Genomic DNA, 57671 nt, shown 5'->3' on the forward strand with positions numbered 1-57671 from the left:
GAGCTGCTCCCCCAGTTCGGCCGAGGTCAGGGTGCCCGAGTCGGAGGACAGCAGAGCCGCGAAGATCCGGGCCGGCATGCGCTGCATCCCGGCCTCGACGAGCTGCGCCGCGAAGCTCTCCACGAACTTCGAGACCGCCTCCTGGTCGCGCCCCGCCGCATCCGTAGTCATGGTCACCACCCTATCGAGGCTTCACTTCGTTTCTACGCTTCCTTAACTTCACAATCTTCTGAAGAAAGCGTACGTTCTGAAGCATGACGAAGGCAATCACGGTCGCCGGGCTCCACAAGTCCTTCGGCCGCACCCAGGCCCTGGACGGCCTCGACCTGGACGTCGAGGCCGGTGAGGTGCACGGCTTCCTCGGCCCCAACGGCGCCGGCAAGTCCACGACCATCCGGGTCCTGCTCGGCCTGCTGCGCGCCGACTCGGGCGCCGCGCAGATCCTGGGCCGCGACCCCTGGACGGACGCCGTGGAGGTGCACCGCCGGATCGCCTACGTCCCCGGGGACGTGACCCTGTGGCGCAACCTCTCCGGCGGCGAGGTCATCGACCTCTACGGCCGGCTGCGCGGGGGCCTGGACCCCGCCCGGCGCGCCGACCTGATCGACCGGTTCGAACTGGACCCCACCAAGAAGGGCCGCACCTACAGCAAGGGCAACCGCCAGAAGGTCGCCCTGGTCGCCGCCTTCGCCTCCGACGTGGACCTGCTGATCCTCGACGAACCGACCTCCGGCCTCGACCCCCTCATGGAGGAGGTCTTCCAGCGCTGCGTGGAGGAGGAGCGCGACCGGGGCCGTACGGTCCTGCTCTCCTCGCACATCCTCAGCGAGGTGGAGGAGCTCTGCGACCGGGTCAGCATCATCCGCGCCGGCCGCACGGTCGAGTCCGGTTCGCTCGCCGACCTGCGCCACCTCACCCGCACCAGCGTGAGCGCCGAACTCGCCGGTCCGCCCAACGGCCTTGCCCGCCTGCCCGGCGTCCACGACCTCGACGTCCAGGGCCACCGGATCCGCCTCCAGGTCGACACCGACCAGCTCACCGCCGTACTCCGCTCGCTGTCCGAGACCGGCGTGCGCTCCCTCACCTCCACGCCCCCGACCCTGGAGGAACTCTTCCTGCGCCACTACCAGGAGGACGCGACCGGGCAGGTGGCGGCCCGATGACCACCCTCTCCGGCCTCACGGGCACCGGCACCCTGCTGCGGTTCGCCCTGCGCCGGGACCGCGTGACCACCCCGGTGTGGATCGCGGTGAACACGCTGATGGTCCTCTCCATGCCGAACACCCTGAAGGGCCTGTACGGCACCGACGCCGAACGCGCCGACCTGCTGCGGCAGGTGGACACCAACGCCTCCTTCCGCGCCCTGATCGGCCCGCTCTTCGACACCTCGCTCGGCGGTCTGACGGCCTGGCGGGTGGGCGTGTACGCCGGGCTGCTCGCGGCCGTGACCAGCCTGCTCGTCGTCGTACGGCACACCCGTGACGAGGAGGAGACCGGCCGCGCGGAGCTGCTGGCCTCGGGTGCGGTGGGCCGCCGGGCGTCGCTGACGGCGGCCCTGCTGGCGGCGGCCGTGGCGAACGGGGTCCTGGCCCTGCTGGTCGCCGCCGGACTGGCCGGGCAGGGCGCGGCCGGGGCGCTCGCCCTCGGGCTCGGCCTCGGCGCCGTCGGCATGGTCTTCGCCACGATGGCGGCGATCGTGGCGCAACTGACCGAGAGCGCGCGGCTGGCGCGCGGGCTCACCTCGGGGGTCCTGGGCGCGGCGTTCGTACTGCGCGCGGCGGGCGACTCGGCGAAGACGGACGGTTCCTCCCTGTGGACGTGGCTGTCGCCGCTGGGCTGGCTGGAGAACCTGCGCCCATTCGCCGCCGAACGCTGGTGGGTGTTCGCGCTGTTCGGCGCGGCGGTGCTGCTGCAGGCGGGTGTGGCGTACCTGCTGGCCGGGCGCCGGGACCTCGGCATGAGCTTCTTCCCCGCCCGGCCCGGCCCGGCCGCCGGCCGCCTCGGCTCCGCCGCCGCGCTCGCCTGGCGGCTCCAGCGGGGCGGGGTGCTCGGCTGGTCGCTCGGCTTCTTCCTGGCGGGCGTGGTCTACGGCGGTCTGACGGACGGCGCCGCCGACCTGGTCGGCGACAACGCGAGCGCCCGCGAGATCTTCGAGCGGATGGGCGGCCGGAGCGGGCTGACCGACGCGTTCCTCGCCTCGATGGTCGGCATGCTGGGCCTGATCGCCGCGCTGTACGTGGTGGCGTCGGTCCTGCGGCTGCACGGCGAGGAGACCTCCGGGCGTGCCGAACCCCTGCTGGCCTGCGCGGTGAGCCGCCTGCGCTGGGCGGCCGGCCATCTCGCCGTCGCCTTCGGCGGCGCGGCCCTGATCATGCTCCTCGCGGGCCTGGGCTTCGCCGTCGGCTACGGCAAGGAGGTGGGCCCGATCCTCGCCGCCTGCCTGGTGCAGCTCCCCGCGGTATGGGTGATCGGCGGGGTGGCCGTCCTGCTGTACGGCCTGACGCCCCGGTTCGCCCCGGCGGCCTGGGCGGTGGCCGTGGCGGTCCTGCTGATCGGCTGGGTGGGCCCGGCCCTCGACGCCCCCGCCTCGTCCTGGACCTCTCCCCCTTCGGCCACCTCCCGAAGCTGCCGGGCGGCGGCATGGAGTGGGGGCCGGTGTCGGCCCTGCTGGGGCTGGCGACGGTCCTGACGGGCGTGGGTCTGGCGGGGCTGCGGAGGCGGGACCTGACGGTGTGACGGGCGGGCGGCGCCCCCCTCCGGGGGGTGCAACCGTTCGACGGACTGTCGTGTCTTCCCTTCCGTCAGTGGCATGCGCGCGGCGGACGACGGGGGTTACCAGATGGTGGGGCACGCGGCGGAGCCGGAGCCCGGGCCGTCCGACGGTGACAGGCGGCGGCGCATCCGCAGGGCGACCATGACCGGCGCCGCGCTGACCGGACTCGTGGTCGGCGGGTCGGTCGCCCTCCAGGGACTTCTCGCCCATTTCCCCTGGTGGTTCTTCGCGCCGATCGCCGGCGCGTCGGTGGGCCTCGTCACCTGGGCAGGAGGCCGGATCGCCCGCGAGAGCCAGGTCCGTGCGGAGACGCTCGAACCCGACGAGGACGTGCTCGGGACCTACACCGTGAAACCGTCGTTCGCCCCGCCTCGCGCGCCCACGACCTACGAGAGCCCCGCCTACCAACTGCGCGTCACCTCCCGCCACCTCCAGCTCTGGCAGCAGGCGAACCTGTTGTGGACCTACCCCTGGAGCGGCCTGCGGCTGGTCACCGACGGGCCGCTGCTGCGGATCTTCCACCAGGGCCAGGAGGCCGGGGTCCTCACGCTGGAGCGCCCGGGCGAGGTCGAGGAGGTCCGGCGTGAGGCCCGCCGCCTAGGGGCGTCCTGACACCACCGGCAGCCCCTCCAGACCACGGATCACGAAGTTCGGTTTCCGCTTCGGCTCCGCCGCCAGCTCCAGCGTGGGGGCCCGTTCCAGCAGGGCCTGCATGGAGGCGGCCAGTTCGATCCGGGCGAGCGGCGCGCCGATGCAGTAGTGGATGCCGGCGCTGAAGGAGATGTGCGGGTTGTCGCGGCGGGTGAGGTCGAGGCGGTCGGGGTCCTGGAAGACGGCCGGGTCGTGGTTGGCGGAGCCGAAGAGCATGGCGATCTCGGCGCCGCGGGGAATCGTCGTCCCGTCGATCTCGATCTCGTCGAGCACCCAGCGTTCGAAGAGCTGGAGCGGGGTGTCGTAGCGCATCAGCTCCTCGATCGCGGTGGGGATCAGGGAGTGGTCGGCGCGCAGGGCGGCGAGCTGGGCGGGGTTGCGGAAGAGGGCGTACCAGCCGCCCACCGTGGCGTTGACGGTGGCCTCGTGGCCGGCGTTGAGGAGCAGGACGGCGGTGGAGATCATCTCCTGCTCGGTGAGCCGGTCGTCCTCGTCGTGCGCGGCGATGAGCCCGGAGATCAGGTCGTCGCCGGGGTGCCTGCGCCGCTCGGCGATCAGCCCGCGCAGGTAGTCGGAGAACTCGGTGCTCGCGCGCACCGCCCTGGCCGCCGTGTCCTCGGACGGGTTCAGCTCGTACATCCCGCAGATCTCCGCCGACCAGGGCCGCAGCGGCGCCCGGTCCGCCTCCGGGATGCCCAGCATCTCGGCGATGACGGCGACCGGGAGCGGTTCGGCGACGTCGGTGAGCAGGTCGCCGCCGCCCTTCTCGACCAGCTCGTCGACGAGTTCTCCGGCGAGCCGGGTGACGTACGGCCTGAGCCGCTCGACCGTGCGCGGGGTGAACGCCTTCGACACCAGGCGGCGGATCCGGGTGTGGTCCGGCGGTTCGAGGTCGAGCATGCCGTGGTCGTTGAGGGTGTGGAACGGCTCGTGCTCCGGCGGGGGCGCGGTCCGCCCGAAGTCCTCGTGCGTGAACCGGTGCTGGTACGTCCGCCCGAGGCGCCGGTCCCGCAGCAGCGCCGAGACATCGGCGTGGTGCGGGACCAGCCACTGCTGCGTGGGCTCGAAGTACCGCACCCGGCCCCGGGCGCGAAGCTCGGCGTAGGAGGGGTACGGGTCGGCGAGGAAGTCCGGGTCCCAGGGGTCGAAGGCTGCCATGGACGGACGTTAGACCGACGGTCCCCCTCCTGACCAGGGGTGTCTCAGGAGGGCGGGGTTCGGCCAGCGGGCGTTGAGGTGCGCGGCCGGCGGGTCGAGGCAGGCGGCGAGGTCGCCGGTCCAGGCGATGACCGGGCCCTCGGGCAGATAGCCGGCGTGCGGCGGTCGAGGCGCGGGGGCGGGGGGTTGCCGACGCGTATGGGGTTTTCGATATGCCGGCGATACGGTCGGGCTCGTAGCCTGCCGTCATGCGTGTGCTGATTGTCGAGGACGAGCCCTACCTGGCAGAGGCCATCCGCACCGGCCTGCGCCTGGAGGCGATCGCCGCCGACATCGCGGGGGACGGCGACACGGCCCTGGAACTGCTGGGCGTCAACTCCTACGACATCGCGGTCCTCGACCGGGACATCCCCGGGCCCTCCGGGGACGAGATCGCCGCCCGCATCGTGGCCTCCGGCAGCGGCATGCCGATCCTCATGCTCACCGCGGCCGACCGGATCGACGACAAGGCCTCGGGCTTCGGACTGGGTGCCGACGACTACCTCACGAAACCCTTCGAGCTGCGGGAACTCGCGCTCAGGCTCCGGGCGCTGGACCGCCGGCGGGCCCACAACAGGCCCCCCGTGCGGGAGATCGCGGGTCTGCGCCTGGACACGTTCCGCCGAGAGGTCCACCGGGACGGCCGCTATGTCGCGCTGACCAGGAAGCAGTTCGCGGTGCTGGAGGTCCTCGTCGCCGCCGAGGGCGGAGTCGTCAGCGCCGAGGAACTCCTGGAGCGCGCCTGGGACGAGAACGCCGACCCGTTCACCAACGCCGTCCGCATCACCGTCTCGGCGCTGCGCAAACGGCTCGGCGAACCCTGGCTGATCGCCACGGTGCCGGGCGTCGGCTACCGCATCGTCAGGACATGAAGCCGCGGCTCGACGCGGGCTGCGGGTGGCTCTCGGTCTGCTGCCAGTCGCCCTGGCCGAGGACGACCTCGGGGTCGAACATCACGATCGCCGCCGCCAGGACCAGGGCCGCCACCGGGCCGGCCAGCATGACCAGCAGGAAGGCCAGCAGGCTCGTCGAGGACTGGCCGCCCGACTGCATCTGGGCCACGTGCACGCTCACCGCGGCCATCCCGGTGTAGTGCATGGTCGACACGGCCGCGCCCATCACCAGGCCGGCCCCGACGGTCGCCCACACCGTTCTGATCGACACGGCCGCCCAGAGCGCGGCGGTCGCGGCGACCACGGCGATCACCACGGAGAGGACGACGACCGTGGTGTCGTAGCGCACGGTGCCGGCGGTGTGCACCGCCGTCATGCCGAGGTAGTGCATCGCCGCCACCCCGAGACCGGTGAGGACGCCCGCGGTGCCCAGGGTGGCGGGGCCCGAACCCCGGTAGCCGACCAGGAAGACGCCGCCCGCGACCACCGCGATGGCGACGAAGAGGCTCAGCAGCGTCCGGCCGGTGTCGTAGCTCACCAGGGCGCCGTCGACGCTGAAGCCGATCATCGCGATGAAGTGCATCGTCCAGATGCCGCAGCCCAGGGAGACCGCCCCCAGGGTGAGCCAGCCCAGCCTTCGCTCGCCGCGCCGCCGGTCCATCGAACGGGTCGTGCAGCGCAGGGCCAGCACGGAACCCAGGAACGCCATCAGATAGGCGGCTATCGGGGTGATCAGGCCATAGTGGAACTCGGACACGTCAGCAGTCATCGCGGCAACTTTCTTCACGCGAAACGGGGACGAAAGCAACGCCCGCCGGGGAAGCGGGCGCGAGGGGACGGGGGTGAGACGAAGGAGAGCTGTAGCAGAAGGAAAGGGGAGTTAACGGGCGGCCGAAACAAGCCATGTGGCCGATTCCTTCACCATTCAAACACAACTTGAGCGCACTGTGTCCACACCTGTACCGCTCGCGACCGAATCGCAATATCGACCGTGCTGACGGCATGTGCCCTATCCGGGCGTCACCAGCCGTGCCTCGTAGGCGAACACCGCCGCCTGGGTGCGGTCCCTGAGGCCGAGTTTCACCAGGATCCGGCTGACATGGGTCTTGATCGTCGACTCGGCCACCACCAGGCGCTCGGCCATCTCCGCGTTGGAGAGACCCTGGGCGATCAGGATCAGGACCTCCGTCTCGCGGTCGGTGAGGTCCCCGTAGGCCGCGTGCGCCGTGGGCATCAGCCGGGGCGTGCCGGAGAGTTTGGAGAACTCCGTGATCAGGCGCCGGGTGACCGAGGGGGCCAGGAGCGCCTCGCCCGCCGCCACCACCCGCACCCCGTCCGCGAGCTGGCGGGCCGAGGCGTCCTTGAGGAGGAAACCGGAGGCTCCCGCGCGCAGCGCCTGGTAGACGTACTCGTCGAGGTCGAAGGTGGTGAGCACCAGCACCTTCGCCGCGCTGTCCGCGGCCACGATCTCCCGGGTCGCCTCGATGCCGTTCACCTCGGGCATGCGGATGTCCATCAGGACGACATCGGGGGCCAGTTCACGCACCCGGTCCACCGCCTCACGGCCGTTGACCGCCTCGCCGACCACCTCGATGTCCGGCATCGCGTTCAGCAGGACCGAGAAGCCCTCGCGCACCATCATCTGGTCGTCGGCGATCAGTACCCGGATCGTCATGCGTCACCTTCGGTGCGGGCGGCGACGGGAAGGAACACCGTCACCTCGTAGCCTCCCTCGGGCGTCGGGGCCGCCGTCATCTCGCCGTTCAGCATCGAGACCCGCTCGCGCATCCCCGTGATGCCGTGACCGGCGCCGGGCGACGGTTTGAGCAGGGCGGGCCGGGGCGGGGCGTCGTTGAGCATGCGCAGGCCCAGACCGCCGAGGACATAGCCGATCTCCACCCGGGCGGACGCCCCCGGCGCGTGGCGCAGGGTGTTGCTCAGCGTCTCCTGGACGATCCGGTACGCCGACAGCTCCACGCCCTGCGGGAGTTCACGGACCGCGCCGGTCACCACCTTCTCCACGGTCAGGCCCGCCTCCCGCACATTGGCGAGCAGGGCGTCCAGCTCGGCGAGGGTGGGCTGCGGGGCGTCCGGGGCCTCGTAGCCCTCGGCGCGGACCACACCCAGCACCCGGCGCAGCTCGGTGAGCGCGGCCACCGCGTTCTCCCGGATGGTGACGAACGCCTTCTCCAGCTCCGGCGGCGGGTTCTCGACGCGGTAGGGGGCCGCCTCCGCCTGGATCGCCACCACCGACATGTGGTGGGCCACCACATCGTGCAGCTCCCGGGCGATCGTCGTGCGCTCCTCCAGGAGGGTGCGCTTCGAACGCTCCTGCGCGGTCTCCGTCTGCTGGGCGGTCACCGTCTCCTCCGCCTCCCGGCGGATCTGCCGCACGGAGACGGTCAGCAGGACTATCGCGGAGACGACCGTCATCGGGCCGACGTTGTCGCTGTAGTGGCCCCCGCCGAACGCCGACACGGCCAGGAAGCCGTAGAGCGCGGTGATCGCCCACATCCAGGCCGCCGTGCGCGGGCGGGTACGGACGGCGACTACCGTGAGCACCACCAGGTGGGAGATGAAGTTGCCCGACGCCCAGGGCCAGTCGCCCCAGCCGCTGCCCAGCAGGTTCCCGACCCAGGCAGCGACCAGGGACAGCCAGAAGGCGGCCACGGGACGCGCCAGCGTCAGCAGGACGGGGGCCAGCGCGAACAGGCCGGACAGCAGGGCCGTGAACTCCCCCCGCGGGCTGTCCGTGGCGGCGGCCAGCAGCGCCACCCCGCCGGCCGCGGCCACCACGAGATGCGGGGCCCAGACCGCGTACTCCCGCAGCCGGCCGGGGAACCGGCGGACGAACCGGCTGTCGGCGCTCAGCGGGGGCAACGGGCGGTAGGCGAAGGCGTCGTGGAACAGGTCCTGCCGCAGCCTGCCCAGGGCGTCCAGCGCGGCCCGGAACTCCGGGCTGCGCGGCTTGTACGGCTCGAACGCGCCGTCCGGCTGCTCCGGCGGCATCGGCTGCGTGTGGGTCGTCTCGGTCACGTACACGACCGTAGGCGGAGGCGGGGGTCGCCGTCGTCACCAGTGAGAAGGGTCCTCCGGCATCCCTCTCAGGTACTACGGGGCCGAGCCGGAGGGCCGGACCAGACCCGACTCGTACGCGAACACCGCCGCCTGGGTGCGGTCCCGCAGGCCCAGCTTCACCAGGATCCGGCCCACATGCGTCTTCACGGTCTGCTCGGCGACGACCAGCCGCTCGGCGATCTCCGCGTTCGACAGGCCCTGGGCGATCAGCGCGAGGACCTCCGTCTCGCGCTCGGTCAGATCGGCGACACGGGACTTCAGGGGGGCGCGCACCCCGCCCCCGTCCAGCTGCGAGAACTGGGCGATCAGCCGCCGGGTGACCCCGGGCGCGAGCAGCGCGTCCCCGGCCGCCACCACCCGCACCGCCTCGGCCAGGTTGTCCGCGGACGCGTCCTTGAGCAGGAACCCGGACGCACCGGCCCGCAGCGCCTCGTACACGTACTCGTCGAGGTCGAAGGTGGTCAGCACCAGCACCTTGATGTGCGGGCGCTCGCCGACGATGCGGCGGGTGGCCTCGATACCGCCCAGTTCGGGCATGCGGATGTCCATGAGGACGACGTCCGGGGTGAGTTCGGCCACCTGGACCACCGCGTCCAGCCCGTCCACCGCCTGGCCGACCACCTCGATACCGGGCTGGGCGTTGAGCAGCACGGTGAAACCCTGCCGGACCATCTGCTGGTCGTCGGCGATGACCACCCGGATGGGGCTGCTGCCACTGCTGCTGCTGCTCGTCATGCGCGGTCGTCCTTCGGATCGGGGTGATGGGCCGGCTTCGCGTCGGGGCGATGGGTCGGCTTCGGGCCGGGGCGACGGGCCGGGGGGACAGGCCGACTGTGGGTGGTGCCGGCGGCGGGACCGGCGGCCGGGAGCTCCGCGAAGACCCGGTAGCCGCCGTCCGCGCCGGGTCCCGCCGTCAGCGAACCGCCGAGCATCGTGGTCCGCTCCCGCATGCCGAGCAGTCCGTGCCCGGCGCCCGGCGACGGCGGCGCGGGCCGGGCCGGCCGGGAGTTGGCGACGGACACCAGCAGCCCGTAGGGGATGTACTCGATCTCGACATGGGCGGTGGCACCCGGCGCGTGCCGCAGGACGTTGCTCAGCGCCTCCTGCACGATCCGGTACGCCGACAGCTCCACGCCCGACTGCATCGGGCGCCGCTCGCCGTTGATCCGGACGGTGACCGTCAGACCGGCCGCCCTGGTGTTCTCGACCAGCGCGTCCAGCCGGTCCAGGGTGGGCTGCGGGCTGTGCGGGCCGGTGCCGGTGTCGTCGGGCGCGTCCGCGTCGGGGCCCTCCGAGCGCAGCACGCCCAGCACTCTGCGCAGTTCGGTCAGCGCCTCCAGCGCGTTGTGCCGGATGCCGTCGAGGTTCTCCCGGAGTTCGTCCGAGGGGTTGTCCACAAGGTGTGGAGCGACCTGGGCCTGGATCGAGATGACCGACATGTGGTGCGCGACCACGTCGTGCAGCTCGCGGGCGATCCGGCTGCGCTCCTCCAGCAGGGTGCGCCGGGCCCGCTCCTCCTCGGTGAGCGAGGCCTGCCGGCCGAGTTCGGCGCGCGCCTCGCGGCGGCCGCGCAGCGCCGTGCCGAGCGCCACGACGATCCCCGACAGGACGACGGTGAGCACCGAGGTGGACTGGTGCGGCGGTGCACCCCAGACCCCGTCGAAAACCCAGGTGAGCAGCGCGGTCAGGGCCAGTGCCTCGACGGCCGCCCGGGCGCGGACCCGCAGCGCGAGCAGCAGCAGGACCAGCAGATGCGCGATGATCCCGGCCACGGTCCAGGGCCAGGTGAAGAAGACCCCCTTGACCATGCCCAGCCGGCCGTGCAGCGCGAGGGCGCCCACCAGCGTGGCCGCCATCGACATCCACCACGCCGGGACGGGCCGCCACATCGCGAGGACCACGGCGCTGCCCTGCGCCGACCCGAGCAGGAAGGCGAGGCCGAGGCCCAGATGCCCGTTGTCCTGCAGCTGCGCGATACCGCCGACCGTGATGCCGAACGCCGCCAGGCACAGCACGCCGTGCGGCAGCCAGCGCAGCCATACGGAGGGGGGCAGCGGGTCGAGGCGGGTGGTGCACAGGTCGTCGCGGAGCATCCGCAGCCAGCGCAGCACCCGCCCGGTCCACTCCGCCCGGCGGCTCCCCGTGTCCGTCCCCGTCCCCGTCCCCGTCCCTGTCACAGCGATCAGCCTAGACATGACGGACTCCTGCCGGTGTCGCCCGATCGGACGAGGTGGAGGAGGAGATGGGGGTGGGGGTGGAGGTGGGGGTGGGGGTGGGCGTGGAGGTGGAGGAGCTGGACGAGGCGACGGAGGTGGATGGGTCGGGCGAGGCGGAGGAGCGGTGGGTGCGGATGACGTGCGAGCGGGGGCGGGGGCGGTGGGGGCCGTGCCGGGTGCCGGGGCGCTCGTACGGGTGGAACGCCGCCCAGCAGACGGTGAGCGTCAGGGCGAACACCGGGAGCCAGAGCAGGCGGGCCGCGACCCAGCCGAGGTGGTCGGGGGGTGTGTGGAGGCCGGGCAGGTGCCCGAGCAGGAGGCCGGTGGCCGTGGTCGCCATCAGGGCGGTCTGGTGCCAGAGGAAGATCGTCATCGCGGAGAGGTTCACGAAGGCCACCGCCGTCCAGAGCAGGGGGCGGCGCATCGCACGGCGCAGCCGGTCCCGCAGGAGCAGGGCGAGGCCGCACTGGGCCAGGCCGAAGGTGACGGCGGCCAGGGTGGGCGGGTTGAGGTTGGAGACGGACGCGCCCGGGACGCCGACCATCGCGGCCGGGTAGCCCGCGAAAGCCACGAGCCCGGCCGTCACCGCCGTACCGCCGACGAGCAGCACCCAGCCCGCGCGCGGGCGGTCCAGTTCGCCGCGGGTCCAGGCGGCGCCGAGGGTGTACGGCACCAGCCAGCCCGCCGCGAGGTTCACCCAGCCGAGGCCGGGCGGGGCGCCGAAGCCGAAACGGAGCAGGTCCACATGGAGGACGACGGCCAGCGGCCACAGCGGGTTGAGCCGGGAGACCAGCGGGGTCGCCGCCGTCAGCGCCGCGAACACCACGAGGAACCAGAGGGGGGACAGGGCGAGTTTGGCGAGGGTGTGCACGGTGGCGAAGTCGGTGCCGGAGAGGAGAAGGGCGGCGGTCGCGACCGTCCACAGGGTGAGGAGGGCGGCCACCGGTTTGAAGAGACGGGCCAGCCGGGTCGTCAGCCAGCGGTGGTACGGGGTGCCCTTCGCCTGCGCGGACGTGTAGCTGCGGGTGGCGACCTGGCCGCCGACCAGGAAGAACACCGCCAGGGTCTGGAACGCCCAGGAGATCGGGGCCAGTCCGGGCAGGTGCTGCAGGGGGCTGCTGGTGCGCAGGTCGCCGCCGTCCGCCACCAGCGCCGTCACCAGCCAGTGGCCCAGGACCACACCGAGGATGGCGAACGCGCGCAGGGCGTCGACGGCACGGTCGCGGTCGGGTGGGGTGGTGGCGTCGAGGCGGAGGGCGAGGCGCCGTGCCCGGTCGGGGAAGTGGCGGACGCGGTGGGGGAGGTGGCGGACGTGGTGGGGGAAGTGGCGTACGCGGTGGGGGAGGTGAAGGGGTGGTGGCTTACGCACGGGTGACCTCCGTTGTCTCGCCGAGGACGATCCGGGCGAGGTTGGCCAGGGAGGCCGAGCCCGGGGTGAAGTAGTCGCTGTGGCCGCCGGGGCCCGCCGCGAAGACGCGGGCGCCGAAGGAGGGGGAGACGGGGTCGGTGCCGAAGCCGACGGTGGTACCGAAGAGGCCGAGGCGCAGATGCGGGACGTCGGCGATCCAGTCGCCGGCGCCGCGGGCCGCCCAGACGCGGGCCGAGGTGTGCAGCGCCGCGGCCGAGTCGGCGCCGGTGCCGGTGCCGGGGCTGCCGACGAACGCGATGTCGGTGACGCCGAGACCGGAGAGGGCGGGCGCGGCCCGGGCGCAGACGACCGTGCCGTAGGAGTGGCAGAGGAGGGAGACCGCCGCCGGACCGGGGGCGGTGAGGGTGCGGAGTTCGCGGATGAACTCGCGCAGGTGCGGGGCGGCTTGGTCGGCCCGGCCCGGGGTGAGGACGGTGGTGCTGATGGTGGCGGGGGTCCGGTAGCCGAGCCAGGCGACGACCGCGGTGGGGGTGGTCCTGGGGGCCTCGCGGGTGAGACGCCGGTAGAGGGACTCCGCCGCGGTGTGGAAGCGGGCGTAGGTGTCGAGGGTGGTGTCCGAGCCGGGGACGAGGACGGCGACGCGGGTGGCGTGCGCCAGGTCGCCGAGGACCTCGGTGGCCTGGCCGGTGCCGCGCGCGTCGAAGTGGAGGAGGTGGCGGGTGGGGGACGCGAGGGTGCGGTCGGCAGCGGCGCGGGAGCGGTCGCCGTGGGCGGCGGCCATGCGGGCGGCTTCGGCGGCGTTCTCGCGGTTGGCCGTGTAGGCGGTGGTGAGGGTGGCCGGGGTGAGGGGGGTGGAGAGGGCGGCGGGGGGTGGGGCGGGGATCTGGGGGCGGGTGGCCGCGGAGAGGGGGAGGACCACGGCGGCGGTGAGGAGGGCGGCGAGGGCGGTACGGCGGAGTCTGCGCGGGAGGCGGCGAGTTGGGGGTGGGAGTGGGGGTGCGCTTGCCGGTACTGGGTCAGCAAGGTCGGTTGCGCTGAGGTCCGGGGTTTCGCTCACCCGCGCTTGCGGGGTGCCTCCCCCACTCTCGGCTTCGCTCGAGCGGGGGGACCCCCATCGCCCACCCGTGCCGCCCCAGCGGCACGATTGCCCGCAGCTCAGAAGTCGGCTGCGAGGCCGACCCCGGACGCCGCGCTCCTGCTCGCGCTCCCGCTCCCCCGTCTCCCCCGCCATCCGTCCGCCCCCCGTTCAGTCCGCCCGGCTGTCGGGCTTGTCTGATCGGGAAGTTACGGAGCGAGGGGCGTCGTCCGCGTCACGCCAGGGAACTCATGTGGGAGGTAGCTCTCAGGTACTACGGGTATCCCCGGGTCGGGGTCACCAGGCGAGCTGGGCGATCTCCTCCGCCGCCACCGCGCAGGCGTCGGCCGCGGGGTCGATGAGCGGGAAGTGGCCGACGTCCTCCAGCAGCGTCAGGCCGACCACCTCGCCCGCCTTCGCCGCCGCGTCCGCGTAGGACTCGGCGACCGCCTGCGGGACGACCAGGTCCGAGCGGCCCTGGACCAGGGTGGTGGCGATGCCGGTCGGGAGGAGCAGCGCGGGGTCGGCGTAGCACTGGCGGTCGGTGAAGTGGTCGTTGCCGCCGAGGAGTTGGAGTGAGGCGTTGCCGCAGACGTCCAGCTTCTCGGCCATCGCGAAGTCCGCGATCGGGGCCAGGGCGACGACGCCGCGCAGCGGAGCCGGGCCGGAGGTGCGCCATGCGGCGTCCGCCGGGAGGACGTGCCGCGCCGCCGCCCAGAGCGCCAGGTGGCCGCCCGCCGAGTGGCCGGTGAGGACCGTACGGCGCAGGTCGGCCTGGGGCAGTGCCTCGCGGGCCAGGGCCGGCAGGGCGTCCAGGGCTGCGGCCACGTCGTCGAAGGTGTCCGGCCAGCGGCCGGCGACCGGTGCCGTACCGCCCTGCGCGGGCAGCTTGGCGCCGCGCCGGTACTCGACGTTGGCCACCGCGAAGCCGCGCCGGGCCAGGTAGTCGGCGAAGGGGGTGATGTGGGCGCGGTCGTACGGCGCGCGCCACGCGCCGCCGTGCAGGACCACGACGAGCGGGGCCGAGGGCTCGTCGCCGCGCGGGGCGTAGAAGTCGATCACCTGGTCGGGGTGGTCGCCGTACGCGGCCGTGGCGTCGGGCTCGACCTGCGGGTGCGAGAAGGCCGACTCCTCCTCTGCGGCGGCCCGGGCTGCTGCGGCGTCCTCCGGCATGCTCCAACCTCTCAGCGACGTAATGGTGTTGGCGGACCAGGTGGGGAATTCGGCCGTTGGCCGGGACGGTATCAGGCCCGTGACGTGCGGCGACACGTGGATGTCACGCACGGTGAGGATTGAACGGTTCTGTACCGTCCCGGCCCCCGCACCGAGATCACCAAGTCGTCATATCGCTACTCGACGACCGATCCCGCCGCCTCTCCCGCCACCTCCCCCAGTACCCGCGCCGCCCGCTCCACGTCCGCGAAACCGACGTAGAGCGGAGTGAAGCCGAAGCGGAGGACGTCGGGGTGCCGGAAGTCCCCGACCACGCCCCGCTCGATCAGCCGGCGCATCACGTCCCCGGCGTCGGGGCAGCGCAGCGCGATCTGGCTGCCGCGCTCCTCGTGCGCCACCGGGGTCACGCACTCCACGCGGCCCGCCGGCAGGTACGCCTCGACGCACTCCAGGAAGAAGTCCGTCAGGGCCAGGGACTTGGCGCGTACGGCGGCCACCGGCACCCCGTCCCAGACCTCCAGCGCCGCCTCCAGGGCCAGCATGGAGAGGATGTCCGGGGTGCCGACGCGACCGCGCACCGCGCCCGCGGCCGGTTCGTACTCCGGCCGCATCCCGAAGGGCTCCGTGTGCGAGTTCCAGCCGGGGAGCGGGGAGTCGAAACGGTCCTGCAGGCCGCTGCGGACGTACAGGTACGCGGGTGAACCCGGGCCGCCGTTCAGGTACTTGTAGGTGCAGCCGACCGCCAGGTCCACCCCGTGCTCGTCGAGGCCGACGGGCAGCGCGCCCGCGCTGTGGCACAGGTCCCAGACGGAGACGGCGCCGGCCGCGCGGACCGCGCCGGTGAGGGCGGGGAGATCGTGCAGCCGGCCCGTGCGGTAGTCGACGTGGTTGAGCAGCACGGCGGCGGTGCGGTCGCCCAGGGCGGCGGGCACCTCCGCCGGGGTGACCGGTCGTAGCACGCACCCCGTCATCCGGGCCGCCGAGTCGGCGATGTAACCGTCGGTGGGGAAGGTGGTCGCGTCGACGAGGATCTCGTCGCGGCCCTCCCCCGCGAGCCGTACCGCGCCCACCAGCGCCTTGAAGACGTTGACACTGGTGGAGTCGCCCACGACGATCTGCCCGGCCGCCGCGCCGACCAGCGGGGCGATCCGGTCGCCGATCCGCTCCGGCGCCGTCCACCAGCCGCTCTCGTCCCAGGAGCGGATGCGCAGCTCGCCCCACTGCCGGCGCACGACGTCCTCGACCCGGCCGGGGACGTGCGCGGGCAGGGCGCCCAGTGAGTTGCCGTCGAGGTACACAACGTCGTCGAGGACGAAGCGGGAGCGGAGCGCGGCGAGTTCGTCCGCGCCGTCCAGCTTCTGCGCCCTCAGGGTCGGCTCAGACATGGGACCTCGCCGTCCACAGCTCGGGGAACACGTTCTTGCGGGCGCGCTTCTCCAGCCAGGCGACCCCGGCCGAGCCGCCGGTGCCGGGCTTGGCGCCCATGGCGCGGCGGGTGGCGACCAGGTGGTCGTTGCGCCAGCGCCAGACGAGTTCGGCCACGTCGGTCAGCGCCTCGCCGAGGCGGGCGAGTCCGGTGTCGCCGTCGCCGGAGTAGACGGCGGTCCAGGCGGCCTCGACGGCGTCGGAAGGTGTATAGGGCAGTGAAATGTCACGTTCCACCGTCACCGCGTCCGGGATCGGATACCCCCGCCGCGCCAGCAGCCGCACCACCTCGTCGTACAGGCTCGGCTGCTGCAGCGCCTTCTCCAGTTCGGCGTACACGCGCGGTGCCCCGCGGTGCGGGACGAGCATGGACGCGGACTTCTCGCCGAGCAGGAACTCCATCCGCCGGTACATCGCCGACTGGAAGCCGGAGCCCTCGCCGAGCGCGGACCGGTAGGAGTTGAACTGGGCGGGGGTGAGCTGGCCGAGCGGCTTCCAGGAGGCGTTCAGCGCCTCCAGCTCGCGGGTGGAACGCTTCAGCGCGGCGATCGCGGTGGGGATGTCGTCGGCGCGCAGCGCGGCCCCGGCGGTCTCCCACTCGTGGACGATGACGGTGAACCACAGCTCCATGACCTGGGTGGTGACCAGGAAGACCATCTCTCCGGGGTCGTCGGAGAGGGTGTGCTGGAGGTGGGTGAGCACGTCGGCCTTGACGTAGTCCTCGTACGGTGTCGTGCCGGCGAAGTCGAGATGCGGGGTCTCGGGCTCGTTCGTTGCGAGAGCCTCGTGGGACATCGCTGTCTCCTGTTGTACTCCGGGTAGCGGTCCGCCCCTGCCGATGCCGACACGGGGGCCCCGGTCCCCACCGGCATCTTCCGCAACGTACCCCGGATACGGCAAGGCCCGCCTGTTGCCAGACGGGCCACAGAGCCGAACGGGCGGCTAGCCCAGGGTCTGGGCCGCGACCGGCGAGGAGTCCTTCAGGAACTGCGAGCAGCGCTCGTACTCCTCCTGCTCACCGATCGCCTGGGCGGCACGGGCGAGGGCGTGCAGCGCGCGCAGGAAGCCGCGATTGGGCTCGTGCTCCCAGGGGACGGGCCCGTGGCCCTTCCAGCCGTTGCGGCGCAGCGCGTCCAGTCCGCGGTGGTAGCCCGTACGGGCGTAGGCGTACGACTCGACGACCGAGCCGCGCTCGAACGCGTCGTCGGCGAGCTGCGCCCAGGCGAGCGAGGAGGTGGGGTACTTGGCGGCGACGTCCGCGGGCGCGGTGCCCTGCGCGAGGAGCTCGCGGGGGGCGGGTTCGTCGGGGAGGTGGGTCGGGGGCGGGCCGCCGAGGAGGTTCTCGTGAATGCTCATGGGCTCCAGTCTGGCGCACCCGGGCCCGCGGCCTCGGACCCAGGACCGGAGCGGCCTCGGGTACGGCCGCCGGTACGGCTCTAGGCGCGGCCGTCCGCCTCCAGCGGAGGTGTCGTGACGTTGCCGTGGTGGCGGCATTCCGGGCGGACGCAGCCGGGGGTGGGGCGGCGGACCAGGGCGAAGGCCAGGGCGGCGCCGACGACCAGTACGCCGGCGCAGATCGGCATCGCGCGGTCGAACGCGGCGTCGAAGGCGTCGGCGGAGCGGTAGGCCTCCGGGCCCATGCCGGCGAGGAGCGGCAGGGCCGCGACCGCGATCAGGCTCGCCGCGCGGGCGGCCGCGTTGTTGATGCCGCTGGCGATGCCGGCCCGGGCGGTGTCCACGGAGGCGAGGACGGAGGCGGTGAGGGGGGCGACGAGGGTGACCATGCCGGTGCCCTGGACCAGGACCGCCGGGAGGACGTCCGTCAGGTAGTTCGCGTCCTTGCCCACCCGCAGCATCAGCAGCATCGCGGTGGCGCAGAGCAGCGGGCCGACGGTGAGGGGGATCCGGGGGCCGATGCGGTCGGCGAGGGCGCCCGAGCGGGCCGAGAAGAGCAGCATCAGGGCGGTGGTGGGGAGCAGGGCGGTGCCGGCGGCCAGCGCCGAGTAGCCCGCGACGACCTGGAGTTGGAGCGCGGTGAGGAAGAAGTAGCCGCCGAACGCCCCGTACACGCAGAGGGTGACCACGTTGAGCGCCGTGAACTGGCGGGACGCGAAGATGTCCAGCGGGAGCATCGGGTCCTGGCGGCGCTTCTCGACGTACACGAAGGCCACGCCGGCCGCGACGCCCGCCACGGCGAGCAGCGCCAGGGTGCCGGCCTCGATCAGGGCGTACGTCACCAGGCCGAGGGAGAGGGCGCCGAGGACCGCGCCGAGGACGTCGAAGCGGCCGTGGCTGCGCTCTCCCCCACTCTCCGAGCGGGAGGTGCCCCCAGAGGACTCCGGGACGTGGCGGAGGGCGATCGGGACGCAGAGCAGGGCCAGCGGGACGTTGAGGAGGAAGACCCAGCGCCAGCCGGGGCCGTCCACCAGCCAGCCGCCCAGGAACGGGCCGACGGCCGCGCCGATGCCGCCGAAGCCGGACCAGAGGCCGACCGCGCGGGCCCGGTCGTCGGGGTGGAAGGAGGCCTGGATGAGGGCGAGGGAGCCCGGGGTGAGGAGGGCGCCGCCGATGCCCTGGAGGGCGCGGGCGCCGATCAGCACGGCGTCGGTGGGGGCGAGGCCACACAGCAGGGACGCGGCCGCGAACCAGACGACCCCGATGACGAAGATCTTCCGGCGGCCGTACTGGTCGCCGAGCGAGCCGCCGAGCAGGATCAGGCCGGCCAGGGTCAGCATGTACGCGTTGACCGTCCACTGGAGCGCGGACAGGCTCGCGTTCAGGTCATCGCCGATGCGGGGCAGGGCGACATTGACGACCGTCGAGTCCAGCATGGCCATGCTGGAGCCGAGGACGGTGGTGATCAGGATCCACTTGCCCTGTGAGGAGGCCAGCCGGACGTCGGGCATGGTTCCAGGTATACAGCGGACCCGGCGCCGTAGACAGACGAACGCCGGGTCCTGACCGTAATGCGGCTTACTTGATCTTGTTGCCCGCCGAGCGCAGGTTCTGCGTGGCCTCGACGACGCGCGCGGCCATGCTCGCCTCGGCCAGCTTGCCCCAGGTGCGCGGGTCGTAGGTCTTCTTGGAGCCGACCTCGCCGTCGACCTTCAGGACGCCGTCGTAGTTCTTGAACATGTGGTCGGCGACCGGACGGGTGAAGGCGTACTGGGTGTCGGTGTCCAGGTTCATCTTCACGACGCCGTTCTCCAGCGCGGTGAGGATCTCCTGCTCGGTGGAGCCGGAGCCGCCGTGGAAGACGAAGTCGAACGGCGACTGCTTGCCGAACTTGGCGCCGACGCCGTCGCTCAGCTCCTTGAGCAGGTCGGGGCGGAGCACGACGTTGCCCGGCTTGTACACGCCGTGCACGTTGCCGAAGGAGGCGGCGAGCAGGTAGCGGCCCTTCTCGCCCAGGCCGAGCGCCTCGGCGGTGCGGATCGCGTCGTCGACCGTGGTGTAGAGGGAGTCGTTGATCTCGTGGGAGACGCCGTCCTCCTCGCCGCCGGTCGGGGTGATCTCGACCTCGAGGATGATGTTGGCGCGGCGGGCCTGCTCAAGGAGCTCCTGCGCGATGGCCAGGTTGTCGGCGAGGGTCTCGGCCGAGCCGTCCCACATGTGCGACTGGAAGAGCGGGTTGCGGCCGTTCTTCACGCGCTCCTCGGAGATCGCGAGCAGCGGACGTACGTACCCGTCGAGCTTGTCCTTCGGGCAGTGGTCCGTGTGCAGCGCGACGTTCACCGGGTACTTCTCGGCGACGATGTGCGCGAACTCGGCGAGCGCGACCGAGCCGGTCACCATCTCCTTCTTGTACTGGCCGCCCAGGAACTCGGCACCACCCGTGGAGATCTGGACGATGCCGTCGCTCTCCGCCTCCGCGAAGCCGCGCAGCGCAGCGTGCAGGGTCTGGGTCGAGGTCACGTTGATGGCCGGGTAGGCGAACTTGCCTGCCTTCGCCCGGTCGAGCATCTCGTTGTAGACCTCGGGGGTTGCGATGGGCATCTGTCCGCTCCTTGGGTGTGCGGGTCGGGTACTGCTGCTTCTCTACGGCCCTGACCTAGACCTGTGTGGGGGCGACGTCATCGTCGTCCCCATCCTTCCAGACATGAACCGATGCTCCACGCGCCGGTCAAATCCGGGTCAATCCCACTCGTCAACCCACGTGTCAGTCCAGACCCAGTTCATCCTTCGAGAAGGCGAAGAGGTACGGCACACCGGCGCCCTCCTGGATCTTCTCGGCGGCGCCCGTCGCCCGGTCCACGATGGTGGCGACGGCGACGACCTCGGCGCCGGCCGCGCGCACGGCCTCCACGGCGGTGAGCGGGGAGCCGCCGGTGGTGGAGGTGTCCTCGACGACGAGGACCCGCCGGCCCTTGATCTCCGGGCCCTCGACCTGGCGCTGCATGCCGTGCGCCTTCGCCGCCTTGCGTACGACGAAGGCGTCGAGGCGCTTTCCGCGGGCGGCGGCGGCGTGCAGCATGGCGCCGGCGACCGGGTCGGCGCCCATCGTCAGCCCGCCGACGGCGTCGAACTCCAGGCCCTCCGTGAGGTCCAGCAGCACCTGGCCGACCAGCGGGGCGGCCTCGCCGTCGAGGGTGACGCGGCGGAGGTCGACGTAGTAGTCCGCCTCCAGGCCCGACGACAGGGTCACCCTGCCGTGCACCACGGCCTTGTCCTTGATCTGTTGCAGCAGCTCAGCGCGTACGTCCGTCATGCCGACCAGCTTAGAGGCGCGTCCACGTCCAGGTGGTCGTGGCTTCCAGGGGCTCGATGGGCGTGACGAGCCGGGGCAGCGTGTTGAGCCCGTTGGGCGGTCCGGTCTGCGGCTCCACGCAGACGGCCTCCGCCTGCTCGTCGTAGACCACGACCCACTGCTCGCGGCTGGTCACCTTCAGCTCCAGCTGCCCGGGCCAGGTGAGGGTGACGTCGACGCCGTCGGGCATGCCGAAGCAGTCGTCCCAGGGGCCGGGCTTGGGGTCGATGCGGTTGCCGGTGGGCAGGTGGTCGTCGCCGCGCTCCTCCTGCCAGGCGGGGTCGAAGGCGACCTGGACGTCCTGGCCGCCGAGGTTGCGGTTGAACCACGGGTGCCAGCCGATCTGGGCCGGGAAGGAGTCGTCGTACGTCTCCACGCTCATCGTCAGCGTCAGGGAGTCCTCGGCGAGTTGCACGACGTGGGTGACGCGGGCGGGGTGCGGCCAGGGGGCGCCGAGCTCGCGCGTGATCACCGCCTCGCTCTCCGAGACGCGCGCGGTGCGCCAGGCGCCGTCGCGGGCGGTGCCGTGGATGGCGTGCGGCGGGGAGTTGAGGGGCATCTGGACGAGGTTGGCGCCGTCGAGGAAGCGGCCGTCCCGGATGCGGCCGCACCACGGCACCATCGGGAAGCAGCCGAAGCGGTCGCCCTGGCGGAGGAGTTCGAGGGACCCGACCTCCAGTCCGGCGATCCGGCCGCCGTTGCCGGGGTGCAGGTGGAGGGTGGCGTCGCCTGCTGTCAGCGTGATGTCTTCGTTACTCACGGGATGACAGTACTGGGGAGCGGTGGGTACCTCGGGTGCGGGTGGGTGGGGGCTGGTCGCGCCCACGCGGCGGAGCCGCACATCGATACAGCCCCGCGCCCCTACGGGGCGCCTCACTTACCGGCGCCTGCGCAGCGCCCTCGTCACCACGATCGCCGAGGCCAGCGCAAGGGCCGCTGCCGGGGCCGCCCAGCGCAGGGCGGAGTTCGCGGCGACCGTCTGGGGGGCCGGGACGGGGGCGTAGCGGCCGCGGGGCGGGGCGTGGTCGACTTCCTCGGCGCTGCGGCCGATCATGGTGCGGCGGGCGTGGGCGGCTTCGGCGAAGATCTCGGGGAGGGGTTCCTCGACGGGGTCGGGGGCCAGGGACGGGGGCGGGACCTCGGTCTCGAAGACCGACGGGGGCGGTTCGTCGGAGGCGGAGCCGGAGCCGGGTGTCTCCTCCGCGAGCGCTTCGACGAAGCGGTTCAGCAGCCGGGTGGCGGCCGACTCCACCGCGTCGGCCGGCAGCTCGGCGAGCCGGCCGTCGGCGGAGGCCGTGCCGGTGACCGTGACCGTGCTGCCGCCCTCGTCGGTGGCGGCGAGGCGGAGGGTGAGCGCCAGTTTCACCGTGCCGGTGCCGCGGGCCTCGCCCGCGTCGCCGTCGACCGCGTAGGAGCCGTCGGCGCGGGCGGTGACGCGCAGGGAGCCCCGGTAGGTGATCGAGTGGCTGCCGATCCGGACCTTGAGGCGGCCGGTGCCGGGTTCGGCGGACGGGTCCTGCTGGAGGCCGGGGACCGCCCGGGCGACCCGCGCGGGGTCGGCCAGCGCCGCTCTGAGCCGCGAGGCCGGGGCCGGGACGTACACCTGGTGCTCCATGCCGAGTGAGCCTACCCACGAGTCGGTCCGGCACACCCTCGTCAGTAACGCGGATGCACCAACGTGGACGGCGGTGGCCATGTCGTGGGTGGTTCCAGCGTGTCTCGGGCCAGCCCGCGCCGGGTCAGCGTGCGCAGGCGCGGGGCGTCGGGCGGGAGCGCCGGCGGGGGTGCGGTGCGGCCGGCCGTCGCCAGCAGGAAGCCCCAGTCGTGCGGGGCCCGGGACTCGCCCGCCGAGCGGTCGGGGCCCGCGGCGAAGCCGGGGTCGTGGCCGAGGACCCGGTAGGGGGTGACGGCCAGGCCGGCGGCCCGCATCGTCGCCGCGACCGTCCAGAACGCGCGGGGGCGGTTCTGGACCGGGCCGGCGTGCACGACGAGGCGGCCGCCGGGGGCGAGGGCGCGGCGGGCCAGGCCGTAGAACTCCTGGGAGTACAGCTTGGTGCTGGCCGTGATGCCGGGATCGGGCAGGTCGGCGATGACGACGTCGTAGCCGGAGCAGGGTGCCCCGCGCAGCCAGCGGAAGGCGTCGGCGGTGTACTCGTGGACGTGCGGGTCGTCGTAGGCGTGGCCGTTGAGCGCGGAGAGGGCGGGGTCGTGGCGGGCCAGCCGGACCAGGCCGCCGTCGAGTTCCACGACGTCGACCTGGTCGACGCCGGGCTCGCGGAGCACCTCGCGCGCGGCCATGCCGTCGCCGCCGCCGAGGATGAGCACGCGCGTGTGCGGGCCGCTCATCGCGGGGTGGACGAGGGCTTCGTGGTAGCGGCGTTCGTCGCGGCCGCCGACCCGCAGCCGGCCGTCGAGGAAGAGGTCGAGGGGGCGGCCGTGGGTGCCGCCGGTGAGGACGACCTCCTGGACGTCCGTCTGAAGGGCGACCCGGACGTCGGCGCCGTAGACGGCGTGCCGTGCGGCCCGTTCGAAGTCGTCGACGAGGACGGCGGCGGAGGCGAGCAGGCCGAGGACGGTCAGGTTGACCGCGAGGAGGGTCCAGCGGGCCCGCCGGGACAGGTCGCGGCGGAACAGGCCGAGGACCAGGGCGCCGCCGGCCACCACGTTGACGGTGCCAGTGAGCAGGGTGCCGGTCAGCTGGCCCAGGAACGGCAGTAACAGGAAGGGGAAGGCCAGGCCGCCGACGAGCGCGCCGACGTAGTCCGCCGCGAACAGGTCGGCCACCGCGCCGCCCGCGTCCTGGCGGCGGATGCGCTGGATGAGCTCCATCAGCAGCGGCACCTCGGCGCCGATGAGCAGGCCGATGGCGAGGGAGAAGGCGACCAGCAGGCAGCGCGGGCCGGCCGACCACAGGCCACCCCAGTCACCGGTCCAGGCGAAGACCGCGTACAGCGCCATCGCGCTGCAGCCGCCGACCAGCGCCAACGCGGCCTCCACCGCGCCGAATCCGGCCGCCGCGTGCCAGCGCAGCCGCTTCGCGCCGAGCGAGCCGACCCCCATCGCGAAGACCATCACGGACAGGACGACGGAGGCCTGGGTGACCGAGTCGCCGATCAAGTACGAGGCGAGGGCGACGAGTTCGAGCTCGTACACCAACCCGCAGGCCGCGCAGACGAAGACGCACGCCAGGACCAGGAACCGGCCCGTCCCCGGCCGCACGGGCAGCGGCGCGGGGGCGCCCCACGGCGGCGGTGTGCCGGGAGGGGCGGGTGCGTGCGGATCGATCACTCTGCGACGTTACGTCACTCGCACGGCACGCTTCGTCACCCACACGTGTGGATCTGAAGTGCCTTGACGCCCTGTTGGTTTATGTCATCAACCGACGGCCCGGGCCACCGGAACCCGTACTCCGACCCGGGTCCGGGTGGCCACCAACTGGCCGTCCTGCGGGTACGCGTGCCAGGTCCGCCAGTGCACCTGGCCCTCGTACCGCTGGGCGAGCATCGCGGTGAACGCGTGCGGGCTGCCCGGGAAGACACCGGCGAGACCGTGCGGGTGCTCGGAGACCAGGGCCAGCAACTCCTGGGCGCGGCCCGCGAAGGAGCCCGGCGACAGCACCTCGACGCGGGCCGCGAACTCGTACTCCCAGTCGCCGACGCGCTTGGCGACCCCGAGCGGCAGGGGGGTGCTGGACCCCGGGATGCACGCCACCGTCTCCGAACAGCCGCCCCGCTCCTCCTCCAGGAGCACCTGGTGGGACGCGCCGAGCAGTCTCAACTGCAGCTTCGCCCCCGTCAGTTCCAGGTCGAGGGTGGCCAGGGCGGGCAACGGCTCGCGCCCCAGGGCCCAGGCGAGATCGGCCGCGCGCGTATCGGTGTAGGAGGTGTTCAGGGTCGTGAGCATGGGTCGGCTCCGCTAACACGCAAAAGGGGAGGAGGGTGGTCCGGCGCGCCTCGGTCGACACCGGGAGATCGGCCCGGCCGGCCCAGCCGGGGAGGGGTGTCGTCAGGACGTCCGAGGCGCTGCTTTGGTGATTTAGAGGGAATCATGAACTGTGACGCCGCCACAGCGTTTTTACCCAACTTCGTGGGGTTTCCATCCCTCAGAGGGCTCCACAGCTCAACTGTTCAACCAAGTCGTGCGCCGTCCTCCACCCAGCGTGCGCCGGGGCGTCCGCGGAGAGCTCCCCCGCTCTCCCGCCGGACGCCCCGTTCCCCGCTCCCCCTGGTCTCCCCGGTCTCCCTTCCCCCTGGTCCCCCGGGGTCAGTTGCCCCCGCCGCCGCAGCCGCCCCCGCCGCACGACGAGCCGCCGCCGCACGACGAGTGCCCGCCACCGCAGGAGTGCCCCCCGTGGCCGCCGCCGTGCCCGCCGCCGTGGCCGCCGTGCGAGGACGAGGATCCCGAGTCCCCGGCCCACCAGCTGCCGGAGCTGTCGTAGCCGGAGGATCCGCCCCGGCCCCCGACCCGTCCGCCCCTGCGGACCGCGGTCCCTATGATCACGAAACAGACGATCGCGGCCACCACCACGATGAAGACGATGCCCATGGCGTCACCTTCTTTCGGTTCGCGCGGAGCGACCCCCCGTGGGCGCCCCGGCCGCCGCGAGAACGCGGCGTGCACGGGGGATGCCCGGCCGTCCCGGCAGCCAAAGCAGAGTTGAGGAACTTCTGAGGGTCCACACCCGAAAAGCGCCCTTGACCTGCGCTGATCAACAGATCTGCGCACCAGGGCGGTCCGGTCCCGGGCCGCACCGGGCGCCTGCGCCAACTCCCCTTTGTGGGGCACGAATTGAAGGCTCGCGGCGCAGTGGGCGGAGCGCGGCCGGGTCTCCGTCGTCTGTAGTGTGCGGAAATGTAGTGTGCGGAAATGACGAGAAGCGAGCGGCTCGCGGAGCAGTTGGACTGGCACTGGCACAAGAGCCTGCGGCCGCGGCTGGACGGTCTCACCGATGAGGAGTACTTCTGGGAGCCGGTGCGCGGCTGCTGGAGCATCCGCCCGCGTGGCACGTCGGCCGCACCGATGCCGGAAGGTTCGGGGGAATGGACGATCGACTCCGCTTCCCCCGGCCCGGTGCCGGCGCCGGTGACCACGATCGCCTGGCGGCTGGGGCACATCATCGTCGCGTGCCTGGGCCATCGGGTCGAGTGGTACTTCGGCGGCCGGGACGTCGACGCCGGGGCATTCGCCTACGCGGGGACCGCTGACGAGGCGCTGAGACAGCTCGACGAGATGTACGGCAGATGGAACGCGGGGGTCCGGGCGCTCTCGGACGCCGACTTGGAGAATCCGCCCGCGACGGGTCCCGAGCGGTTCCCCATGGAGAACAGGATCCTGCACGTCAACAGGGAACTGATCCATCACGGCGCCGAGATCTCCCTGCTGCGCGACCTCTACCACTGGCAGGACGGAGCCGTAAGGGAACCACAGGGCATCGGCGCAGGTCCCACCCGCCGGACCTGAGTTGAGGAACCCCGGAGCTTGGGCGCAGGATGGCCGGCATGACCTCCAGCGAACGCCCTCTTCTCAATCGCCGGCTCGCCGAGTTCGGGACCACGATCTTCGCGGAGATGTCCGCGCTCGCCCTCAGTACCGGGTCCATCAACCTCGGGCAGGGCTTCCCGGACACCGACGGCCCCGAGGAGATCAGGGAGGCGGCGGTGCGGGCGCTGCGCGAGGGGCGCGGCAACCAGTACCCGCCGGGCCCGGGCGTCCCCGAGCTGCGGACGGCGATCGCCGCGCACCAGGAGCGCCGGTACGGGCTGTCGTCCGACCCGGACGCGGAGGTGCTGGTCACGGCGGGCGCCACGGAGGCGATCGCGGCGGCCCTGCTGGCGCTGGTGGAGCCCGGTGACGAGGTCGTCGCGCTGGAGCCGTACTACGACTCCTACGCGGCCTGCATCGCGATGGCCGGCGGCACCCGGGTCCCGGTCACCCTGCGCCCGGACAGCGGCGCGTTCCGCCTCGACCTGGACGAGCTGCGGGCCGCCGTCACCCCGCGCACCCGGCTCCTGCTGGTCAACACCCCGCACAACCCGACCGGCACCGTCCTCACCCGCGCCGAGCTGACCGCGATCGCGGAGCTGGCGGTGGAGCGGGACCTGCTGGTGGTGACGGACGAGGTGTACGAGCACCTGGTCTACGACACGGCCGAGCACGTCCCGCTGGCCACCCTCCCCGGGATGCGCGGGCGCACGGTCACCATCGGCTCGGCCGGCAAGACCTTCTCCTTCACCGGCTGGAAGGTCGGCTGGGTGACCTCGACGCCGGAGCTGGTCACGGCGGTGCGCTCGGCGAAGCAGTTCCTGACGTACGTCTCCTCGGGCCCCTTCCAGTACGCGGTCGCCGAGGCCCTCGCCCTCCCGGAGTCGTACTTCGAGGCGTTCCGGCAGGACATGCAGACCAAGCGCGACATCCTCGCGGCGGGTCTGAAGGAGGCGGGTTTCACGGTCTACGACACCGCAGGCACGTACTTCATCACCACCGACATCCGCCCGCTCGGCGAGACCGACGGCTTCGCCTTCTGCCGTTCGCTGCCCGAGCGCGCGGGGGTCGTCGCCATCCCGAACGCGGTCTTCTACGACCACCGGGAGGCGGGGGCGCCGTTCGTGCGCTTCGCGTTCTGCAAGCGCGCGGAGGTGCTGAAGGAGGCGGCGGAGCGGCTGCGGCAACTGTCGTAGCCGCGACAGGAGAAACCGGACAAGGCCAAGAGCATCCTGGACCGACTCCGCTCGTGACCGTGGAGACGGCCGACTTCTCCGTCACGTACGTACTCGGCCTGGAAGACGACACCGACACCGTCGAAGATGTGGACGCGGTCACCCGCTCCCGTGACGGCAAGGTGTGAACCGCCGGCTTCACGCATCGCCGAGGACGACTGGCCTCGGGTACACGGCTGTGCCCCGCCGGGTCGATCCTGGCGGTGCACAGTCATTTCACGGCTCCCTAAAACAATCGCGTGGGAAAAACTGGCGCTCATCCCCGCTCAGGTCGCCTCGGTCCTTGCCTCTCGGCCGCTCGGTTGACGTCCTGCTGAAGATCATGCAGGGCCTGGGCGGGGACGACCTCACCGGGAGTCCTTGGTCAGCGGTCGTCCACCTCAAGCTCGGGGCGCGGGAGTTCGAAGTCGAGGGGCGAAGGTGCGGCCGTCGTACAGAGGTACGGGGGAGCTTGCCCGTTCCGTACTTGTGGCTGCGTGCCGCGATGTAACCGGTGGCCGGCGTCGCGGCGTGTCTGCCCGACTGCCAGGTGGACCGAAGGCCGTCCGCGTTCGCGGGTCACTCGGTCTTGGGCGACGTCAGCCATGTCTCGAAGTCGCTCACGTACTCGCCCATGGCTCCGAGTGACATCGGCGCCGACTCGTACTGCGCCGAAAGGTTGACTTCGTAGAGCTTGTAGGCAGGCTCGGTTTCCTGGGCCGCCGCGCTGGCAGCCGCCAGCGCCCGGACCGCCCGCCCCCGGTCGCCGGCTTGTACGGCCTCCACAAGTTCGGGCCACAGCTCATCACCGATGTGGTCGACGAGCTCCTCGATATGAGCCGCCGCCCGGCGGGCACGGTCCTTGATCGCTTCCCGCTCGGCTTCGGCTCGGTGCTCGGCCCGCCGGGAGTCCCGTTCGTCGGAGTCCGCCCAGGCTTCGTCGCCCCAGATCTCTTCCCAGCGCTGGTCCGCCCGTGCCAGGTCCGCTTTGAAGCCGCGGTCCAGGTCCTCCTGCGTGAGGCGAGGATGCTCGCCGCTGTCGCCGTCTTCGAACGCCGACAGCGGCAGTGTCAGATCGGGCATGGGTTCGTCATCACGCAGTGCGGTGAGCAGCAGTACCGTGTCGATCGCCGGGAGGACCGTCTCCATGTCCACCATTCCCCGGAGGGATGCGACGGACTGCTCGACCGCCGCGTAGTCGTACTCGGCGATCTGGTTGTCGAGATCGCCATGAAGGTCGAGAACGGCGCCGCCGATCGTCTCGATCTCATCCATACGCGTCGCGATCTCCGTGTCGAGACGCTCCACGATCTGTCGCAGCATGCGAGCATCCTCGACCCGTGACTCAAGCTCGGCCACCGCCCTGGCCAGATCACCCATTGTGCATCCCCTGTCTCGATGGTCGCCAACTTCCGCTAAAAGCACGCTAGTTGACGAAGGCCGCGTGATCCGCTGCCATCCAGCCACGGAACGTCCGCCCCTGGATCACGTCTACGGCCATTGTGACGAGACCAGCCCTCCACAGAAACGATTGGGCTGATAACCAGGATTATCAATCGGTTTCGCGCATGCTCGCCGGAGTCGCCGTATCGTTCGTGGCGATGGACGAAGGCCGCAGCGGCAGACCGACACGTACGACCGAGCCCGCTGAATGGCCGGAGCAGCTGTTACGAGACCGGCGAGGGAGGGATACACAGTGGCTGCTGATCCGCCGGACACGAGACTACGCATCCCGGCACCCCACCTGGTATCGATGTCCGATATCGCGACTTTCGCCCGGGTGAAGCGCCCTGTCGTGTCCACCTGGCGCCGACGCCACCCGGACTTCCCCGCCGCCTTGTCCGAGAACTCGGGACGACCGCTGTTCGACGGCACACAGGTGACCGACTGGCTGATCGCGTCCGGCCTGGGTAACGCCACCCCGTCGGAGCTCCGATCCGAGCTCGCCCTCTTCGGCATCGTCGCGCTACGGGACCGGTTCACGCCGTGGCAGCTGGTCGAGACGCTCGGCAGCCTGCTGTGCCTGCGCCAGCTCGACGGCCGGACACTGGCCGACGACGACGCGCACGCCTCCCTGCCCGACACCGAAGCGGACGAGGCCCTCTGGTCCGCGCTGCTGCGCCGGGCCGAACGGATCGACGTCGAGGACGATTTCGTACTCCGCGAGCTGCGCTCCATCGACGCCACAGCGGCCCCGCTCGCCCGCCTCGCCGAGGACCTGATCGAGTCCGCCTACGACGAGCGCGGTGCGTACGAGTGGCTGCTCGCTGCCCGCTCCCGGCTCGGACTGGACTCCCTCGCCGCTGACGCGGTCGCCCCGGAGCTGCGGAGTCTGCTCACCCAGCTCACCGACCTCCGCGTCCGCCTTGAGCAAGGCGAGTCCCTCACCCTCGCCGACCCACACGCCCGCGCCGGCGACCTGCTCGCCGCGCTCCTCGACAACACGGAGAACCGCGACCGCGTCACCGTCCTCGCCGCCGACCCCGACGACCGGCTCACCCGCATCACCCGCCGCCGCCTCCTCCTGGCAGGCATCGGCGAACTCGACCTCGACGTACAGACCGGACCCGACCTGGAGGAACGCTTCGCGGACCCGGACCTCGTCGTCACCCAGCTCCCGTACCGCCCCGGCGAGGACCGCTCGGTACTCGCCGCCCTGACAGAGCTGGAACGCGTCGCCTACCTCCTCCGTCCCGGCTGCACGGCTCTCGTCCTCGGACCGGCCGACGCGCTCGTCGACGAACTGAAGAGCACCGAGGCCGCCCAGCTCCGCTCGGCCCTCCTGCGCGAGAACATCGTCGAGTCGGTCATCGCGCTTCCCGGCGGTGTCCTGCCCTTCCGCCCCGGTTACCGTCCCGCGCTGTGGACACTCACGCGCGGTCCCGTCCCCGCGGCGGAGGGCAAGGTCTTACTGGCCGACATCAGCTCGGAACAGCTCACGCCGGGCGTGCGTATGCGGCTCGCCGAGGACGTCCTCCTCTGGCGAGCGGAAGGCCTCCGAACGCTCGACGGCCATGACCCGCGCTACGGCCGTGTGGTCCCCGTCGCCGACCTGGACCGGGCCTTCGGCGGTCCGCTGACCCCGCCTGCACCGCCCGCCTCCGCGATCTGGTCCGACAAGGTCACCGAACGCCCCGCCCTGATCGCCGAGGCCGAGGCCCGCTTGGAGCGCGCGACGGCGGACACCCGCGCGTACGAGGACCAGCGAGGCCCTTACCGAGGGGCCGTACTGCGCAGGGTCGGCCGCCTGCCCGGGCGCACCACCCTCGGCAAGCTGATCGCCGGCCGCAGGGTGACCCGGCTCCCCGGCCACCGTATCGACGACAAGCACCTCACGCGGGACGGCCACCACACCGTCCTGGGCTCCGAGGAGATCACCGGAGACCGGCCCGTGGGCGACCGCCGCATCGACCGCCTACTGCTGGCAACGGCGTACGAACGGGTGACGCTCACCGAGCCCGGTGACGTCGTCTACACCCTCGCACCCCGCCTCGGCGTGTACGTCGACCACGACGGCTTCTCGGTCGTCGCGTTCCCGGCCCGCGTCCTCCGGGTCAATGCCGGAGCTGCCCGCCCGCTCACCCCCCGGGTCCTGGCGGCTTTGCTCGGCGCGGCCCGCGGCACCGCCCGCAGCCCGAGCGCCGTACGCCCTGCCCGCCGTATCGGGGACTACCAGCTCCCCGACCTCGATCCGGACGAGGTACTGCGCTTCGACGCCCTGCTGGCCGAGACCGAACGCCGGGAACGGCTGCTGCGCGCCCAGTCCGACGCCCTCGCCGAGGCCCGCCGCCTGACCGTCGCGGGCCTGGCCGACGGCACCCTGGCCCCCGGCGAACCCCGAACGACCGACCGCACCTAACCCATCCATCGACACCGTCTGGAAGAAGGAACGATGCCTCCCCGCAAGCGAGCCGCGGCAGCCGCCGGACAGGGCGAACTGCTCAGTGTCTCCAGCACCAAGGAGATCCAGGACATCCTGTGGAAGGCCGCGGACAAGCTCCGCGGCTCCATGGACGCCGCCCAGTACAAGGAGTTCGTGCTCGGCCTGGTCTTCCTGAAGTACGTCTCCGACGCCTTCACCGAACGCCGCGAGGAACTGGCCGCCGACCCCGAGCTGGCCCAGATCCCCGAGCACCGCCGGGCGGCCTTCCTTGAGGAGAAGGACGAGTACACGGAGAAGAACGTCTTCTGGGTGCCCGCGACCGCCCGCTGGGACCGCATCTCCGAGAACGCGGCCAGCGCGGAGGGCGGCGTCGGCAAGCTCCTCGACGAGGCCATGGACGAGGTGATGAAGGCCAACAAGACCCTCACCGGCGTCCTCCCGAAGATCTTCAACCGCGACAACGTCGACCAGAAGCGCCTGAAGGAACTCGTGGACCTCATCAGCGACGCGCGCTTCACGGGGCATGGCGACCGTCCGGCGCAGGACGTGCTGGGCGAGACCTACGAGTACTTCCTGGAGAAGTTCGCGCGGGCCGAGGGCAAGCGAGCCGGCGAGTTCTACACTCCGGCAAGCGTGGTCCGCCTGATCGTCGAGGTGCTGGAGCCGTACGAGGGGCGGGTGTACGACCCGGCATGCGGCTCGGGCGGCATGTTCGTGCAGAGCGGCAAGTTCGTCGCCAAGCGGCGCGGCAAGGACCACACGCACGACATCGCGGTGTACGGCCAGGAGGCCAACGAGCGCACCTGGCGTCTGGCCAAGATGAACCTCGCCATCCACGGTATGGACCCGAAGGGCGTCGGTGACCGCTGGGCGGACACGTTCGCGGACGACAAGTTGCCTGACCTGAAGGCCGACTTCGTGATGGCCAACCCGCCCTTCAACATGTCGGACTGGGCGAGGAAGTCGGACGACAGGCGGTGGCGGTATGGCACCCCGCCCCAGTCGAACGCCAACTACGCATGGCTCCAGCACATCGTGTCCAAGCTGGGGGACAGGGGCAGCGCGGGTGTGGTCCTGTCGAACGGCTCGATGTCCTCGAAGCAGTCGGGCGAGGGCGAGATCCGCGCGGCGATGGTCGAGGCAGACCTGGTCTCCTGCATGATCGCGCTGCCGGGCAACCTGTTCCGCACGACGGCTATCCCGGCGTGCCTGTGGTTCCTGACGAAGGACAAGTCCCCGCAGGGCACGAAGGCGCTGGAGGATCGGCGAAGCCGAGTGCTGTTCATCGACGCGCGCGCGATGGGCACGATGGTCGACCGCACGGAGCGGGTCCTCACGGAGGGGGACTTGGAGAAGATCTCCGACACGTATCACGCGTGGCGGGGCACCAAGTCGGCGAGGGACAAGGGCCTTTTGTACGAGGACGTTCCGGGCTACTGCTACAGCGCGACACTGGAGGAGATCGAGAAGCACGACTATGTGCTGACTCCAGGGCGGTACGTGGGGGCGGCGGAGTCCGAGGAGGGCCCGGACGCGGAGCCGGTGGAGGAGCAGATCGCTCGGCTGACCAAGGAGCTCTTCGAGCAGCTGGATGAGTCAGCTCGGCTTGATGCGGTAGTGCGTGAGCAACTCGGGAGGATCAGTGACTGAGTCAACTGCGCTCGATGTCGCGAACCTGCCCGCACTTCCTGGGGGTTGGTCTTATGCCGCGCTAGAGGATCTCCTTGAGCCCAACGGGATCTCCTATGGAATTGTCCAGCCCGGAAATCACGACCTGGCCGGAATTCCGATCGTTCGAGTCAAGGATCTGAAGGCCGGTCGGATCATCCGAGAAAATCCGTTGAGGGTTAGTTCGGAGATTGAAGAGAAATATTCGCGCACACGCCTCAAGGGAGGCGAGGTGCTGGTTTCACTGGTCGGATCAGTCGGTGAAACCGCTGTCGCGAGCGGTGATCTTTCCGGTTGGAATGTCGCGCGCGCGATCGGCGTTCTCCGGGTCTCTGGTGAAGTTTCGCCTTCGTGGCTCAAGATCTGCCTTGCTGGTGATGTTGCGCAGCATTACATGCACAGCCACCTAAATACCACAGTGCAGGCGACGCTCAACCTTAGGGACTTGCGGAAGGTTCCTATCGTTCTGCCGTCGGAGCGGGATCGTCGAGCTATCACCGATGTCGCTGCTGCGCTGGACAGCAAGATCGCGGTTAACGAGCGCATTGCAGCTACGGCCCTCGATCTCGCGGACGCTCGGTACGCTTGTTCCGTCCGGGAGTTGGATCTCGGGCCCGAGACGTTTGGTTCAACAGCAACTGTTGTCGGCGGAGGGACGCCCAGTACAAAGATGGAGGGTTACTGGGGCGGGGAGATCGCTTGGACCACTCCGACGGACGTGACCGCGCTGTCTGCGCCGTATCTGTTCGAAACTGGCAGGACCATCACGGACCAGGGGTTGGACAACTGTGCGTCGCAACTCTATCCGGCACAGTCCATCTTCATGACCTCTCGGGCAACCATTGGGGCCTTCGCTCTACCGCAGATGCCCGCTGCGGTGAACCAGGGGTTTATCGTCGTCCTGCCACAAACGGAAGAGCTGAAATGGTGGCTGCTTCACGAAATGCGTTCTCGCGTGGACGAAATGATCGGACTGGCGAATGGGTCTACCTTCCTAGAGTTGAGTCGTAAGAATTTCAAGGCGATGCCAATCCGGCTGGCAGGTGACCGCAGTATTACCGAGTTCGCGCAGGCTGTTTCACCATTGCATGCCAGGGCTGCTCAGGCAACGGCCGAATCGCGCACCCTAGCCACCCTCCGCGACACCCTCCTCCCCCAACTGATGTCCGGCAAGCTCCGAGTCCGCGAAGCCGAGAAGATCGTGGAGGCCGCCGTATGACCACCGAGACCGGCAGCGAACCGCCGCACACCCCCGCCCACCTAGACGCCAAAATGACCGAGTCCACCTGGGAGCACCTAGCCCTGGACGAACTCGCCCAACTCGCCTGGGAAACCAAGCCCGGCAAAGACCTGGCCCCCGGCACCGGTCACCGCCGTGACTGGGACGACCTGATCCTTCACGACGAGCTGCAGCTCGCCATCGAGAAACTGAACCCGGAGCTGACCTCCACCGCCGTCCACGAAGCCCTCCGTATCGCCACCGACCCCACCTCTCGCGAGGCGTACCCGGAGAACAAGCAGGCGCACGAATACCTGACCACCGGCATTCGCCTCACCTACACCGATGAGTTCGGCGCCGAGCAGACCCCCACCGTCCGCCTCGTCGACTTCACGGACCCCGGCGCGAACAGCTACCTCGCTGTCAACCAGGTCACGGTCAGGGACACCGACGGCAGCCGCCGCCGCTTCGACATCGTCCTCTACGTCAACGGCCTCCCCCTCGCCGTCGTCGAGCTCAAAAGCGCCTCCGACGAGAACGCCACCCTCAGGAACGCGCACGCCCAACTCCAGACGTACGTCTCGGAGTTCCCGATCGCGTTCCGCTACAACGTCCTCTGCCTAGTTTCGGACGGCATAACCGCCAAGTACGGCACAGTATTCACGCCGTACGAGCACTTCGCGCCGTGGAACGTCGACCACGAGGGCGAGCGCGTCGACACCAACGAGCCCGGCTATGACGGCCTCGACGCGCTGAACCTGACCCTCCACGGCCTGTTCACGCAGGACCGGTTTCTCTCCCTCACCCGCAACTTCGTCAACTTCCCGCCGCCCAAGCCCGGCGAGCCGCTCACCGGTAAGCGCATCGCGAAGCCGCACCAGTACTTCGCGGTGAACAAGGCGGTTGAGGCCGTCGTCGAGGCGTCGCAGACGAACGGCCAGGCCGGCGTCGTCTGGCACACGCAGGGCGCGGGCAAGTCGGAAGAGATGGTGGAGACGGCCGCGCTCGTCCTCCGCCACCCGGCGCTCAACAACCCCACCATCGTCGTCATCACCGACCGCAACGACCTCGACGACCAGCTGTACGACACCTTCCTCGACAGCGAGACCCTGCTGGAGACGAAAGCCCACCAGATCAACACGCGTGAAGACCTCCGCGTCGAGCTGAAGCGGCGCAACGTCGGCGGGATCATCTTCACCACCCTCCAGAAGTTCGGCCTGAGCAAGGAGGAGAAGGACGCCGGCAAGTCCCACCCCCTCCTCTCCGAGCGCCGCAACATCCTGGTGATCGTCGACGAGGCGCACCGCTCGCACTACGACAGCCTCGACGGCTACGCCCGCCACCTGCGCGACGCCCTGCCGTACGCCACCCTGCTCGCCTTCACCGGCACGCCAATCTCGAAGGCCGAGGCCGACACCCGTGCCGTCTTCGGCGAGTACATCGACATCTACGACCTGAAGCGCGCCGTCGACGACGGGGCAACGGTCCGCGTGTTCCACGAGCCGCGCGTCATCGAGGTCGACCTACCCACGGACGTCGACCCGAACAAGATCGACGAGGAGGCCAACACCCTCACCGAGGGCATGGACGACGCCGAGCGCCGCCGTGCCATCCAGTACGCCACGACGATGAACACCGTCTACGGCGCCGACGACCGCATAGCGAAACTCGCCGACGACCTGATCGCCCACTGGGAGCAACGCCGCGAGCTGGTCAAGCCCGACATCGGCGGCCCCGGCAAGGCGATGATCGTGTGCGCGACCCGCGAGATCTGCGTACGGGTCTTCGACGCGTTGGCCGAGCGGCGGCCCGGCTGGGTCAGTGACGAGGTCGACAAGGGCGTCATGAAGATCGTCTTCCACGGCGACCGCTCCGACCTCGAGCACCTGCGCAAGCACTCGCTGCGCAAGTCCCAGCAGAAGGTCGTCCAGAAGCGCGCCAAGGACCCCGACGACGAGCTGGAACTGCTCATCGTCCACTCGATGCTGCTCACCGGCTACGACGCCCCGCCCATCCACACCCTGTACATGGACCGCCCGATGCAGGGCGCCAACCTGATGCAGGCGCTCGCCCGCGTCAACCGCCGTTTCCGCGGCAAGCAGGACGGTCTGCTCGTCGGCTACGCACCCCTCACCGACAACCTCACCAAGGCCCTGCGCGAGTACTCGGACCAGGACCGAAAGGACCAGACCCTCGGCGCGGACATCGAGCGGGCCGTCACCGAGGTCAAGAACGAGATCGCCACCATCAAGGGGCTGCTGGTCGGCAGCCATTGGAAGGAGTGGCTGGCCGACACCGGCCGCCCCGACACCCGCAAGCGCGCGCTGCGCTTGACGGCCGACTTCCTGCGCGACCCGAAGAACCCGGGGAACAAGGTCGAGCCCCCCGCCAAGCCGCTCTCCGTCCGCTTCAAGGACAGCGCGGCCCGGCTGGACCGTTTCTACCGTGTCTGCGCGATGAGCAAGGAGATCGCCGAGCGCTGCGAGGACCTGGACGACTGGCGTCGTGACATCTCCTTCTTCAGCGAGGTCCGCGCCTGGATGATCAAGCTCGACGCCGCCCAGCGCGAGGCGAGCGGGGAGCCGCTCAGCGCCGAGGTCCAGCGCTATCTCCAAGCCCTCGCCGCTTCGGTCGTCGACGCCGACGAGATCACCGACCTGTACGCGGAGGCCGGGATCGGCCGGCTGGACATCACCCGCCTCAACGAGGCGCAGCTGCGCAAGCTGGAGAACTCCGAGACCCCGCATCTCGTCACCGAAGCCCTGCGCCGCATGATCCAGCAGAAGATGCGCGAGGTCACCAAGCACAACGTCGTCCGCAACGAGAGCTTCACCGAGCGTCTGAACGACCTGATGCGGCGGTACATGCTTCAGCAGCTCACCAGCGCCCAGGTGATCGCCGAACTCGCCGCTCTGGCACGGGAGGTGTCGGCGGAGGCCCGCCGCGGCGAGCAGTTCGACCCGCCGCTGACCCACGCCGAGCTGGCCTTCTACGACGCGGTCGCACACCGCGACATGGCCGAGCTGATGGAGGGCGGCCAGGACACGCTCGCCAAGATCGCCCGAGCGTTGGTGAAGGACATCCAGAAGAACCTCTCCGTCGACTGGCTCTCCCGCGAGCCCGTCCGCGCCAAGCTCCGCACCCGCATCCGCCGCGTGCTGGCGATGTTCGACTACCCGCCGGACGAGGAGCGTGAGGCGGTCGACCTGGTCCTCAAGCAGATGGAGATCGTGGCTGCGCTCTGGGCACCTGCCGCGAAGTAGCAACAACCTGTACGGGCGGTCGTCCCCAGGACCGCCCGCCGATCAGGGCCACGTGCGCTCAATACGGTCGTGCCGCACGGCGTACGCCGCCGGACCGCCCTTCTCGACGGCCCGGTGGATCGCGTCATGGCACACGACGAGCCGCTCGACCATCTCCGCACTGCGAAGCTGCTGGTTGTCCAGGTAGAACAGCACGGCCTCGCGCTCCAGCACAGGTTGGATCTCCAGGTCCCGGGTCTTGATCCGCCCGTCCTTCGAGAGCGGCACCCAGGAGCGGTCCAGGCCGTACGTGATCCACTCCTCGTCCGGGATGTCCTGCCCGTCGTCCGGGAAGGCATCCCCGATGCGGTGAACCGTCCACCCGCACTCCCTCAGCCCCTCCGCCACACGACGTCCGAGATTCCGGTCGAGGAAGAACTCAGGCGGCAAGGTGCACCACGGCCTGGCACAGCGCGTCCACCTGCTCAGGCGTCATGTCGTAGTCGTATGCGATGTCCTCGACGGTCTCGCCGGCCTCCCACAGGTCGGTGATGGCCTGGACTGTGACGCGGTTGGCGGCCACCACGGGGAGACCGTGGCCGAACCTAGGATCGATCACGACCGGGACGGAGTCCGGATACTGCCTCAGCCGGAGGCTGGAGGGGAAGTCGTCGCCCGGCTCCCAGGTGAGGTAGCGGAGATAGTCGGAGACCACTTCCTGGATGGGGACCTGGCCGTCGCGGGCCCTGCGTAGATCCCCCCAACCGTGCTCGATGAAGATGTCCACGCCGTCCGTGGCGATCCGCTTCGACACGAGGCCATAGGGGGTGTCGAAGGCGTCCCGTACGGCGGCGGCCGCTTCCCTGATCTCGCTCATGCGGAGCCCCAGGGAACGCAGAGAACGAAGAACGTGCGCCTCGGCCACCGCGATGAACGGTACCGAGGGCTGCCCCCTCCGCATCGGCTCGACCTGGTGGACCAGTGGCGCTCCAGCGGCCTTGCCCTTCAGCCACGAGGTGAGGGTCGACTGCGGAATCTCAAGGTAGGAGGCGGTCTCTGCGGGCGTCAGAAGTCCGTCCGTGAACCTGTCGACCATGCCCCACCTCCTCTTGGCGCCGGATTTCGCATCGTGCCACATCAAGCCTCCCACCTGTGGATGGACCGCACACCCGGTCATCGACTCAGCCGGCCGCACGGAGTTGGTCCCTGGCTCGGCAGTCCCCGCAACGGCCGGGTTCCGCCGAACGGAAGCCCCGGTCGCAGCCATCGCAGTTCCGCAGGGGCACGACCGCCGGACGTACGGGGGCTTCTGCGCTTCGAGCCGGTACGGGCAGCGGCAGGGGAGTCTCCTTGAGCCGGTAGGCGAGGATGCCGGCTGGGCGGGTCAGGAAGTGGTCCGGGAGCCGTGCGGTGAGGTGGTCCGTGATCTGCGTGGGCAGGAGACCTGCCGCGAGCCACTCGGTGACGGCCGGGGCGAGGCGGGCAGCTTCCTGCGCGGACAGGATGAGACGGGGGTCGACCCGACGCAGGGCGGTGAGTACGGCGACGGCTCGGGGGGCGGCGTCGAGGAGCGGGCTCAAAGCCTCCGCGTCGGCCGGTACGGGCACGGTCGCCGCTTCCTCCGCAGGTGCGGACGCGGGTGTGACCGCAGCGGCGGCGACCTGCGTTCGGGACCTACGCGGCTTCGGCGGCTTGGAAGGCCCATCCGGATCTGGATCCAGGTCCGCATCGCCGCCGGGGACGTCGTAGAAGTATGTCCGGGTACGGATCTGTCCGGTGGGCGTCCGCTCGCGGCGGCGCTCCAGATATCCGGCCTCTTCCAGCTCTTTGAGAGCCCGCGAGATCAGGATCTCGCCCTCGGTGAAGTGCTCGCACAGGGCAGCGATACTCACGGGGGAGCTGTCGGGCAGGGAGAGGATGTACGCCGCGACGCCGACCGTGACCGCGCTGCCGCGCCGTTGCGCGAGAGCGTTGGAGATCACGGTGAAGTCGGCTGTGAGCCGGGTACGGACATGGATCACGCCAGAGGTCGGAGCTCCGGCGTCGGCGCGCAGGGGCGCGTTAGACTGCGGGTCAGCCATCGGGAAGGGACTACTTCCTGATCGGTCAGGCCCTCGATCGGGATGCCAGTCCCGGCCGGGGGCCGAAGTCTTTTTGCGGTTGTTGCGGCGAACGTAACCGTCCGTATCCCGCGCCTGCAAGCTGGTCACTCGGACGAGTGACGCGGGCCGTGCGGCCGGGGAGGGCGGGTGGGCGGGTAGTTCTTTTCCCCGGTTCTTTGGGGAGGTCAGCGGCCTGCCGGGCCCTCGCGGACGAGGGTCCGGTGAGCCCGGAAGTCGGACGGCGACCAAGGCCCGGCCACCTCAGGACCGGCGGTGCCCGGCCTTCAACTCGCCTATGAACACGGCCCAGGAGGCGGCTTCGAAGCACAGCACCGGACCCTGCGGGACCTTGCTGTCACGGACGGGGACCACGCCGGGGAACCTGTCGGCCACCTCCACGCAGTCGCCCCCCTCCTGATTGCTGTAGCTGCTCCTGCGCCAGGCGACGCCGTTCGGATCGGGACGGGACCTTCGCTCCACGGTGGCTGTCCTCCATCACGGATCGGATCATGTCGAGGGACATGAGCGGGGGCAGGGCTGCCGCCCGTAGCCGATCGTAGGTCAGCGCGAAACTCCTGACCTCGTGCGGATCCTCGACGAGTTGGCCGAAGTGCGCGCCCTCCGTGTAGGCGGCTTCCGAGTCGTCGGGCATCGTCAGAACCGTGAGCGAGCCGCCCATGACGTCGTGCTCGCCCTGGTTGAACGGCAGTACCTGCACGGTGACATGACGCTCTGCCACGCCATCGAGCAGCCGCTCCAACTGCTCACGCATGACCTCCGGACCGCCGACCGGGCGCCTGAGCACCGCCTCGTCGAGGACGACCCACAGCTCTGGTCGATCGGCCGCGCCGAGCCGACCCTGGCGCCCCATGCGAGCGGCGACCCGCTCCTCCAACTGTTCCTTGCTGCCCAGCGTCCGACCGACGCTCAGCACCGCCCGCGCGTACGCCTCGGTCTGCAACAGACCCGGCACCACATGCGCCGCGTACTGCCGGATGGCCATCGCCCGCTCCGAGTACTCCATGAACTTCCGCGACCAGTCCGGAAACGTCTCCCGGTACACGTATGGCCACAGCTCCACCAACAGGTCGTCCGCACCGAGCGCCACGTCCAGCGCCCGCGCCAGCTCCAGTGTCGGTTTCGCCCCGGACGCCCGCTCGATCTGCGTGATCCGGGTGCTGACCACGTGCGTCCTGTCGCCCAGTTCGGCCTGGGTCAGTCCGGCCGCCAAACGGAGTCTGCGGACCCGCGCACCGAACAGGGCTGCCATCGACGCACTGGGGTCAATTCCGTTGGCCAAAGCGTCACTTCCGTTCCTTACGGGCTGAAAAGTAAGGCTGCGTCACCTGTTGAGCGTAGGGCGGTCGGACGACCCTGGAGGACGGAAAGTGATGGATCGCGTACATCGTGCGACATCTCCCTGCTCGACAGACAAGGACGGAACCCGCCGTGCTGACAGAAACGACCGTCCCGACGGGCGAACCGGGGCGCAGTGCCACGCCTCCGGCGGCCGAGGCAGGTGCACTAACCGACGTACAGAGCGAACCGCCGCCTCTCGTCGTACAGTTCACCGCATCTCCGCGAGGTGCGCGACTGGCCCGGCGGCTCGCCGTACGGCACATGGAGGAGTGGGGATATCCGTCGGCGTCGGACGCGTCGAGCGCGGTCGCCCTCGTCGTGGCCGAACTCGCAGCAAACGCCGTGCGGCACGGCCGTGTGCCCGGACGTGACTTCGGCCTCCGACTCGCTCTCGATACGGCGGCGGGCCTGGTCCGCGTCGAGGTCGCGGACGCGGCATCCGCGAAGCAGCCTCCCGCAACCCCGCCTTCGTCGGCTCCTGAGGGCGAGTCGGGTAGAGGGCTGCTCTTGGTGGACGCCCTGGCCGTGCGCTGGGGCTCGGCACCACGTCACCCGCTGGGCAAAACGGTATGGGCGGAAATTCTCATCACCTCACCAACTACCCACGATTAGTTGCGAGTTGCGATAACCCAGGTTATCGCTGAGAACAGAGATTGCACAGCTTCGCCGCCTCTAACGTCTGTTCCGTCACACCGGGCTCGCACAAAGCCGGAGGCTCACCCCTCTCGCTCACTGCAGGAGCCCGGACACGGAACCGACCGCGGAGGGCGGAGAGCACCATGACGGAACACCCCGCACAGAACGAGCCGATCGGAACGAACGAGCAGGGCCGAGGCGTCTCCTCGACGCTCTCCCGGCTGGCCGCCCTCCTCGAAAACTCGGCGCTCGCCGAGGCGCCCCGGGAACTCCTGCGCGAGGCGCTGGGCGCCACGGCGACGGAGTCCGACGCCCCTGCCGTCCCGCACCCGGACCAGCGGGTGTTCCTCGACTCCATCAGCGTCAGCGGCTTTCGCGGCATCGGCCGCAAGGCGCGTCTGCCCCTGACCGCGAAGCCCGGCGTCACCCTCGTCGTTGGGCGCAACGGCTCGGGGAAGTCCAGCTTCGCCGAGGGCGCCGAGACGGCACTCACGGGTCGGACCGCTCGCCTGGACAAGCAGCGGGGCGAGGTGTGGCGTCGGCACTGGCGCAACCTGCACGACGGGGCCGACCCGAAGGTCGAGGTCCGCTTCGCCATCGCGGGCGACCCCCGGCTGTCCACTCTGACGTGCACCTGGCCCGGCGACGACGTCACCGCCCCCGAGGTCGAGTTCAGGCGGCCGGGCCACGGTCGTCGGCCCTTCGCCGGCATCGGGTGGGACCGGGCCCTGAACGACTACAGCCCCTTCCTGTCGTACGCGGATCTCGACAAGGTCCTCAACGGCCGGCCCAGCGAGCAGTACGACTCGGTCGCCGCCATCCTCGGACTCGGCGAGCTGACCGACGCGGACGAGCGGCTCCAGGGCATCGAGAAGGCGCTCGACTCCACACTGAGGCAGGCCGAGGCGGAGCGGCCCGCACTCGTCGAGGCGTTGTCCGTGCTGGACGACCCCCGGGCGGAACGCGCGCTCGCAGTCGTCGGCGCAGTGGGCGATCCCGACTTCGTCGAGCTTGACGGTCTCGTGACCGCGCTGCCCGACGCGGAGGAGGGCCGCCTCCGGGAACTGCGCGCGACCGCCGCGCTGACCGGACCCGACCTCGGCGCGGTCGGCGCGGCCGTGGACCGGCTGCGCGAGGCCTTCGCTGTACTCGACGACGTACGCGCCTCGGGCGCCGAGGACGCGCACCAGCGCGCGGAGCTGCTGGCCAAGGCCCTGGAGCACAGCCGCCGGCACGAGGACGAGGACACCTGCCCGGTGTGCGGCTCCGACCGGCCGCTCGACGAGGCGTGGGCCGAGCGGGCCGCCGAACAGGTGGCGACCCTGCGGCAGGAGGCCGCGACCGCGCGGGAGGCCCGCACCGGGCTGCGGGACGCGGTGGACGCCGTCCGCTACCTCGTCACGCCGGTCCCTGCGTGGCTGCCCGCCCCGCTCGTCGACCCGTGGGAGGAGTGGCAGGCGTGCCGGGCGCTCGATGACGCCGAGCGGCTCGCCGCCCGCGCCGAGACCGCCGCGCTCGTTCTCGCCGACGCCTGCGCCGCGATGCGGGAGGAGGCCGTGCGGGAGCTGGAGAAGCTCGACGAGGAGTGGCGCGCCTGTGTCACCCGCCTCGCGGGCTGGCTCGACCGGGCCCGGCCCGCGTACGCCGGCAGGCCTCGGCTGCGACAGGTCAAGGCGGCCCGCAAGTGGCTCAAGGAGGCGCGTGCCGAGCTGCGCGAGGAGCGGCTGCGGCCGTTCGAGGACCACTCGCAGCGGATCTGGGAGGAACTGCGCCAGCAGAGCAACGTGGACCTGCGCTCCGTACGCCTGACCGGCAGCGAGAAGGCCAGCGTGCGCAAGCTGGTGATGGACGTGTCCGTCGACGGCACGGAGGCGGCGGCCCTCGGTGTCATGAGCCAGGGCGAACTGCACTCCCTCGCGCTCTCGCTCTTCCTGCCGCGCGCCGCCGCGCCGGACAGCCCCTTCGGGTTCGTCGTCATCGACGACCCCGTGCAGTCCATGGATCCCGCCAAGGTCCACGGCCTCGCGAAGGTCCTGCACGACCTCGGGGAGACCCGGCAGGTCGTGGTCTTCACCCACGACACCCGGCTCCAGCGGGCCTTCACCAACCAGGAACTCGCGGTGACCGTGCTGGAGGTGGAGCGGGAGGGCCGGTCCGCGGTGACCGTGCGGCGGGTTACCGATCCAGTCGGCCAGGCCCTTGCCGACGCACGCGCCCTCGCCCGGACGGCGAACCTTCCGCCGGTCGCGATGACCCATGTACTGCCCAGCCTCTGCCGGACCGTCCTGGAACGCGCCTTCTCCGAGGCCGCGTGGCTGCGGCTGCACCGGTCGGGGCTGGCCGAACAGGAGGCGGAGAAGACCGTCGCTGGTGCCGTCACGCTGCTGGACATCGCCGCCCTGGGGCTCTTCGGCGATCCGTCGAAGAGGGCGGGTGAGATCTACCGCGAGCTGCGCAGGCGGTGCGGCCCCAGGGCGGTGGACCTCGTCCGGCAGTGCCAGGAGGGTGCCCACCCGTCGGGCACCTCGATGCCGGACCCCCACCGGTTCGTGGACGACATCAAGACCGTCGCCCTGACGGTACGCAAGCCCGAGGAGGGGCCGTGAACGCGACGATCCGCCAACTGCTCGACACCGCCGACCTCCTCCTCGTGGGCACCGGCGAGCCAGCCACGCCCGCTGCCACGACCGTACCCGCCAGGACCGTCACGCTCGCCGCGCCCGCGGCCACCACGGCGAGTCGGTGCCGAGGCGTCGCATTCGCCCTCCGTGCCGCACTGGAGAGTGCGGTCGCCGACTGCCTCACCGCCAACCGCGCGCCGCGAGCGATCCGGGAAGGCAGCCGACGGGCCGCTTTCCTCTGGCTCCGCGGTTGCGTCGAAGCCGGAACGGCCCGCCGGGCGAAGGCTGTGTGGAGCCAGCTCTGCCTGGGATGCCACTACCACCAGTACGAGATCGGCCCCACGGAGGACCAGGTCCGCGGGTGGCGAACCGAAGTCGAGGCGGTCGTCGCCCTGTTGGGCCACTGATCGGCATGTGGCGCCGGAAGCGGCGCCGGCAGGAGGAGACACACGTGAGAACGGCACCACGAGGGCGGTTATCACCACCGTCCGCAAAGAGCGGAACGAGGAGCGGCACCATGACGGCCCGTACGTCCAAGCGAACCCTGTACCGGCTCAGGGGCGTCGCTCCCACTGCCGACGCAATGCTCTATGCCCTTGACGAGGACCAGTTGGAGAGGGTCCACGCGGATTTCGACGTCCTTGAGAATCTCGGTGTGCCGGCGGTTCTGGTCACCGGCAGTTTCGAGCAGCCCGTCGCGAGCTGGTGCGACGAGATCTTCCGTACGACGGGGATCGAAGTGTCCCGGCCGGTCAACCGCTCGGCCGGACTGCTGATGCTCGCCGTCGACGGTGAGGTGTACGCCATCGGCTACGATCAGGGCTTCCGTCTGGTGCCCGACCGACTGAAGGATCGCCGCTTCGGGCTGAGCTTCGCGTCCCGCCGGGTCGACCCCGCGAAGATCCGGGACCTGGTTTCGCACACCCCGGGCGGAGGACGCACCGATATCACCCTGATCCCGAGCGGGGCCTCGGTGTGGAGCCTGGGCATTGTCGAGCACGCCCAGATCGTTCGCCGTCTCGGCGGTCACCTGGACGACATCCCGCTCACCATCTACCGGGACACCCCGGGGAAGATTTCCAGTGCCGAGGGGGGCGCCGGCCTGCGCATGCGGCTCGGTGTGGAGGGCGACGACCTGATTGCCGACATCCGAGCGATCGCTCGCGTGCTGCGCGAGGAGAAGCCGAGCCCGGAGCTGGAGTTCGTCGAACATGTCGTGCCCGTTGACGATCCAAGCCTGGTCACCCGACTGGAGGTAGTCCTCGACGGCCTTCTGGGGCATGAGCCTGACGGAAGGATCAGCGCCGCGGTCCCCGCCGACCATTGGGACGATTACCTGGCCGCCCGGACATTCAGGTCCAGGATCAACAGCGACGCGGCCGGCCGGTTGACCGACGACTTCGACCTCGACTACATCCTCTGCCGGGCACGCATCCAGCGCGCGGGCAGCCGTGTGACCGCGCTCCGAGAGGGAGCCGTCACCCTCTACCGGCACGGCTGCGCCGAACGGGCCGACGAGATCTGGACGTCCAACGCGCTGAGGTGGATCGAGGCGGAAGCGCTTCTCGACTCCCGCCGGTTCTTGTTGATGGACGAGCACTGGTACGAGGTCGACCAGGAGTACCTGAAGACGATCCGCTCGCACGCCGAGCGGCTGATCGCCGACAACCCGTCCGTCGACCTGCCCCCATGGGTCCTCGGGGAGAATGAGCGCGCCTACAACGCATCTGTGCCGGACCAGCGGCCCGGATATGTCTGCCTCGACCGCGACAACGTTCAGACCGCGTTGCACCGCGGGAACGGCGTTGAGATCTGCGACCTGCTGAGCCCGGACAATGTCCTGATCATGGTGAAACGCGCCAGGGGTTCAGACGCGCTGAGCCACCTCTTCAGCCAGGCGCTCGTCGCCGTACAGACTCTGCGAAACTCCCCGGAGGGAAGGGAGCGATTCGCCCGGAAAGTGGCCGCGGCGCGGAATGGGCGCGGGCTACCGGAAGGCTTCCGTCCTTCGAAGGTCGTCTTCGCCATCCTGCTGAAGGACGGCACCGACCTCACCTCCGACACCCTGTTCCCGTTCTCGCAGGTCACCCTGGTACAGACAGCCAGGACACTCGAAGCGTGGGGTGTTCGGGTCGAGGTCGTCGGGATCGCCTCCACGCCGCCGGCGATCGCCTCGCCCGGAATTCGGCGATCGGTGGCGTAGCCGGATCGCGTGCACCATGTGGTGTCTCCCTCCATCGGGCGTCCATTTCTCGCCCTTCTCCGCGTCTCCCTGCACTGTGCGAATGTGAGCCACGCCAGCACCAGCGCAACCGCCGCCGCGCCCGCGCCCGTCCTCGCCCCGCCCGTCGCCGGGCGGCCCGGCACCCGGCTGTCCCTGGTCACGGCGGGCGGGGTGGCCGTGGGGCTGTTCGCGGCGGCCCGGCTCACCGGCATGGTGGTGGTCGCGCTGACCGCGTGGGCGGCCGGCCGGCACCCGCTGACGCTGCTCGGCCGGTCCTGGGACGCGGCCTGGTACCTGGGCATCGCGGCGCACGGCTACGGCCGCACCGTGTACTTCGCCGCCGACATCGTCCACAGCGACCTGGCGTTCTTCCCGCTCTACCCGGCCCTGATCCGCGTCCTCACCGCCACCACCCCGCTGAGTGGCGCGGGCGCCGGGCTGCTGGTGTCCTGGACGGCCGCCGCGGTGGCCGCCGCCGGCGTCTACGCGGTGGGCGCCCGGCTGCACGGCCGCGCGGTGGGCACCGTCCTGGTCCTGCTGTGGGGCCTGCTCCCGCACTCCGTCGTGCTGTCCATGGCGTACACGGAACCGGTGCTGACCGCGTTCGCCGCCTGGTCGCTGTACGCGGTGCTGGCCGGGAACTGGCTGTGGGCGGGCTCTCTGGCCGCCCTGGCGGGCCTGTCCCGCCCGAACGGCTTCGCGGTCGCGGCGGCCGTACTGCTCGCCGCCGCCTGCGCGCTGCGCCGGGCCCGCGGCCGGGTCACCCACAGGCTGTGGACGGGCGCGGCGCTCGCCCCGCTCGGCTGGACGGCGTACGTGCTGTGGGTGGGCCGGCGCAGCGGGGACCCGCTGGGCGGCTACTTCGGCGTGCAGCGCCTGTGGGGCTCGCGCTTCGACTTCGGCCGGGGCTCGCTGTCGTTCGTCCGCACCCTGCTGCTCCGCGGCGACCGGTTCGTCTTCCCGATGGCCCTGCTGATCGTGGCGGCGGCCGCGGTGCTCTACGCGCTGCTGGTCCTGGACCGGGCCCCGCTCCCGCTCCTCGCCTACACCGGCGTCCTGCTGCTGATCGCGCTCGGCGGCTCGGGCTTCTTCGAGTCCAAGCCCCGTTTCCTGCTCCCGGCCTTCCCGCTGCTGCTGCCGCTGGCGCGGGCGCTGGTACGGACGGCGAGAGCCCGGCCCTGGCACGCGACGGTGGTGGTCGCGGCCCTGGCCGGGCTCTCGTTCGGCTACGGCGCGTACCTCGTCGTGTACGCGCGCACCCCGCTGTAGGGGGCGGACTACTCTTCGTCGTCCTCGGGCTTGTCCGCCTCGTTGACGTCCTCCTCCAGGCCGAGCTGCTCGACCAGCCACTTGTCGAACTCGATCGCGGCCCGCACCCAGCTGACCGTGGACGACACGAAGTGGTTGATGTCGACGCCCGTGCCGACCAGCATCTGGGCCTCACCGATGAGACGGACGGTGCCGTCGTCGTGGGTGTGGGTGTAGACCTTGGGCCAGAGGGTCCGCCGGTTCCAGTCGTCGATCGACTCGAGCAGCTGCGGCTTCTCGTCGATCTTGTGGGGGCGGTCGTAGAACGTCCGCACCGAGAAGACCGCCTGCTCGTCCTCTCCGCGGAACATGAAGTACGTGCGGAACTGCTCCCACGGCGCCGCGAGGTCGCCCTCGTCGTCGACGACGTACTTGAGCTCCATCTGGTCGAGGAGCTGCTTCACAAGATCCTGATCCGGGACGACGGGGCCCGCCGGTCCTTGGGGCTGCGGCTCGGGCTGGCCCCCGAAGTTCGGGATCGAGGACGGGTCGATGGACACCTTGATTTCCCTTCGTCTGGACCCCGCCATCCTCCCTCATACGGGGAGGGGGGTGGCAACCCCGGCCCGCCCTTCAGCCGTGAGCTGACACAAGCCCGCCGACCGCCCGCCGGTCGATCTTGGCGACGGCCGGCACGGCGGCGGCCGGGGTGGCCGTGGACGCGGACGTCAGAGCGTCTTCGCGGGCTTCTCCTCCGGCGTCGCCGGTCCCACGATCAGCCCCTCCCCGAACGCGTCCACCCGGATGGTGTCGCCGTCCTTGACCTCGCCGGAGAGGATCTCCTTGGCCAGGCGGTCGCCGATGGCGGTCTGGACGAGGCGGCGCAGGGGGCGGGCGCCGTAGGCCGGGTCGTTGCCCTCCTCGGCCAGCCAGGCGAGGGCCTCCGGGGTGACCTCCAGGGCGAGCCGGCGCTCGGCGAGGCGCTTGGCCAGCCGGTCGATCTGGAGCCGGGCGATCCGGGCCAGTTCGTCCTTGGCCAGGGCGGAGAAGACGACCAGGTCGTCGAGGCGGTTGAGGAACTCCGGCTTGAAGGACTGCCGGACCACCTCCAGCACCTGCCGCTTCTTCTCCTCCTCGCCGAGGACCGGGTCGACCAGGTACTGGCTGCCCAGGTTCGACGTCAGCACCAGGATCGTGTTGCGGAAGTCGACGGTGCGGCCCTGGCCGTCGGTGAGGCGGCCGTCGTCCAGCACCTGGAGGAGGATGTCGAAGACCTCGGGGTGCGCCTTCTCCACCTCGTCCAGCAACACCACGGTGTAGGGCCTGCGGCGGACCGCCTCCGTGAGCTGGCCGCCCTCCTCGTAGCCGACGTATCCGGGCGGGGCGCCGACCAGCCGGGCCACGCTGTGCTTCTCGCTGTACTCCGACATGTCGATACGGACCATCGCCCGCTCGTCGTCGAAGAGGAAGTCGGCGAGGGCCTTGGCCAGTTCCGTCTTGCCGACGCCGGTCGGGCCGAGGAAGAGGAAGGAGCCGGTGGGGCGGTCCGGGTCGGCGATGCCGGCGCGGGACCGTCGTACGGCGTCCGACACCGCTCGTACGGCCTCGGTCTGGCCGATCAGCCGGCGGCCCAGCTCGTCCTCCATGCGGAGCAGCTTCTGGGTCTCGCCCTCCATCAGGCGCCCGGCGGGGATCCCGGTCCAGGCCGCCACCACGTCGGCGATGTCGTCGGAGCCGACCTCCTCCTTGACCATGGTGTCCCGGGAGGTCTCCTCCTCGGCCTCGGACGCGGCCTCCAACTCCTTCTCCAGCTGCGGGATCTCGCCGTACAGCAGCTTGGAGGCGGTGTCGAAGTCGCCGTCGCGCTGGGCGCGTTCGGCGGTGCCGCGCAGGGCGTCGAGCTTCTCCTTCAGCTCGCCGACCCGGTTCAGGGACTGCTTCTCGCGCTCCCAGCGGGCGTTGAGGCCGCGCAGGTCCTCCTCCCTGTCGGCGAGGTCGCGGCGCAGCTTCTCCAGGCGCTCCCGGGAGGCCGGGTCGGTCTCCTTCTCCAGCGCCAGCTCCTCCATCTTCAACCGGTCGACGGAGCGCTGGAGTTCGTCGATCTCGACCGGCGAGGAGTCGATCTCCATGCGGAGGCGGGAGGCCGCCTCGTCGACGAGGTCGATCGCCTTGTCGGGGAGGAAGCGGGAGGTGATGTAGCGGTCGGAGAGGGTGGCGGAGGCGACCAGCGCGCTGTCCGCGATCTGCACCTTGTGGTGGGCCTCGTAACGGCCCTTCAGGCCACGGAGGATGGCGATCGTGTCCTCGACCGTCGGCTCGGCGACCAGCACCTGCTGGAAGCGCCGCTCCAGCGCCGGGTCCTTCTCGATGCGTTCGCGGTACTCGTCGAGCGTGGTGGCGCCGACCATGCGCAGTTCGCCACGGGCCAGCATCGGCTTGAGCATGTTGCCGGCGTCCATGGCGGAGTCGCCGCCCGCGCCCGCGCCGACGACCGTGTGCAGCTCGTCGATGAAGGTGATGATCTGCCCGTCGGAGTCCTTGATCTCGGCGAGGACGGTCTTGAGCCGCTCCTCGAACTCGCCCCGGTACTTCGCGCCCGCGACCATCGCGCCGAGGTCCAGCGACACCAGCCGCTTGTTCTTCAGCGACTCGGGCACGTCCCCCTTCACGATCCGCTGGGCGAGCCCCTCGACCACGGCGGTCTTGCCGACGCCGGGCTCGCCGATGAGCACGGGGTTGTTCTTGGTGCGCCGGGACAGCACCTGCACGACCCGGCGGATCTCCTGGTCGCGGCCGATCACCGGGTCGAGCTTGCCGTCCCGGGCGGCGGCCGTGAAGTCGGTGCCGAACTTCTCCAGCGCCTTGTACTGGCCCTCGGGGTCGGCGGTGGTCACCCGGCGCCCGCCGCGCGCCTTCTGGAACGCCTCCACCAGCTTCTTCGCGGTGGCCCCCTGCCGGTCGAGGACCTCGCCGGCCGCGCCGCCCTTCGCGGCGATGCCGATGAGCAGGTGCTCGGTGGAGAGGAAGTCGTCGCCGAGTTCCTTGGCGCGTTCCCCCGCGTCGGCGAGGACCGCGAGCAGCTCGCGGTTGGGCTGCGGGGGCGCGACCGTGGACCCGGTCACGCTGGGCAGCGCGGCCAGCGCGCGCTCGGCGCCCTGGCGCACGGCGGCCTGGTCGGCGTCCACGGCCGCGAGAAGATCGGTGATGTTCTCGTTGTCCTGCCCCTGGAGCAGAGCCAGCAGCAGGTGGGCAGGGGTGAGGTCCGCGTGCCCCATGGTCACGGCACGGTTGCTGGCCGCGTTGATCGCGTCCCGGCTCCTGTTGGTCAGCTCGGCGTCCACGTTCGGGTTCTCCTCCTCGGCGTCGTACGACTGCTTCAGCCAACGTACATAAAGTTGAGTCTATTCCACTCAAGGTGCGGCCGGGAGTCCTTCCGGCGACTACCTTCCGGACCATGAGTACGTATCGCGTGAACCCTGCCGCACCGGACGAGGCCTACGTGGCCTTCTGGCGGGAACGCCACCTGTGCACCCTCACCACCCTGCGCCCGGACGGCAGCCCGCACGTGGTGCCCGTCGGGGTGACCTACGACCCGGAGGCGGGGCTGGCCCGGGTGATCACGAACAAGGCGAGCGCGAAGGTGTCGCACGTGCGGGCCGCGGGGCCGGACGGGGCCCGAGTGGCGGTGTGCCAGGTGGCCGGACGGCGGTGGGCGACGCTGGAGGGCCGGGCCCACGTGCGGACCGAACCGGAGCGGGTGGCGGAGGCGGAGCGGCGGTACGCCGAGCGGTACGAGAGGGTGCCGGGCGAGAACCCGTCCCGGGTGGTCATCGAGATCGAGGTGGAGCGGGCACTGGGACGGGGATGAGGGGCGGAGGCGGGGGCGGGGCGGCCGACCCGTTCCGGCGGCTCTTTTCAGCCACCGTGCGGCCTGACCGAAACCTGCCGATACCCGGAAATGTCCCCAGAAAACTGCAGCGGCGTCACCGTGTTCAGGTCACGGTGACGCCGCTGCGGGGGGAAGCACCTGAGCGATCTTTTTACGACGGGGGAATCGCGTCAGGCACTGCGGGGGGTGGCCGAGATGGTCCTCACGTCCGGAACGTCCGGCTCAGCCAGCCGGTGGTCCCGTTGGTCCAGGTTCACAAAGATCATTCCGTACCGGACGGCACAGCGCACGGGCTGCGGCGCCCCTCGGGGCTTGCGCAGACACCGGTACGCCCGGACGTCCTCGTCGTCGTCCCGCGTGACGACCACCGGTTCACCGAAGACGGTCACCATCAGGGAGTCACCGCTGTGGGGGATGGCGGTGACCAGGTCGATGAAGTGCCAGCCGGAGCGATAGGCGGTGGCCATCTCGCGCCGGAAGGACCGGTCGTCGGGTGGGGTGGTCATCTCAGCTCCCAGAACCGTCTGACGTATCCACGACCACGGTGGACACGGCCACCGACGGCCACTTGGTATCCGCCCGGACATCGCTCTTCGCACCTGACAGGCCGCTCAGAACTCCAAGGGCCACGACGGCGGACGTGATGGCGACAAGCACCGGGCGAAGCACTCGCTTATTCATAGTCCGCTTCGTCCTCACTCACAGATCCCCTCATTCCCCCGTCCGATACGACGATGGCTCATACAGGCACGTCATGGCCACACGATCGGTGCATCATGTTCCTGCACGTTCAGGACCCTGGGGGGTGGAGATTTAGTGACGAATCGGGCGAAGGTGTCACATCCTCATGCGGTGACCGAAATGTGTGACGAGGGCAGCCGGCTTTACGCAAGCGCTCTGCGGGCCGGGCGTATCGCCCGCGCGGAGGTCGAGCACGCCCCGTGCCTCCTGGAATTCGCCCTGCTGCAGCCGGACCCGGACGACTCCGGCTGGCTGCGCCCCGTACCGCCCGCCCTGGCCCTGGCCCAGCGGCTCAACCCCCTGGAACGCGAGATCGCGGAGCGCAGACGCTGGTCGATCGAGCTGTCCGACCTCTTCGAACCCTTCATGGCGCTCAGCGGCCGGACCGGGTCCGCGACGGACTCCATCTCGGTGCTGGAAGGCAGCGAACGGATCAACGACGCACTCAACCTCGCCACCTCACAGTGTCGGAACGAAGTGGTCACGGTCCAGCCGAGCAACCACTTCACGGAACGCACCATCATCCAGGGGCTGGATCGCGACAAGCCCCTCGTGGACCGCGGCGTGCGCATCAGGACGCTGTACCAGCACACCGTCCGCTACAACCTGACGCAGCTCGCCTACGTCGCCCAGCTCGCCAACGGCAAGGTCGAGTACCGCACCATCGACGAGCTCGTGGAACGCCTGATCATCTGCGACGAGACCGTCGCCTTCATACCGGCCCGCGACGACCAGAAGGTGGCACTGGAACTGCGCCACCCCGCCCTCGTCAGCTACCTCCTCAAGGTCTTCGAGTTCATCTGGAGCCGCGCGGTTCCGCTGAACGCCGGCGCCCCCTACGAGACCGCCCCCGACGGCATCACCGACATCCAGCACTCGATCGCGAAGCTGCTCGTGGAGGGCCATGTCGACGAGGCCATCGCCCGTCGCCTGGGTATGAACGTGCGCACCTGCCGCGCCCACATCGCCAAGCTGGCCCAGGCGCTCGGCAGCGGCAGCCGCGCCCAGCTCGGCTTCCTGATAGCCCAGTCCGGAATCCTGGACCAGAAGCTCCCCGAGGAGGGCGGCATCCGGTGACCTCCACCCCGCACGCCGAGCACGGCATCGAGGACCTGTGCATCGCGGGGACGAAACTGTACGAACGCGCCCTGGACGAGGAATGGATCGCCGCCGGGGACGCCGTCGAGGCCCCCTGTCTCGTCGAACTCGGTCTGCTGCAGTCCGCCCTGGGCGACCCGGGCCGGCTGGAACCGGTGGCCCCGGCCGTCGCCCTGAACCGGCGGCTGCGCGGTGCCCGGGCCCGGATCGCCGACGAATGGCGGCGGGAGGAGCGGCTGGTCGAGTTCTTCGCCCCGCTGATGCGGATCGCACCGCGGCTCGCGACGACGGCGGACTCCCCCGCGCTCCGGCTGCTGAGCGGCACCCGGCGGATCAACCAGGCCATCGAGGAGGCCATGGCCCAGGCCCGGCAGGAGGTCCTGTGCGTCCAGCCGCACGCCGGCATGGCCGGGGAGCGGGGTGAGATCGCCCACCTGGCCTCCTACGGCCGCGATCAGGCCTTCCTCGACCGCGGTGGCCGTACCCGCGTGCTCATCCAGCACTCGATGGTCCACCTGCCGGGTGTCCTGGCCTACAACGAGCTGCTCACCGGCGACAACGAGGTGCGCGGCCTGGACGAGCTGCCCGACCGGCTGATCGTCGTGGACGACAGGACCGCGTTCCTGCCCGCCGACGCCGACGGCAGCCTCGCCCTGGAAGTCCGCCACCCCGCCCTGATCGGCTACCTGAGCACCGTCTTCGACCGGCTCTGGCGACTGGCCACCCCCGTCTACCCGCACCGCGAGCACCGCCCCTCCGTCAACGGCGTCACCCCCCGCCAGCAGGCCATCGCCGCCCTCCTCGTCGAGGGCCACACCGACGCCGTCATCGCCGAACGCCTCGGCATGAACATCCGCACCGCACGCGACCACATCGCCCGCCTCGCCACCACCCTCGGCAGCGACAGCCGCGCCCAACTCGGCTACCTCATCGGCCAGTCCGGAATCCTGGAAGAGTCCGGGGCGGTCCTGTGACCGGGCGCGAACACAGGGTGGACGAGCCGCGTCCGGCCGGGGCCAAGCCGTACGGGATCAGCCGGGCCGGGATCCCCGAAGAGCCGGGGGCCGTCCTGTGACCCGATACGAGCGCAGGACGGACGAGCCGTGCCCGACCGGGGCCAAGCCGTACGGGATCAGCCGGGCCGGGATCCCCGAAGAGCCGGGGGCCGTCCTGTGACCCGGTACGAGCACAGGACGGACGAGCCGCGTCCGGCCGGGGCCAAGCCGTACGGGATCGGACAGGCCGGGATCCCCGAAGAGCCGGGGGCGGTGCTGTGAGCCGGTGTGAGCACGGTGTTGACGAGCTCTGTCCGGCGGGGGCGAAGGTGTATGAGCGGGCGCTGCGGATGGGGTATGTCGGTGCTGAGGAGGCCGGTGACGCGCCCTGTCTGACGGACTTCGGTCTGCTGCACCCGGCTCTGGACGACCTGGGCCGGCTGGAGCCCGTCGCCCCCGCCGCGGCCCTGCGCCGTCTGCTGCGGTCGTCCACGGCGCGCGTCGCCGAGGCGCGCCGGGAAGAGGATCTGCTGGTCGGCCGGTTCGGGCCGCCGGGGGAGACCGACGGCCCGGCCGCGCAGGACACCGGCACCCCCACCCTGCGGCTGCACAGCGGCACCCACGCCATCAACCGGGCCATCACCGACGTCATGGCCGAGGCGAGCCGGGAAGTGCTCTGCATCCAGTCGCACTCCGGTCTCACCGGCGCCCGCGGCCGGGCCGCCACCGCCACCGCCCGGGAGCGCGACCAGGCGATCCTCGACCGGGGCGCCCGTATCCGCGCCCTCTACCAGCACACCCTGCGCCATGTCCCGGCGGTGTACGGCGGCTTCGAGCAGCTGCGCGGCGACGTCGAGGTGCGGGGCCTGGACGAGCTGCCGGACCGGCTGTTCGTCATCGACCGCGCGGTCGCCTTCCTGCCCGCGGCCGGCGACGGCGCCCTCGCCCTGGAAGTCCGCCATCCGGCGCTGATCGGCTACTTCGTCACCGCCTTCGACCGGCTGTGGCACCTGGCGGCCCCCCTCTACCCGCACCCCGAGCACCGCCCGTCGGTCAACGGCGTCACCCCCCGCCAGCAGGCCATCGCCGCCCTCCTCGTGGAGGGGCACACCGACGCCGTCATCGCCGAGCGCCTCGGCATGAACATCCGCACCGCACGCGACCACATCGCCCGCCTCGCCACCACCCTCGGCAGCGACAGCCGCGCCCAGCTCGGCTACCTCATCGGCCGGTCCGGGATCCTTGATCAGGCAGGCTGACCACGGCCGGCCCCCCGCTCGCCCCGCCCGGCGGCCGGTCAAGACCCACCTGCGCTATCCGCACGCCCAACTGGGTACGGCTGGCCGCGCCCAGCGTCTCCGAGAGACGGGCGATATGGGCACGGCAGGTGCGGACGCTGATGCCGAGGCGCTCGGCGATCACCGCGTCCTGGTGGCCCTCCGCGAGGAGCGCCGCGATGGACTGCTCGCGGTGCGAGATGCCCTCGATGCCGGTGTCGGGGAGCGGGGTGGTGAGCGGGATCGCCAGCCGCCAGAGCCGTTCGAAGACCGTGACCAGGTACTCCACCAGGGCGGGGTGGCGCAGCTCCAGGGCCATCGTGCGGTCCGCGTTGGCGGGGATGAAGGCCACCGTGCGGTCGAAGAGGATCAGCCGGTCGATGACCTCGTCCAGGGTGCGGGCCTCCACCGCGTCGCCCATCAGCTCCAGGTAGTTGAGCAGGCCCTGGCCGTGCCGGGCGACATGGGTGTACAGGTCGCGCATCCGCACGCCCCGGCCGCGCAGGGCCACCGCCCGGTGCAATCCCTCGGTCAGCTCCGACTCACGCCGGATACCGCCCGGCTGCACGGTCAGCACCTCGGCGGTGCACGCCTGAGTCGCCTCGTCCATGGCCGCCTGGATCCGGGACAGCCCGTCCAGGACCCGGATCGCCGACGTGCCCTCGGCGGAGGCCGACACGGCCCGCAACTGCCGTCCCAGACCGGCGTACCAGTCGAACGCGGCCACCGCCGAACCCACCCGCCGCTGGCTGTCGGTGACCTCGTCGTAGACCCCGCGCAGCAGCCGGGTCATGACCTCCTGCGGGGAGGTCGGCACCAGCCAGGCCATGTCGTCGGGGTCGGGGTGCAGCAGCGCCAGCTCCAGCAGGCAGGGCACCGCGTCGGCGTCCGTGCGCGGCACCCGGCCCCGGCGCACGGCCCGGGAGTACACGCGGTCCCCGGCGGCGCACAGTCGGTCGGCTCCGTGTGGATGCTCCTCCGCCCCGTGCCCGGCCATCGCCCATTCCACCCCCGGTTTGCTGCCTCTTCCGCAGCGCAACTATGAGCGGTCCGGACCGGCTCCGCAACACGGCTCCCCCCGTCCGGGGCGTCCCCATAACCGGATACGGCTGGATATCGACCCGCCTCCGCAGCCCGCGTTGCAACAAGCTGACGGTGGTGGCCGCGAGGTGTGCGCGGCATCGTTGACGTCGCTTCCCACGGGCGTCGCCGGACACCCGGCGGGGCCCCGGGCCGTCCTCCCCCGATTGGTCCGAGGCCCCGTGCAACGCACCTACGGGGGAGGTGCGTTGCAGGGAGGGTCGCTCGCGGGCACGTGACCCGGCGGACCCGGCGAATCCCCGAAATCCGCCAGTGATCGCCGTGTTACGTGCCCGCTCTAACGTCCCTCCATGGCGGACATATTTGACGCGTACGCGTTGGCCGACGCGTGGGACGAGATGTTTGTGCGGCCGGGTGAGGTCAGGACCGCCTATGAGCCGGTACTGGCGGCGCTCCAGCCGATCGAGCCGAGTGAACTGCGCTTCCGGGCCGACCAGATGGCCCGTGCCTTCACCGACCGGGGGGTGACCTACGCCTTCGCGGGCGAGGAGCGGCCGTGGCCGCTGGACCTGGTGCCCAGGATCCTCGACGCCCTGGAATGGGATCTCGTACAAAGAGGCGTGAGCCAACGGGTCAGAGCCCTGGAGGCCTATCTCGCCGACGCCTACGGGCACGCCCGCGCCTTCGAGGACGGGGTGGTCCCCTGGCGGCTGCTGCTCTCCTCGCCGCACTTCCACCGGGCCGCGCACGCGGTCGAGCCGGCCGGCGGGGTGCGTATCCATGTGGCCGGAATCGACCTGGTCCGGGACGAGGCCGGTGCCTTCCGGGTCCTGGAGGACAACGTACGGGTGCCGAGCGGGGTGTCGTACGTCATCGAGAACCGCAGGGCGATGACCCGGATCTTCCCCTCGCTCTTCGCCGAGCAGCACGTCCTCCCGGTGGACGGGTACCCGGCGCGGCTGCTGGCCGCCCTGCGGGCCGCCGCGCCCGGCGGGGCCGCGGGCGACCCCCGGGTGGTGGTGCTCACCCCCGGTCCCAGCAACGCGGCCTACTTCGAACACGCCCTGCTGGCCCGGCTGATGGGCGTGCAGCTGGTGGAGGGCCACGACCTGGTGTGCCGCAGCAACCGGGTGTGG

Annotated in this window: 50 protein-coding genes and 1 pseudogene (2 of these 51 only partly in view); 20 read left to right on the plus strand and 31 right to left on the minus strand. The window is 71.0% G+C overall.

Annotated features, from left to right (window positions below; genetic code table 11):
- Positions 1-171, minus strand: partial view of a GbsR/MarR family transcriptional regulator gene (locus tag ACGFZS_RS07640; RefSeq protein ID WP_393660178.1) — the 5' end (the start) only. Its footprint begins 324 nt before the window's first position; only the first 171 of its 495 coding nucleotides appear in the window; its start codon is at positions 169-171; its stop codon lies off the left edge, out of view.
- An 83-nt stretch (positions 172-254) separates the two neighbouring features.
- Between ACGFZS_RS07640 and ACGFZS_RS07645 the strand changes: the two genes are divergently transcribed.
- The 3 genes and pseudogenes from ACGFZS_RS07645 to ACGFZS_RS07655 all read left to right on the plus strand — a co-directional run bounded on the left by ACGFZS_RS07645 (position 255) and on the right by ACGFZS_RS07655 (position 3385).
- On the plus strand, positions 255-1163 hold the full coding sequence (locus ACGFZS_RS07645) for an ATP-binding cassette domain-containing protein (protein WP_393794318.1): 909 nt from the start codon (positions 255-257) through the stop codon (positions 1161-1163).
- A pseudogene (locus tag ACGFZS_RS07650) lies at positions 1160-2736 on the plus strand (ABC transporter permease). The gene ACGFZS_RS07645 and the pseudogene ACGFZS_RS07650 overlap by 4 nt, the downstream one beginning before the upstream one ends.
- 73 nt (positions 2737-2809) lie before the next feature.
- Positions 2810-3385 (plus strand): hypothetical protein, encoded by a 576-nt coding sequence (locus ACGFZS_RS07655; RefSeq protein WP_393794319.1) that lies wholly within the window; start codon positions 2810-2812, stop codon positions 3383-3385.
- Here the strand turns inward: ACGFZS_RS07655 and ACGFZS_RS07660 are convergent.
- Positions 3371-4582: a cytochrome P450 gene (locus tag ACGFZS_RS07660; RefSeq protein WP_393794320.1), complete on the minus strand. Its 1212-nt coding sequence runs from the start codon at positions 4580-4582 to the stop codon at positions 3371-3373. The genes ACGFZS_RS07655 and ACGFZS_RS07660 overlap by 15 nt on opposite strands.
- 248 nt (positions 4583-4830) lie before the next feature.
- Here ACGFZS_RS07660 and vanR-Sc point away from each other — a divergent pair, with 248 nt between their 5' ends.
- On the plus strand, positions 4831-5493 hold the full coding sequence (gene vanR-Sc, locus ACGFZS_RS07665) for a VanSc-type vancomycin resistance response regulator transcription factor VanR (RefSeq protein WP_359206323.1): 663 nt from the start codon (positions 4831-4833) through the stop codon (positions 5491-5493).
- Here vanR-Sc and ACGFZS_RS07670 read toward each other — a convergent pair.
- The 19 genes from ACGFZS_RS07670 to ACGFZS_RS07760 all read right to left on the minus strand — a co-directional run bounded on the left by ACGFZS_RS07670 (position 5483) and on the right by ACGFZS_RS07760 (position 25142).
- On the minus strand, positions 5483-6283 hold the full coding sequence (locus ACGFZS_RS07670) for an MHYT domain-containing protein (protein ID WP_393794321.1): 801 nt from the start codon (positions 6281-6283) through the stop codon (positions 5483-5485). The genes vanR-Sc and ACGFZS_RS07670 overlap by 11 nt on opposite strands.
- A 240-nt stretch (positions 6284-6523) precedes the next feature.
- Complete coding sequence (locus ACGFZS_RS07675) at positions 6524-7189, minus strand: response regulator transcription factor (RefSeq protein WP_355712749.1); 666 nt, start codon at positions 7187-7189, stop codon at positions 6524-6526.
- Positions 7186-8550 (minus strand): sensor histidine kinase, encoded by a 1365-nt coding sequence (locus tag ACGFZS_RS07680; protein ID WP_393794322.1) that lies wholly within the window; start codon positions 8548-8550, stop codon positions 7186-7188. Before ACGFZS_RS07680 ends, ACGFZS_RS07675 begins: the two co-directional genes overlap by 4 nt.
- A 75-nt stretch (positions 8551-8625) precedes the next feature.
- Positions 8626-9327 (minus strand): response regulator, encoded by a 702-nt coding sequence (locus ACGFZS_RS07685; RefSeq protein ID WP_393794323.1) that lies wholly within the window; start codon positions 9325-9327, stop codon positions 8626-8628.
- Positions 9324-10787, minus strand: coding sequence for a sensor histidine kinase (locus ACGFZS_RS07690; RefSeq protein ID WP_393794324.1), 1464 nt, complete (start codon positions 10785-10787; stop codon positions 9324-9326). The genes ACGFZS_RS07685 and ACGFZS_RS07690 overlap by 4 nt, the downstream gene beginning before the upstream one ends.
- The gene (locus ACGFZS_RS07695) at positions 10780-12177 is read right to left on the minus strand and encodes an acyltransferase (RefSeq protein WP_393794325.1); all 1398 of its coding nucleotides are present in this window, start codon (positions 12175-12177) and stop codon (positions 10780-10782) included. The genes ACGFZS_RS07690 and ACGFZS_RS07695 overlap by 8 nt, the downstream gene beginning before the upstream one ends.
- Positions 12170-13096: an alpha/beta hydrolase gene (locus tag ACGFZS_RS07700; protein WP_393794326.1), complete on the minus strand. Its 927-nt coding sequence runs from the start codon at positions 13094-13096 to the stop codon at positions 12170-12172. The genes ACGFZS_RS07695 and ACGFZS_RS07700 overlap by 8 nt, the downstream gene beginning before the upstream one ends.
- Before the next feature lie 453 nt (positions 13097-13549).
- A complete protein-coding gene (locus ACGFZS_RS07705; protein WP_393794327.1) occupies positions 13550-14425 on the minus strand; it encodes an alpha/beta hydrolase in 876 nt (291 codons plus the stop codon).
- Between the two features lie 176 nt (positions 14426-14601).
- The gene (kynU, locus tag ACGFZS_RS07710; RefSeq protein ID WP_393794328.1) at positions 14602-15810 is read right to left on the minus strand and encodes a kynureninase; all 1209 of its coding nucleotides are present in this window, start codon (positions 15808-15810) and stop codon (positions 14602-14604) included.
- Complete coding sequence (locus ACGFZS_RS07715) at positions 15803-16645, minus strand: tryptophan 2,3-dioxygenase family protein (protein WP_393794329.1); 843 nt, start codon at positions 16643-16645, stop codon at positions 15803-15805. Before ACGFZS_RS07715 ends, kynU begins: the two co-directional genes overlap by 8 nt.
- 147 nt (positions 16646-16792) lie before the next feature.
- Positions 16793-17206 (minus strand): DUF3151 domain-containing protein, encoded by a 414-nt coding sequence (locus ACGFZS_RS07720; RefSeq protein WP_393794330.1) that lies wholly within the window; start codon positions 17204-17206, stop codon positions 16793-16795.
- A gap of 80 nt (positions 17207-17286) precedes the next feature.
- Positions 17287-18756 carry an MFS transporter gene (locus ACGFZS_RS07725; protein WP_393794331.1) on the minus strand — a complete coding sequence of 490 codons (1470 nt, stop codon included), beginning with the start codon at positions 18754-18756 and terminating at the stop codon, positions 17287-17289.
- Between the two features lie 67 nt (positions 18757-18823).
- Positions 18824-19846 (minus strand): class II fructose-bisphosphate aldolase, encoded by a 1023-nt coding sequence (gene fbaA / locus ACGFZS_RS07730; RefSeq protein ID WP_393794332.1) that lies wholly within the window; start codon positions 19844-19846, stop codon positions 18824-18826.
- Positions 19847-20009: 163 nt separating this feature from the next.
- On the minus strand, positions 20010-20558 hold the full coding sequence (pyrE, locus tag ACGFZS_RS07735; RefSeq protein WP_355712773.1) for an orotate phosphoribosyltransferase: 549 nt from the start codon (positions 20556-20558) through the stop codon (positions 20010-20012).
- Positions 20559-20568: 10 nt separating this feature from the next.
- Positions 20569-21357, minus strand: coding sequence for an aldose 1-epimerase (locus tag ACGFZS_RS07740; RefSeq protein ID WP_393794333.1), 789 nt, complete (start codon positions 21355-21357; stop codon positions 20569-20571).
- Positions 21358-21474: 117 nt separating this feature from the next.
- Entirely contained in the window at positions 21475-22212 is a 738-nt protein-coding gene (locus ACGFZS_RS07745; RefSeq protein WP_393794334.1) for an SRPBCC domain-containing protein, read from the minus strand.
- Between the two features lie 41 nt (positions 22213-22253).
- Positions 22254-23885 (minus strand): polyamine aminopropyltransferase, encoded by a 1632-nt coding sequence (locus tag ACGFZS_RS07750; protein ID WP_393794335.1) that lies wholly within the window; start codon positions 23883-23885, stop codon positions 22254-22256.
- 87 nt (positions 23886-23972) lie between these two features.
- Positions 23973-24500 (minus strand): DUF2617 family protein, encoded by a 528-nt coding sequence (locus ACGFZS_RS07755; protein ID WP_393794336.1) that lies wholly within the window; start codon positions 24498-24500, stop codon positions 23973-23975.
- A gap of 360 nt (positions 24501-24860) precedes the next feature.
- The gene (locus ACGFZS_RS07760; protein WP_359206356.1) at positions 24861-25142 is read right to left on the minus strand and encodes a hypothetical protein; all 282 of its coding nucleotides are present in this window, start codon (positions 25140-25142) and stop codon (positions 24861-24863) included.
- A gap of 321 nt (positions 25143-25463) precedes the next feature.
- Here ACGFZS_RS07760 and ACGFZS_RS07765 point away from each other — a divergent pair, with 321 nt between their 5' ends.
- Entirely contained in the window at positions 25464-26057 is a 594-nt protein-coding gene (locus ACGFZS_RS07765) for a DinB family protein (RefSeq protein WP_393794337.1), read from the plus strand.
- A 29-nt stretch (positions 26058-26086) separates the two neighbouring features.
- Positions 26087-27274, plus strand: coding sequence for a pyridoxal phosphate-dependent aminotransferase (locus tag ACGFZS_RS07770; protein WP_393794338.1), 1188 nt, complete (start codon positions 26087-26089; stop codon positions 27272-27274).
- 597 nt (positions 27275-27871) lie between these two features.
- On the opposite strand, the gene ACGFZS_RS07775 is transcribed toward ACGFZS_RS07770, so the two are convergent.
- Positions 27872-28615: a hypothetical protein gene (locus tag ACGFZS_RS07775; RefSeq protein WP_393794339.1), complete on the minus strand. Its 744-nt coding sequence runs from the start codon at positions 28613-28615 to the stop codon at positions 27872-27874.
- Between the two features lie 457 nt (positions 28616-29072).
- Here ACGFZS_RS07775 and ACGFZS_RS07780 point away from each other — a divergent pair, with 457 nt between their 5' ends.
- From ACGFZS_RS07780 to ACGFZS_RS07795, 4 genes are read left to right on the plus strand one after another with little or no spacing between them, the layout of a single operon-like run.
- Complete coding sequence (locus tag ACGFZS_RS07780) at positions 29073-31151, plus strand: hypothetical protein (protein WP_393794340.1); 2079 nt, start codon at positions 29073-29075, stop codon at positions 31149-31151.
- A 33-nt stretch (positions 31152-31184) separates the two neighbouring features.
- Positions 31185-32825 (plus strand): type I restriction-modification system subunit M, encoded by a 1641-nt coding sequence (locus ACGFZS_RS07785; RefSeq protein ID WP_393794341.1) that lies wholly within the window; start codon positions 31185-31187, stop codon positions 32823-32825.
- The gene (locus ACGFZS_RS07790) at positions 32818-34062 is read left to right on the plus strand and encodes a restriction endonuclease subunit S (RefSeq protein ID WP_393794342.1); all 1245 of its coding nucleotides are present in this window, start codon (positions 32818-32820) and stop codon (positions 34060-34062) included. The genes ACGFZS_RS07785 and ACGFZS_RS07790 overlap by 8 nt, the downstream gene beginning before the upstream one ends.
- A complete protein-coding gene (locus ACGFZS_RS07795; RefSeq protein WP_393794343.1) occupies positions 34059-37325 on the plus strand; it encodes a type I restriction endonuclease subunit R in 3267 nt (1088 codons plus the stop codon). The genes ACGFZS_RS07790 and ACGFZS_RS07795 overlap by 4 nt, the downstream gene beginning before the upstream one ends.
- A 42-nt stretch (positions 37326-37367) precedes the next feature.
- Here the strand turns inward: ACGFZS_RS07795 and ACGFZS_RS07800 are convergent, their stop codons facing one another.
- From ACGFZS_RS07800 to ACGFZS_RS07820, 5 genes are all read right to left on the minus strand, one after another.
- Positions 37368-37712, minus strand: a complete 345-nt coding sequence (locus ACGFZS_RS07800; protein ID WP_393794344.1) for a toxin-antitoxin system, toxin component, PIN family protein — start codon at positions 37710-37712, stop codon at positions 37368-37370.
- Between the two features lie 31 nt (positions 37713-37743).
- Positions 37744-38400, minus strand: coding sequence for a DUF433 domain-containing protein (locus ACGFZS_RS07805; RefSeq protein WP_393794345.1), 657 nt, complete (start codon positions 38398-38400; stop codon positions 37744-37746).
- Between the two features lie 85 nt (positions 38401-38485).
- A complete protein-coding gene (locus tag ACGFZS_RS07810) occupies positions 38486-39385 on the minus strand; it encodes a hypothetical protein (protein ID WP_393794346.1) in 900 nt (299 codons plus the stop codon).
- Between the two features lie 282 nt (positions 39386-39667).
- Complete coding sequence (locus ACGFZS_RS07815; RefSeq protein WP_393794347.1) at positions 39668-39805, minus strand: DUF397 domain-containing protein; 138 nt, start codon at positions 39803-39805, stop codon at positions 39668-39670.
- Entirely contained in the window at positions 39762-40676 is a 915-nt protein-coding gene (locus ACGFZS_RS07820) for a Scr1 family TA system antitoxin-like transcriptional regulator (protein WP_393794348.1), read from the minus strand. Before ACGFZS_RS07820 ends, ACGFZS_RS07815 begins: the two co-directional genes overlap by 44 nt.
- Positions 40677-40855: 179 nt before the next feature.
- Between ACGFZS_RS07820 and ACGFZS_RS07825 the strand changes: the two genes are divergently transcribed.
- The 5 genes from ACGFZS_RS07825 to ACGFZS_RS07845 all read left to right on the plus strand — a co-directional run bounded on the left by ACGFZS_RS07825 (position 40856) and on the right by ACGFZS_RS07845 (position 47515).
- On the plus strand, positions 40856-41377 hold the full coding sequence (locus tag ACGFZS_RS07825; protein ID WP_393794349.1) for an ATP-binding protein: 522 nt from the start codon (positions 40856-40858) through the stop codon (positions 41375-41377).
- Between the two features lie 167 nt (positions 41378-41544).
- Positions 41545-44007 carry an AAA family ATPase gene (locus tag ACGFZS_RS07830; protein ID WP_393794350.1) on the plus strand — a complete coding sequence of 821 codons (2463 nt, stop codon included), beginning with the start codon at positions 41545-41547 and terminating at the stop codon, positions 44005-44007.
- A complete protein-coding gene (locus ACGFZS_RS07835; RefSeq protein WP_393794351.1) occupies positions 44004-44429 on the plus strand; it encodes a hypothetical protein in 426 nt (141 codons plus the stop codon). Before ACGFZS_RS07830 ends, ACGFZS_RS07835 begins: the two co-directional genes overlap by 4 nt.
- A gap of 110 nt (positions 44430-44539) precedes the next feature.
- Positions 44540-46225: a TIGR04141 family sporadically distributed protein gene (locus ACGFZS_RS07840; RefSeq protein ID WP_393794352.1), complete on the plus strand. Its 1686-nt coding sequence runs from the start codon at positions 44540-44542 to the stop codon at positions 46223-46225.
- Between the two features lie 84 nt (positions 46226-46309).
- The gene (locus ACGFZS_RS07845; protein WP_393794353.1) at positions 46310-47515 is read left to right on the plus strand and encodes a hypothetical protein; all 1206 of its coding nucleotides are present in this window, start codon (positions 46310-46312) and stop codon (positions 47513-47515) included.
- 8 nt (positions 47516-47523) lie between these two features.
- Here ACGFZS_RS07845 and ACGFZS_RS07850 read toward each other — a convergent pair whose 3' ends face one another.
- Both ACGFZS_RS07850 and clpB read right to left on the minus strand, forming a co-directional pair.
- Positions 47524-48054, minus strand: coding sequence for a YbjN domain-containing protein (locus ACGFZS_RS07850; protein WP_355725445.1), 531 nt, complete (start codon positions 48052-48054; stop codon positions 47524-47526).
- Positions 48055-48222: 168 nt separating this feature from the next.
- Positions 48223-50835, minus strand: a complete 2613-nt coding sequence (gene clpB, locus ACGFZS_RS07855) for an ATP-dependent chaperone ClpB (protein WP_393794354.1) — start codon at positions 50833-50835, stop codon at positions 48223-48225.
- 113 nt (positions 50836-50948) lie between these two features.
- Between clpB and ACGFZS_RS07860 the strand changes: the two genes are divergently transcribed.
- Complete coding sequence (locus ACGFZS_RS07860; RefSeq protein ID WP_393794355.1) at positions 50949-51362, plus strand: pyridoxamine 5'-phosphate oxidase family protein; 414 nt, start codon at positions 50949-50951, stop codon at positions 51360-51362.
- Between the two features lie 191 nt (positions 51363-51553).
- Here the strand turns inward: ACGFZS_RS07860 and ACGFZS_RS07865 are convergent, their stop codons facing one another.
- Positions 51554-51889 (minus strand): hypothetical protein, encoded by a 336-nt coding sequence (locus tag ACGFZS_RS07865; protein ID WP_365679482.1) that lies wholly within the window; start codon positions 51887-51889, stop codon positions 51554-51556.
- 355 nt (positions 51890-52244) lie between these two features.
- On the opposite strand from ACGFZS_RS07865, the gene ACGFZS_RS07870 reads away from it, so the two are divergent.
- From ACGFZS_RS07870 to ACGFZS_RS07880, 3 genes are all read left to right on the plus strand, one after another.
- A complete protein-coding gene (locus tag ACGFZS_RS07870) occupies positions 52245-53201 on the plus strand; it encodes a helix-turn-helix transcriptional regulator (protein WP_393660313.1) in 957 nt (318 codons plus the stop codon).
- The gene (locus ACGFZS_RS07875) at positions 53198-54196 is read left to right on the plus strand and encodes a helix-turn-helix transcriptional regulator (protein WP_393794356.1); all 999 of its coding nucleotides are present in this window, start codon (positions 53198-53200) and stop codon (positions 54194-54196) included. Before ACGFZS_RS07870 ends, ACGFZS_RS07875 begins: the two co-directional genes overlap by 4 nt.
- 371 nt (positions 54197-54567) lie before the next feature.
- Positions 54568-55476, plus strand: a complete 909-nt coding sequence (locus ACGFZS_RS07880; RefSeq protein ID WP_393794865.1) for a helix-turn-helix transcriptional regulator — start codon at positions 54568-54570, stop codon at positions 55474-55476.
- Here the strand turns inward: ACGFZS_RS07880 and ACGFZS_RS07885 are convergent.
- A complete protein-coding gene (locus ACGFZS_RS07885; protein ID WP_393794357.1) occupies positions 55439-56491 on the minus strand; it encodes a LuxR C-terminal-related transcriptional regulator in 1053 nt (350 codons plus the stop codon). The genes ACGFZS_RS07880 and ACGFZS_RS07885 overlap by 38 nt on opposite strands.
- A 394-nt stretch (positions 56492-56885) precedes the next feature.
- Between ACGFZS_RS07885 and ACGFZS_RS07890 the strand changes: the two genes are divergently transcribed.
- On the plus strand, positions 56886-57671 hold the 5' portion of the coding sequence (locus ACGFZS_RS07890; protein WP_393794358.1) for a circularly permuted type 2 ATP-grasp protein. 765 nt of this gene lie beyond the right edge of the window; only the first 786 of its 1551 coding nucleotides appear in the window; it begins with the start codon at positions 56886-56888; its stop codon lies off the right edge, out of view.

Origin of the sequence: Streptomyces sp. NPDC048288 (genome assembly GCF_043201555.1) — a bacterium.
Lineage (GTDB): Bacteria > Actinomycetota > Actinomycetes > Streptomycetales > Streptomycetaceae > Streptomyces.

Coding starts and splice junctions, on each gene's coding strand:
- ACGFZS_RS07745 (WP_393794334.1), bottom strand. CDS start 22,212: ATGGAGCACCAGGTGTACGTCCCGGCCCCGGCCTCGCGGCTCAGAGCG.
- ACGFZS_RS07675 (WP_355712749.1), bottom strand. CDS start 7,189: ATGACGATCCGGGTACTGATCGCCGACGACCAGATGATGGTGCGCGAG.
- pyrE (WP_355712773.1), bottom strand. CDS start 20,558: ATGACGGACGTACGCGCTGAGCTGCTGCAACAGATCAAGGACAAGGCC.
- ACGFZS_RS07775 (WP_393794339.1), bottom strand. CDS start 28,615: ATGCTGCGACAGATCGTGGAGCGTCTCGACACGGAGATCGCGACGCGT.
- ACGFZS_RS07685 (WP_393794323.1), bottom strand. CDS start 9,327: ATGACGAGCAGCAGCAGCAGTGGCAGCAGCCCCATCCGGGTGGTCATC.
- ACGFZS_RS07870 (WP_393660313.1), top strand. CDS start 52,245: ATGTGTGACGAGGGCAGCCGGCTTTACGCAAGCGCTCTGCGGGCCGGG.
- ACGFZS_RS07765 (WP_393794337.1), top strand. CDS start 25,464: ATGACGAGAAGCGAGCGGCTCGCGGAGCAGTTGGACTGGCACTGGCAC.
- ACGFZS_RS07840 (WP_393794352.1), top strand. CDS start 44,540: ATGACGGCCCGTACGTCCAAGCGAACCCTGTACCGGCTCAGGGGCGTC.
- ACGFZS_RS07795 (WP_393794343.1), top strand. CDS start 34,059: ATGACCACCGAGACCGGCAGCGAACCGCCGCACACCCCCGCCCACCTA.
- ACGFZS_RS07860 (WP_393794355.1), top strand. CDS start 50,949: ATGAGTACGTATCGCGTGAACCCTGCCGCACCGGACGAGGCCTACGTG.
- ACGFZS_RS07760 (WP_359206356.1), bottom strand. CDS start 25,142: ATGGGCATCGTCTTCATCGTGGTGGTGGCCGCGATCGTCTGTTTCGTG.
- ACGFZS_RS07785 (WP_393794341.1), top strand. CDS start 31,185: ATGCCTCCCCGCAAGCGAGCCGCGGCAGCCGCCGGACAGGGCGAACTG.
- ACGFZS_RS07720 (WP_393794330.1), bottom strand. CDS start 17,206: ATGAGCATTCACGAGAACCTCCTCGGCGGCCCGCCCCCGACCCACCTC.
- ACGFZS_RS07725 (WP_393794331.1), bottom strand. CDS start 18,756: ATGCCCGACGTCCGGCTGGCCTCCTCACAGGGCAAGTGGATCCTGATC.
- vanR-Sc (WP_359206323.1), top strand. CDS start 4,831: ATGCGTGTGCTGATTGTCGAGGACGAGCCCTACCTGGCAGAGGCCATC.
- kynU (WP_393794328.1), bottom strand. CDS start 15,810: ATGTCTGAGCCGACCCTGAGGGCGCAGAAGCTGGACGGCGCGGACGAA.
- ACGFZS_RS07660 (WP_393794320.1), bottom strand. CDS start 4,582: ATGGCAGCCTTCGACCCCTGGGACCCGGACTTCCTCGCCGACCCGTAC.
- fbaA (WP_393794332.1), bottom strand. CDS start 19,846: ATGCCCATCGCAACCCCCGAGGTCTACAACGAGATGCTCGACCGGGCG.
- ACGFZS_RS07755 (WP_393794336.1), bottom strand. CDS start 24,500: ATGCTCACGACCCTGAACACCTCCTACACCGATACGCGCGCGGCCGAT.
- ACGFZS_RS07770 (WP_393794338.1), top strand. CDS start 26,087: ATGGCCGGCATGACCTCCAGCGAACGCCCTCTTCTCAATCGCCGGCTC.
- ACGFZS_RS07805 (WP_393794345.1), bottom strand. CDS start 38,400: ATGGTCGACAGGTTCACGGACGGACTTCTGACGCCCGCAGAGACCGCC.
- ACGFZS_RS07715 (WP_393794329.1), bottom strand. CDS start 16,645: ATGTCCCACGAGGCTCTCGCAACGAACGAGCCCGAGACCCCGCATCTC.
- ACGFZS_RS07880 (WP_393794865.1), top strand. CDS start 54,568: ATGGGGTATGTCGGTGCTGAGGAGGCCGGTGACGCGCCCTGTCTGACG.
- ACGFZS_RS07810 (WP_393794346.1), bottom strand. CDS start 39,385: ATGGCTGACCCGCAGTCTAACGCGCCCCTGCGCGCCGACGCCGGAGCT.
- ACGFZS_RS07690 (WP_393794324.1), bottom strand. CDS start 10,787: ATGTCTAGGCTGATCGCTGTGACAGGGACGGGGACGGGGACGGGGACG.
- ACGFZS_RS07705 (WP_393794327.1), bottom strand. CDS start 14,425: ATGCCGGAGGACGCCGCAGCAGCCCGGGCCGCCGCAGAGGAGGAGTCG.
- ACGFZS_RS07820 (WP_393794348.1), bottom strand. CDS start 40,676: ATGGCAGCCCTGTTCGGTGCGCGGGTCCGCAGACTCCGTTTGGCGGCC.
- ACGFZS_RS07865 (WP_365679482.1), bottom strand. CDS start 51,889: ATGACCACCCCACCCGACGACCGGTCCTTCCGGCGCGAGATGGCCACC.
- ACGFZS_RS07670 (WP_393794321.1), bottom strand. CDS start 6,283: ATGACTGCTGACGTGTCCGAGTTCCACTATGGCCTGATCACCCCGATA.
- ACGFZS_RS07655 (WP_393794319.1), top strand. CDS start 2,810: ATGCGCGCGGCGGACGACGGGGGTTACCAGATGGTGGGGCACGCGGCG.
- ACGFZS_RS07645 (WP_393794318.1), top strand. CDS start 255: ATGACGAAGGCAATCACGGTCGCCGGGCTCCACAAGTCCTTCGGCCGC.
- ACGFZS_RS07830 (WP_393794350.1), top strand. CDS start 41,545: ATGACGGAACACCCCGCACAGAACGAGCCGATCGGAACGAACGAGCAG.
- ACGFZS_RS07885 (WP_393794357.1), bottom strand. CDS start 56,491: ATGGCCGGGCACGGGGCGGAGGAGCATCCACACGGAGCCGACCGACTG.